Below are 48993 nucleotides of genomic sequence, written 5' to 3'. Positions count from 1 at the left end.
TCTGATTCTCCGCAAACACACCTAATATTTTTAGTATATTAGCGCTCAAAAAGCAGGGATTATGAACATATTCAGTTTTACGGCTCATTTCGGTTCGGAGGAAGATTGTCGTTTGCATTTCAAGGAGCAGCGTGATAAGGAAGGGGTTGTCTGCAAGCGATGCGGGGGCACTTCCCATTATTGGTTACAGGGTAAATGGAGTTATGAATGCAAAGGTTGCCGTTTCCGCACCTCGTTGCGCAGCGGTACGATCATGGAGAGCTCCAAGCTGCCGTTTCTGGTGTGGTACAAAACGATGTTCCTGATGAGTTGCACAAAAAAGGGATTCTCCACCAACGAACTCCAGAAGCAATTAGGATTGAAGCGTTACGAACCGGTATGGGCGATGGTACACAAACTCCGCAGGGCGATGGGCAACCGGGATGCAAGGTATACACTGGAAGGGATGATAGAACTGGATGAGGGTTACTTTTCGGTGGCCAGTAAGGAAATCGAGCGAGGCAAGGGTACACGTGGCCGGGGAGCCGAGGGAAAGCAGAACGTTGCGGTGATGGCCGAAAGCACCCCGTTGGAAGATATCGAAACGGGCAAAAAGGAGAAGCATGTGCGTTATTTCAAGGCCAGGGTACTGGATAGCCATCAAAGTGAAGGAATCAACGGCGTGGTCAGGGACTGCATGGAGGATGATGCCATCGTATTTTCGGACAAAAGCACTTCTTACGTTGACATCTCCGATCTGGTGGAATTGCACGTCACCGAGAAATCAGACGCCAAAACCACCAAGGAAACACTCAAATGGGTGCATATCGCAATCAGTAATGCAAAACGGACATTGCTGGGCAACTACCATAAAATCAAAAGGAAATACTTACAGTTGTATCTCAACGAGTTTATTTACAAATTAAACAGACGGTATTTTGGAGACAAACTCTTTGACAGACTAGTAATTGCGAATATAACAGGTGCATAAACGGATAATCAGATAATCTTTCTTCAACAATGCCTTTAACAATAGATAATTACTATCCGTATCTTCGGCTATTAAAATATGCTTCTTATCCTCATTCGCTATCACAGGCCAATCTTCCGGCTCGTTAGAGACCTCAAAGACAAAATGTCCCTTATCCTCATCCAGATAAAGAGGTATGCGAAAATAAAAAGTGGTACCTTTTCCCAATTCAGACTCGACGCGAATATCACCACCTAACAAATCCATAATAGCCTTACAAATAGGCAAACCCAGTCCTGCCCCCGGCTTGAACTCATCCACTTTATAAAACCTATCGAAAATACGCGGCAAACTCTTTTCCGGAATCCCTTCTCCCGTATCAGCAACTGAAAACTCCAACCATTCCCGATCTTCCGAGAGCCGTGTTCCTAAAGTAATCTTTCCTTGTGAGGTAAATTTCTTGGCATTATTAATAATATTCGTAAAGACCTGCGTAAGTTTCACGCTATCCGTTTTTACCCGTAAACCTGTTGGAATCTCCTCTTTTACCAAAACAATTCGTTCAGGCATCAAAAGCCGATGAGTTTCAAAAACCGAATTAAGCAACTCATTTACGTCACACTCTTCCACCTGACATCCGACCGAATTGGATTCGATACGAGAAAGATCCAAAATATCATCCAACAAAGACAAAAGCAGTTTACTATTTTTATTGATCGCGGCACAAAATGTTTGCTTTTCTTCATGGGAATAATCCTTTTCACATATTAGATTTGCAAAACCGACAATTCCATTGAGAGGAGTCCGTATTTCATGAGAGATATTTGCCAAAAAAGCGGACTTCAAACGATCGGATTCTTCCGCTTTTTCCATAGCGTGTTTCAACTCTTCTTCTATTCGCTTATGCTGTTCTATATTGATATCCAACCCATATAAATACTTTATTTTCTTCCCTTTACCCACCTCAATGGTTTGAACGACACCCCGGCATTCCCACCAACTGTACTGACCGTTTCCCTTGTAATCCACACGATAAGCCGCCGTAAATTCGCCACTATCCTGTTTTTGTACCCTTTCGAAAAACTCACTAAATCCGGCTCGATCTTCCGGATGAACATAGAGTGCAAATTTCTCCAAGGTATCAAAAGGCTCTTTTTGAGCTCCCGTCTCCCCGAACCCTTCTCCAAATTCAAAAGTCTGTTTATCGATATTAAATACCCACGTATAAAAACGTAATATCCCTATCGAAATCTTCAAGAATCTCTGTTGTTGCAATTCATCCGTCATATCCCTGAAAATCAACACGGCTCCGGCAACACCACGCAAACTATCAAATAAAGGAGATATACTTCCCGTCACATGCTTTACTTCTCCCCGTGTCGAAACCAACAACGCATCCGCATTCAACACCTGTCTCTTCCCCGTTTCCATCACTTTTCGTATAACACGCTGCATATATTTTTCATCCCCATCCACACAAATGTTGCACACCTCATTCAAACGTTTTCCTATTCCATCCTGCCCGTATCCCACATTTTCCAAGGCGATACGATTCATTTCCAACACCTCCATCTCCCGATTCACAACAACAATACCCTCCTCCATCGAAGAGAGCGTATGGGATAAAACCTCTGTTTTTCGCTCCAAATTTTTTGCCATTCCTTTAGCCGCCGCTTCCAGTTTCTGACTCCTGTGGAACATTGTTCGGTAACGTAAATAGAAAAAAAGAAATAACCCTAATAAAATGACAAGAAGAACGATGAAAACAACAAAAAAGAATATGTAATTCCGATAAGTCACAAATAGGGAATCAGGTTCATTCACGATAACGCTTCCTTCCGGCAAAATCGCCCGTTCTACCCGCCTACGCTTTAATTGCAAGTCATCAAACATAAAGACACCCTCTGCCGTATCAACCGGCACATTCCGGACATCCTCCCCCTTCAATATCTTCACGGCTAATTTTCCCGCCCGAGTTCCTTGATCCTCCGCCCGCAACAAATACCCGCCCAAAATACCGTTTCCCCCGGCAAAATCCATCGAAGACAGGATCGGCGCCGGAGCCTCCTTTGAAAAAATAGGATAATAAACTTCCGCAGACCTATACATCCCCTGCCGATCCCGCTGCCAAGTCGAAAGAATAATAAAAGAGAGAGGATCAAAATTTTCCATTTCCCTTATTAAATCATCCACCGTCGCTTCATGTTCTCCCACGTATTCTATCGGGAATACACGCTCATATTTAACCAATTGGCTTTGGGCCATTTTTTTATGCATCCTTCCGGATTCCGTACTGTCCGAAATAACATATACTTTACGAGCTTCCGGAAATAATCTCCGTCCCAGTAAAAAAACTTTCTCGTAATCCAATTTACTAACCACTCCCGTCGCATTTTCCCAGCCCTCTTGTTTTCTGTCATCAGAGACTGCCACCGCACAGAAAACAACCGGAATTTTTTTTATCATCGGAATATCCAATGAAAAAAAGATTTGATTGGCCTCCTTATCCGAGACAATAATCAAATCCTGTCTCCCCCGGATTTCACTCAACGTCTGAAATAAGATTTCGGCCTGTTTATCCTTATCTTTTGTTCTTTTAGAATCCAAATGAATAATTCTCAAATCAACCCTCAACCCGGCATCCTTCAATTGCCGTTTTACCGTCTCAATGATATTTCTCGTCCATATTTGCTCTTCGTGATAAGAGCTGATAAACAAAACTTGCTTCACCGAATCTGCCGTAGGAAATACTCCTGTTTCTGCTTTTACCGAGATAATTCCAATCATCATCCACACGAACAGCATTCCCCATTCTTTCACTAAATAAGCTATTTTCTTCACTTTACAATGAAATTTAACTGAAATTTGAGATAAAGATATAGCTTTTATTTAAAATAATCTCCTTCTTCAAGTATTAATAAAAAATAATTTAAATCTCAAATTTATTATTATCCTTATAAACACTCATCTTTTCCCGTATCAAAGATAAAAATTCATATCATTTCATCTTTTAGTTTTTTTTAAAGAAACAATTCAAAACATCATACTTCTCATGTAAAAGATAATCACTCGTTTATAGCAAGCACACGATAAAAAAACATCTAAGTCCCAGGATTGAAATAAAACACGATTATTTATTTTTAAGTAGATAATAATCAAAAATTAATTACTTTTGGGGTCATTAAAACAAACAAAAAATTTAGCTATATGTACGGAAAATTTCAAGACTTTTTAAAGACTGAAATCCAGTCCATAAAAGATGCCGGTTTATACAAAAGCGAAAGAATTATCGTTACACCGCAAGGTGCAGAAATCAAACTTGCCACAGGTGAGACAGTATTAAATTTTTGCGCAAACAACTATTTGGGGCTCTCGTCTCATCCTGCCGTAATCGAAGGAGCGAAAAAGGCTTTAGACAGTCACGGATACGGAATGTCATCTGTTCGTTTTATCTGTGGGACTCAAGATATTCACAAGGAACTGGAAGCCAAAATCTCCAAATTCTTCGGCACCGAAGACACTATTCTTTACGCGGCTTGTTTCGACGCTAACGGCGGTGTATTCGAACCCTTGTTCGGGCAAGAGGATGCCATTATCTCCGACGAGTTGAACCATGCCTCTATTATTGATGGCGTTCGCCTGTGTAAAGCCGTTCGCTACAGATATAAACACGCCAACATGGCTGATCTGGAAGAACAATTGAAGATCTCGCAAGCACAACGCTACCGCATCATCGTTACCGACGGTGTTTTCTCCATGGATGGAGACATCGCTAAAATGAACGAAATCTGCGATTTAGCTGAAAAATATAACGCTTTGGTTATGGTTGACGACAGCCACGCGGCCGGATTTATCGGCAAAACGGGCCGCGGTTCTGCCGAACACCATCATTGCATGGACCGGGTAGATATTTTCACCGGAACCCTCGGTAAAGCTTTGGGCGGTGCCATGGGAGGATATACCACCGGTAAAAAAGAGATTATCGACATGTTGCGTCAACGTTCCAGACCTTATCTATTCTCCAACTCTTTATCTCCGGCAATCTGCGGTGCCTCTATCGCCGTATTCGATATGCTGAGCAAGAGCACCGAGTTAAGAGACAAAGTGATGGATAACGCGAATTATTTCCGGGCCAAATTAACGGAAGCCGGATTCGACCTGAAACCGTCCGAGTCCGCTATATGCGCTTTGATGCTTTACGATGCCGTTCTTTCTCAGGAATTTGCCGCCGAACTGCAAAAAGAGAACATCTACGTTACCGGTTTCTATTATCCGGTCGTACCGAAAGGACAAGCCCGTATCCGTATCCAACTGTCCGCCGCTCATACGCACGAACAATTGGATCGAGCTTTGGCCGCCTTTATTAAAATCGGTAAAAAACTGAACGTGATTAAATAAGACGTTTGCTATAAAGAAAAATCTCTCTTATCTAAACAGGTAAGAGAGATTTTTTTTATAAAAACAGGCAAAAGAGATTTATATAAATTCCACCTTTCGCTTATCTTCTAATACGGCAATTCCCATTGATTTCATTTTACCCGTAATAAGAATGGCACTTGGAGGTCGCGTTAACCGTATAGTTTCTACAATCAGTTTTGGTACTTCTGCTATATCGTCGAGCACTATCGTAACAACTCCCACATAATTTTCACCATATATCTTAATGCAGACAAAACACACAATCTTACAGGGAGCAAAACTTACTGGAAAATATCCCCTGGCAATTCCATTTTCATCCGTCATCACCAATGCAGTTCTTGTCTCCAGATCCGGCTTTGTCTGTGTTGCAAACGTCACAAGTTCGTATTTAAGAGGCTCTCCATAAGGATCAATTACTTTGATTTTTACAGTAAATCCTTCAACAACTGCAGCTTTACTTTCCATATTCATTCCTAACACACTCATAAGAATGAATATAACAATTGCTATTAATTTCATAATCTGTATTTTAAGTTATACATTTATTTATTACGCCTATTTTTACTTATCGATCGGTAACCACCTCACGGCATCGGCAACGATATACTGGTAGGATTCACCTAATACTTTTTCATTTTGACTTAACGGTGTCCCACCCTTATCGTTTAACACTAATCTACATTCTCCTTTCGGTAAATCATAATACCCCAACGACACCCATCCCGGCTCCTCCTCTCCCGGATAAATGACGATTTTTTGCTCTCTGTTTTTAGTGATTAGCCGATAATGCAATTTCGTCCCTTTCTCAAAAAGTACGAGGCTCGCATCTGTCTTGATCTTCGGCAAATAAGCCTGTATTTCATAACGCCCCGCCTCCGGGATTTCCACCTTCCATTCTACCTCACTATCTCCACCTTCCGCCACCTTGCAACAACAACTACGCACCAACACCCCGTAACAATCAGTACTTGTTAACCACGTCCACTGATCCGCCCCCTGAAATAACATCCCCTCGTATTCCTTATCGCTCTTCTTCCCTCTTCCTAAACGTCTCCGGATCTCTTTTTGCCGAATACGAAACCCGACCTCCTCGTTATCCACGATAATTCCTTCCGGCGGTTGAATAAAAACATTTGAATCGGTATCCCACATTCCTACTCTAACATCCTCAGAATCCAACAAAATATGAGCAAAAGACAGAATATTTGCCCAAGGAATATTTTCACTTAAATTCGTGTTCACTACATAGTTCGTAAAATTGATAGGGGTTCGGATCTCCTTACAACTTCGGGCAGGAATCAGGTAGTCATAGAGAATGCTACTTCTAAAAGTCCTGAAATCGACATCACCGACAACAGTCACGATACCGTCCCGGGAAGAAGGATTATACACCTTACAACTCCCGATCCTTTTCCCCCGCACCATCTCCACTTTCATCCCTTTTACAAACAATCGAGGCAAACCCCGAGTTTCATAATAAGGCCGTATGATAGAATCCAAATTCAGCCGGAAACATTGCTGGAACTCCGTGTCAAACACTCGAAAATCAACAGACTCATTTCTATGCTTTTCCATAAAATCACGGACAAAGTGCTGAAACTCGTTCAGGGGAATCCGGCAATAGATATCCCGGCGGATTTGCTCGAATTGTTTCCTTAATAAGAAAAGCATTTCTTTCATCGGAAGGGTACGATCCGTGAAAACATCGTTCAGATTTCTATGCCTAAAATATTTCGTTGCCTGATAGTTTTCATCTCCGCCCACCATCAGTGTAAACGGTGCAGTAGCATTATCAGCCTGTAAAATACCATCCAACAAATTACCTATCCCGATGTATTTTTCAGACACGATGGTTCCCGGATAAATTTTAAACATGGGAGATAGATTGAAAAAACAATTCATACTTAAATATTCTTTATCCAAAGATACTCCCCAGTTATCTCCATAAAATTTTTGAATTTGTTTCATGGGGAAATAGGGCCCCTTAAAATTTCGTTCCGGGAGGAACAAGATCTCCGGCTGTACCCATTCGTCTGCCTGAAGGCCGACCCGTTTATAAGAACGCAGGGTAAGCGGGACCTCTGCTATCACAAGCTTCCGGTAAGGGAACCCTCCCTGATACGAACGCCCCAAGTTCGGGAAAAACAATTCCAGCATCCCAACCATTCCAGCATCCCAACCATTTCATCCTTCCGGGGATGAAACTCTTTTTGCCAATAATCATGATTTTTAAAATAATAAAGTTCTATGTCTACCTCGTTTAAGCGAATCTCTTTTTTCTGATAGCGTCCCATGCATAAAGACAATTTAGGCAAAGGCCGCTCGTTTTCGAAAACAACTTCTTTTCCCTCCCGCTTCATTACACCTTGCGATAAAACGAACTCTTCCTTTTCCGGCCTGACCCGTAAACAAAAACGGGTATAATCATAATTAAGAGCTAAAGGAGAAGAGACGTTTATCGGGGGAAAAGCCGACGGATACCACAAACATTCCGGCAATAAGAAAGTAAATTCGTCCCCCACGACGGCATAGTCATTTCCTTCCCGCAAAACGGACCGGGTAAGGGTCTCATTCGTCTCGATCCGGGAATCCCGATGCCGCTCGACCGGAATCTCCGGGTAACAAACCGCGTTGTCGATTGACCCTTCATAGGCTATATGCAGGGAAAGCGAATCACCGGCGGCAAGCGTCCGCTCCAAAATAATAACTTGATGATCACGAATAAATTTTACCGGAATTCCGTCGCTTGTCAATACTTCAACCTGCAGGCCAGGATTTAAATAAAGTATCGGTTTACTTATCTCCTTTTTTGACTTGTTCGATAACAACAAATCACCTTTCACCTCTATCCGGTCTCCTGTTCGTTGCAAATACAAATCCTGAGAAATCACATGAGCCAAAGGCTTATTCGCGTATCGATCATAAACCTCCAAGTATAGATTTCGACGTATCTCGTCCCGAATAAGAAATCTCAGGTAACCGCCCCCAAGCAACACCCCCGAAATCAGACAAAATACCCCTCCCCACCGAATCATTTTCTGCATCCTCCCGATTTCCGTTAATCGTTTCATGTTCCGAATCGAAAGAAGCAGCAATCCGACTCCCCATAGGAAATAGATCGACCGATGAAAAACATAAAGCTCGAAATGAGCCATTCCCGTCACATCCGAGAATAGCGTAGTCACCGCACGTCCCCATGGGTCAAACAGACTGTATCCCCCATCATCTCCGACAAAATAAAACAGCACAAAAACAAGCGTCATCCATAAATACAATACGAAATGAAGTCTTACCCGGAGAGAGAGCCAAATGACAAATCCCAACATAAAAATCAGCGTCGGCAAAGTCAAAGTCAGGAAATAGAACAAATAAAATAACGGCTGAAAGTTGTCACCCCTCGCCGCAAGCAAATGGATTCCCAAAGTAATCAAAATACTGATAAGATTCAACAGGAGGCATACGATTGCAATCCCTAACACCTTCCCGGAAAGATAAGTCACATTCGTGAACGGTCGAACGGAAAAAACCTCATTCGCCCGGCACTTTTTATCTCTCCAACAACAATCTATCCCTAACCAGACCACCCAAAAAATCTGCGAAACATTAAATAACCAGGCGTTAACCAAAGGGATGCTACAAGGTATAGCCGCATTCACCCAAGATGCACATTCATTTCCTTGCAAATCCCATTGAAAAACAGCAATACCCGTAATCACGCCAAGAGCCAAAAGCCAACACAATTTTTGACGTAAAATCAATTTACATTCATATAAAGCAATAAGCCAAACTGTAATCATCTTTTCAAAATTTAGGTTCAAGTTCCCCTGAAACGAATAAAAGATCAAACAGGGTGACAGTTAGCTCACAACGTGATTCATTTTTATACTATATTAACACATGATTTTATTATACTAAGCAAGATATTTAAGGCTTCTATCCACATATTACGAATGGAAAGATTTGAGAACAGCAAACAGATAACGATCGTTACTAATGTTCATTTACAAGAATTGCAACGAATATCTTTTATCGTCTCTCTCTGTTTTCCTGTTGATAAAACGTACAGTACCTATTTAAAACACACTCTTCACAAAGGGGATTCTTTTTCCGACAAATCAGAGCGGCATAATCGAGTACAGCCCAATTCAGCTCTTTGCAACGTCGGACCTCTATAATATCATTGGCCAGATCCTGAATCTCTTTATCCAAACGCACATCGATAAACTCTCCCGGTTTAAAATAACGCTTCAACAAACGCGACATATTCACATCCAACAGAGGTTTGCGATACGACAAAACAAATAGCTCGTAGGCATTTGTCACATACAGTCCGATAAAACCGGAATCGGCCAACTGGTTGGTATCTTCCGGCAACTTCCCTTGTTTTCGTTTCAGATCCTGTCCCAACTTATACAACCGCTTTGCCCGGTGACGGTACAATCCCAAAGGCCGCATGATCTCCTCCAACTCTTCCAGAGTCGCATTCGACAAAGCCTCCCAATCCGGATATTTTGAGAAAAAGGTATTGAAATAATTCGCAACGGTTTCTGCTTTCGTTCGCTGTAATAATATCTCGGAGAGTATCTGCTGGTATTTGGTTGCACCCGGCTCCCGCCAGGGAAACGAACGTCGATTCCGATCGAACCACTCCAGCAGCCTTCGCTGCAAATATTGCACCATTACTTCTCTCATCCTTCACTCAATCGATAAATGACCCTATATTTTACAAAACGATTTACAAGACAAAACTAACAAAAAATCTTTTGGATACATGATAATCCGTCAGAGGAGTCGATCAAATATAACTTCCCTAATCTGCCAACTATTTAATCTGCGGATATGTTATATGATAGAAATTACTCTGGTTATTTGCAAATAGTCATCGATAACCTTTATAACTCCTCATAAACAAACCTTTCGATCTTGTAAGCAGATGCAGCAAAATAAGAAAGTAATACTCGAATCATCAAAAAGAGTCCAATTATTCGACAATCATTAAAATATTAGCCGCCTTTATTGCAATATAAAAATATACTGTTATATTTGCATATCACATTGCAATAGTACGGATGTTAACACACACAGATAAAAACAATACCGTATCAACGAATTAAATCATTACCGGAATATCCAACCAAATAATCGATACTGATTGAATGACAATTTTCCAAAAAAGAAAAACGATATTATAATACACAGGAACATTATAAACTTAGGATAAGAATTAATTCATGACGTGATTACAAAATCTTCGTGATTTAACTTATTGCCAATACGAAAAAGCTGATTCAACCAACAAATACAATAATTATTAACCTTCCCCAAATAATTAAATATGAAAAATAAAATGTTTTGTCTGGCTATTATTATCTGTAGCTTATTCGGAGTAAGATGTACTGAAGATCAAAAAATGGACAATCTATATCCAGATTATATTGAAATTAATTTTAATAATTCAAATTATCAAGCTAATCTACAGCTTTTTATTAAAGCAAGCAAGCGCTTTAATGAACATGTTTATAAAGACAAAAATAATGTATACAAAACCTCAATCAACAAAGGTTCCGATATAAGAATCAGTGAAGACCTTTTTAGCCTACTTACTAAATCATTAAAATATCAGGAACAAATAAAAATGTTCAATAATAAAATAAATTCCAGAATAGATAGTATTAACGAAAAATTACCGATAACAAAATCTTATCCCGATCGCAACTACGATGCATGGGTAGCTGGACAATTAAGTTATCTATGGAATAAAATCATCGGTACATGGCAAGGAATTAACGAAGGTATGGTTAACTTTTTTTGCATAACAGTTGGTATAACCGTGGCATCATTGTTTGAGTACTTTTTTTTGCCCATTTTTGGGTTTGGCTCCATAATCTCTCCAGATATTCCATATAGAGGTTACACTATGTATGCCGGCCAATCTTTTCCCACATATTTACCAGACGGACTATACCCTTACAACTCTTTTTTCGGAAACAAACAATATGTTGCAGTAAGAAATGGCGTTGCTACTGTAAAAAATTGTAGATATGGCGAATTCAGCTGGTACAGAAGCGAACACCTCAGTCTTACATATTTCGATCCAAAAGACGGAGAATTACTTTGGTTTTAGTCTGATATTTCTACGCAACTCTCCGATTTTATAACCACGAAAAGAAAATCACATTTCATTTTTTCCACGGGTATAATTTATTATCTATCTATAATTAACAAATAAAAAAAATAAAACCATGAAAACTATCAACGACATTATTCAATTTCTAAAGAAACCCGATTTTGAGCCCATTCAGGACAAATCCCGGAATAAAATAAAGCTATTCTTCGTTATATTTTTATGGTTATTACTGACCGTTTACGTAGTGAATTTGCTGACAGCAATAGCAGAATCCCTTATCTATAGTCATCCCATAATACCCAACACGGCTCTCTATCAGATTTATCCGGATAACGGATTATATCTATTCCAAATGATCCTATTGGGTCCTATCATAGAAGAATTTAGTTGCCGCTATGCGCTCGGTCGATTTAATCTCACTAAAATCAAAATCTCGTTAAGCCTGATCATCTCGTTTTATATCTCTTATTTTCTATACGTGTATAAATTCAGAGAGCTCTGTGATTCAAATTATATCTGGCATGTCCTTTCTTTATACGGTTCAATTCTTTCAGTTGCGACTATCCTTTTTTTTACAATGAGTCTATTAAACAAACAACTCGCCTTATTTGAAAGTAAATGGAATAAGTATTATACCGTCATTTTTTATTTATCGGCAATTCTTTTTGCTATTTACCACTTCAATATGCCAACCAGGTTTTTGTTTGCCTTTTTTGCTGTAGCTTTACTATTCGGATATACAAGAACCCGCTTGGGATTCGGTTATGCCATCGCTCTACACATGTTATGGAATACGTTAACCGCACTCGGCTTCTTGGCATATAGCACTTGGGGACGGGGTTAAAGTGCTAAATTCAGCATTTCAATAATGAAAAAAGCCCTCAAAGAGGCTATACACGAGAAGTCGATAAAACATTCAAATACCATTGCCCACTTCTCAACATAGTATTTTCAAATTACTAACAATCAACCCTGTTATTTTCTACTTCCACAATACAAATCTCCAAAATATTTTAACAAAAATCGATTCTCATGTTTATAAATTTACTAACTTTAACGCCGATGAGAAGAGAGAATAGCAGAAAAATATCTTTAATTAAATATAATCATTCTGTATAATGGGATTCGCAAAAGATTTTGTTGAAAATATTTCATTTATACCTTAGAACGATATAAATTTGACAAATCAATGCGAATGTGTTAAATATTTAACAAAACAATATAAAATGCTTCCTATGGATAAATTCATTTCAATCGAAGAAGCCGTATCTAAAGTAAAAGACGGTATGACCATCATGGTAGGTGGTTTTTTGGCCAACGGAACCCCCAACAAAATTGTTGATGCATTGGCAAAATCAGGAGTTAAAAATTTGACGTTGATTTGCAACGACACGGCATACCCGGATAGAGGAGTAGGTCAGTTAATTGCCAATAAACAAGTAAGCAAACTGTATGTTTCTCACATTGGGACAAACCCGTGTACCAGTGAACAAATGAATAGCGGAGAGTTGAAGATAGAGTTCTGTCCCCAAGGAAGTCTCGCCGAGAGAGTGCGTGCCGGAGGCAACGGTTTAGGAGGTATTTTAACCCAGACAGGCTTGGGTACGATCGTAGCAGAGGGAAAAGAGATCATTCGGGTAGACGGGAAAGAGTATCTGTTGGAAAAACCTTTACGCGCTGACGTTGCTTTGATCGGTGCAAGTTTAGGAGATAAATCCGGAAACCTTGTTTACAGAGGCACTTCACAAAACTTCAACCCGTTAATGGCTGCTGCTGCCGATTTGGTAATCGCCGAAGTTGCGGAGTTAGTTGAAGTAGGTGCAATTGCGGCAGAAAACGTAAAGACCCCTGCTATTATGGTAGATTTTATAATAAAACAAGACAAAGCGTAAACGCTTTTACTCTAACAAATAATAAACAAAGAAGTTATGGAAAAGACAATGATACGTTTAAGAATGAGTGCAAAAGACGCTCATTACGGTGGAAATTTAGTGGATGGAGCTCATATGGTACACTTGTTCGGCGATGTGGCTACGGAATTGTTAATCATGCACGACGGAGACGAAGGGTTGTTCGTGGCTTACGACAACGTGGAGTTCTTAGCGCCCGTTTATGCCGGAGATTATATCGAAGCTACCGGAGAGATCGTGAAAGTAGGAAACTCTTCCCGAAAAATGGTTTTCGAGGCTAAGAAAGTAGTTGCTGCCAGACCTGATATCTCTGCTTCGGCAGCGGATGTTTTGGCTGAACCGATCGTAGTTTGTCGCGCAAGCGGAACCTGCGTGGTAAAAAAAGAAGATCAACGCAAAAATCAATAATCTCATGGAAAAATTAATTATCACTGCAGCCATTTGCGGGGCAGAAGTAACCAAAGAACAAAATCCCGCCGTTCCTTATACAGTAGAAGAAATAGTTAGAGAAGCCAAATCTGCTGTAGACGCTGGTGCGGCCATTGTTCACCTTCACGTTCGCGAAGACGACGGTACTCCTACCCAGAGCAAGGCACGTTTCAAAGAGTGCATTGATGCCATTTACAAGGTATGCCCCGACGTCATTATCATCCCCTCCACGGGAGGAGCCGTAGGTATGACCGCGGAAGAACGTCTTCAACCGACGGAACTATTCCCCGAAATGGCTACACTCGATTGCGGTACTTGCAACTTCGGGGACGACGTGTTTGAAAACACCATGCCCATGATGAGAGATTTCGGCAAAAGGATGTTAGAGAACAACATCAAACCGGAATACGAATGTTTCGAAATGGGACACTTGGACACCGTATTAAACATGGCTAAAAAAGGCCAGGTTCCCGGTGCTCCCATGCAATTCAATTTCGTCCTCGGCGTTCCCGGATGTACCCCTGCCACGGTACAGAATCTCTGCTGGCTTGTAAACGCCATTCCCGCGGGTTCAACCTGGACGGCTACCGGAATCGGTCGTCACGCGTTTGCTCTGGCAGCTCCCGCGATTGTCATGGGCGGTAACGTGAGAGTCGGTTTTGAAGACAATCTTTATTTAGAAAAAGGCGTGCTCGCCAAATCCAATGGCGAATTAGTAGCTAAAGTCGTTCGTTTGGCAAAAGAATTAGGCCGAGAGATCGCGACTTCGGAAGAAGCAAGAAGAATTTTAAATTTAAAACCATTAAAATAAAAGTTTTATGCAGAAAAAAGGAAATAAATACGGTACACACCGCGTGATCGAACCGAAAGGGGTTTTACCGCAACCGGCCAACAAAATTGACAACAACATGGATGAAATCTACGACAACGAGATTTTAATCGATGTTCAAACCTTAAATATCGACTCTGCCAGCTTCACGCAGATCGAAGAACAAGCCGGCGGTGACAAAAAGAAAATTGCCGAAATCATGATGGGCATTGTTGAAAAACAAGGAAAACACCGGAATCCGGTAACCGGTTCAGGCGGTATGTTACTGGGCACCGTGGAGAAGATCGGTGATGCTTTGAAAGGTAAAATCGATTTGAAAGAGGGAGATAAAATAGCAACCTTGGTTTCTCTTTCCCTAACCCCGCTTCGCATTGACAAAATCAAAGATATCCGTCCGGATATTGACCAAGTAGATATCGACGGTAAAGCCATTTTATTCGAGAGCGGTATTTATGCTAAAATTCCTTCAGACCTTCCCGAGAACTTGGCACTTTCTGCCCTGGATGTAGCAGGAGCCCCCGCTCAGACCGCCAAATTAGTAAAACCGGGAGATACCGTATTAATCATCGGAGCCGGTGGTAAATCAGGTATGTTATGCTGCTACGAGGCTAAAAAACGCGCCGGAGTAACCGGTAAGGTAATCGGTCTTTGCCACAGTCAAAAAAGTACGGAGCGTTTACAGAAACTCGGATTCTGTGACTACGTGTTCTCAGCCGACGCCACCCAACCGGTTCCGGTAATGGAAAAAATCAGCGAGTTGACCAACGGAGAGATGTGTGATATCACCATCAACAACGTAAACATTACCGACACCGAAATGACCAGTATTCTTTGCACGAAAAATACCGGTATCGTATACTTCTTCTCTATGGCTACCAGCTTTACGAAAGCTGCTTTGGGAGCAGAAGGGGTAGGTAGCGATGTAACCATGATCGTCGGAAACGGATATACCAAAGGACATGCAGAGATCACTCTTCAAGAGTTAAGAGAGTGTGAAGCTCTAAGAAAAATCTTTACCGAACTTTACGCTTAATAAATAATGTTACTGTGATCTGCAACGAAGATTCCTTGCAGGTCACAGTATCTTTTCAAAAAACCAGATTATTCGATGAAAAAAGGATGCAGATACGGAACACATAGAGTGATCTCTCCAGAAGGGACTCTCCCTCAACCGGCCATAAAGTTAGACAACACGATGGAGATATACGACAATGAAGTACTCATTGACGTTCAAACCTTAAACATCGACTCTGCCAGTTACACGCAGATCAAACAAGCCTGCAACGGAGATGCCTCCCGTATGGAAGAGATGATTTTAGCGATCGTAAAGGAGAGGGGAAAAATGCAGAACCCGGTGACGGGTTCCGGAGGGATGCTTATCGGTACAGTGAAAGAGATAGGATCGAACTTCCCGGATAAGAGCCTGAAGGTCGGCGATAAAATAGCTACTCTTGTTTCCTTATCTTTGACACCTTTAAAAATTCACCGGATAAAAAAATTAGATCCGGCCTCCGATCAAGTAGACGTTGATGCGGAAGCCATTCTATTTGAAAGCGGGTTGTATGCCATACTTCCCCATGATATTCCGGAAAAACTGGCATTGGCTCTTCTGGATGTCGCCGGAGCTCCGGCACAAGTAGCCCGTCTTGTAAAAGAAGGAGACACGGTCTGCATTATCGGAGGCGGCGGGAAGTCAGGTATCCTATGCTGCTACCAGGCCATGAAAAACGTGGGACCTTACGGAAAGGTCATTGTTGTAGAATTTTCCGAAGAAAATGCACAACGGATAAAAGAGATGAATTTAGCCACTCACGTGATTGTAGCAGATGCGACTAAAGTGATGGACGTATATAAAAAGGTGACAGAGATCGCCGGCGAGAGAGGATGCGAAGTAACCATCAATAACGTCAACGTTCCCTCGACCGAAATGACATCAATTTTAATCACCAAAGGACAAGGATGTGTTTACTTCTTCTCTATGGCAACGAGCTTCACGAAAGCAGCTTTGGGTGCCGAGGGTGTAGGCAAAGATATAAGTTTAATCGTGGGAAACGGTTACGCGAAAGGACACGCGGAATTAACCCTGAATATCGTCCGGGAATCAGCGTGCATCCGGGAATTATTTGAAAAATTGTACGTGAAATAATTATAGGAGTGAATTTTTTCAATCCACTATATAGATTCAAACTAAAATTAAAATAAAAAAGTAATGTCAGAAAGCAGACGAAAAGATTTTTTTCCGGAAGTTACCGATGAGCAATGGAATGACTGGAAATGGCAAGTAAAAAACAGAATCGAGACTGTTGATCAATTAAAGAAATATCTCGAATTAACCCCGGAGGAGGAAGAGGGTATTCGCGAGTCACTAAAGACGTTAAGAATGGCAATCACTCCTTATTATTTGAGTCTAATCGATAAAAACGATCCTTACTGTCCGATCCGCAAACAATCCGTACCTTCTGTTTTGGAACTACATAAAGCCGCTGCCGACCTGGAAGATCCTTTACACGAAGATAGCGATTCTCCTGTTCCCGGACTGACCCATCGTTATCCGGACCGGGTGTTATTCCTGATCACCGACCAATGTTCCATGTATTGCCGTCATTGTACCCGCAGACGTTTTGCCGGTCAACACGACTGTGCTTCCCCGACAGAAAGAATAGACAAGTGTATCGACTATATCGCTAAAACACCGCAGGTAAGAGATGTTTTATTATCAGGAGGAGATGCGCTTTTGGTAAGCGACGATCGTCTGGAGTACATTATTAGTAAATTAAGAGCTATTCCGCACGTGGAAATTATTCGTATCGGTAGCCGGACCCCGGTTGTTTGCCCTCAGCGTATTACTCCGGAATTGGTCAATATGCTGAAAAAATACCATCCGGTCTGGTTGAATACCCATTTTAACCACCCGAATGAAATCACGGCTGAATCTGCAGCAGCATGCGCCCGTTTAGCTGATGCCGGAATTCCATTAGGAAACCAAACCGTATTATTAAGAGGTATCAACGACTGTACCTACGTGATGAAAAAATTAATGCACGGACTGGTGAAAATGCGTGTTCGTCCCTATTACATTTATCAATGTGACCTCTCCATGGGTATCGAACATTTCCGGACCCCTGTATCCAAAGGTATCGAGATCATAGAAAATCTACGCGGCCATACTTCCGGATATGCCGTTCCAACCTTTGTCGTGGACGCTCCCGGAGGTGGCGGAAAAACTCCGGTCATGCCTAATTATGTTCTTTCCCAATCTCCGAAACGGGTAGTATTAAGAAATTACGAAGGCGTTATCACGACCTATACGGAACCGACGGATTACCAAGAAGAGTGTCATTGCCCCGAATGCGAAAAGGCTCGCAGAGAAGGTATCGCGGCTCTTTTACACGGAGATCAGCTCTCTATCGAACCGAAAGTTTTAGCTCGTCACGAAAGAAATAAACATTAATACGATTTCAATCGACGATGGTGAAGAGAATCCTTTACCATCGTCAACTAAAAACAACGATCGCTTTGCCTTTTATTGAAGAGATATTAAAATACAACAGTATTTCTATCGTCGGATTGGCAAAAAATGCCGGGAAGACAGAATGCTTAAACTATATTCTTAATCGAGTTAAGAATACGGGAAAGCAATTTGCCCTAACGTCCATTGGCATTGACGGTGAAGATCGGGATCAGGTTTGCCAAACTCCCAAACCGGAAATCGAAGTATACGAAGGCATGATCTTTATCACGTCCGAAAAACATTACCGGGAAAAAAGATTGGTTTCCGAAATCATGGATGTCAGCAATCGTCAAACCTCTTTAGGCCGACTGATCACGGCCAAAGCCGTTTCGCAAGGAAAAGTGCTGTTATCCGGTCCTCCGGATACCGCTTCCTTACGATACCTCATCGAAGGGATGAAACGTTTTAACGTAGATACGACGATCGTAGACGGAGCCTTATCGCGTCTCAGTCTCAGTTCTCCGGCTGTAACGGAAGCTATGATACTGGCAACGGGAGCTGCTCTCTCTTGTAATATCCCTCAATTGGTCAGAAAAACAAAATACATATACGACCTGATCCGTCTTGATACCGCGGATGCAATGACGGCACACCAATTAGCCGGTATCGAAAACGGAGTCTGGTCTATAGATGAAACGGGTGTCGTTCATGATTTGAATATACCCTCTGTTTTTATGCTGGAACAGCATAAAGAAGATATTTTCCGTCATGGGAACACCCTTTTCGTTGCCGGGGCAATCAGTGACAAGTTATTACAATTTTTAAGGGCACAAAAGCAAATAAAGGAAATAACGTTACTAATCAAGGACTTCACCCGGGTATTTGCCTCTATGGAGTCCTATTACGCTTTCGTGAAAAAGGGGGGACAGTTAAAAGTCTTGCAAAAAAGCAAGTTGCTTGCCGTATGTATCAACCCTTTATCTCCCGAAGGCTATTGTTTGGATCCGGATGAATTAAGGTCTGCCATGCAGGAAAGCCTACAAATACCGGTATATAATGTAAAAAGAATTTGAAACAGATATGTTTTTAGTAAGGAATGCCATAGAAGAAGTGAACGGATTCAGGTTTATGATCGATCAACTGGAAATACAATCCGGTTTGGCGAAACGGGTTCTCTATGCAACTCCCTACCAGCAAATCCCGGATGAAATTATCAACGAATTGAATCGAGTGGAACAAATGTGTCTTTACCTTCGAGATACTCAATACGCCGATATTCTTTCGAGGATCAGCATAAAACTGACGCGAATAAAAGACATTCGAGGTACGATTTCCCGGATAGAAGAAAATCATAACTTAGATGACATCGAATTATTCGAATTAAAGAACTTCTCCTTGTTGGCCATGGATATACGTCTTTTGTTAGAGACGGGAAAGATTGATATCATCCGTATTCCCGATCTCGAACCGGTCATCGATATCCTCGATCCGGACAAGATGCGTATTCCTTATTTTTACATATACGATGCATACTCTACCGAGCTGGCCGATTTACGACATGAAATAAAGAAACTGAAACAATCCGGAAAAGCGGATGAAAAACAAGTGGAGAAACTATACTTCCGTAGCATTCTACTGGAAGACGAGATCCGGGAGAAACTTTCCGGACAGTTGCGTGGATTGGCTCTTTCCGTTTCAGAAGCTTTAACCGGAATCGCGACAATAGATATCCTTATCGCTAAAGCCAAGCAGGCTATCGAGATGCATCTTTGCAAACCGGGAATCGCGGCACACACGACCTCTTATCAGGGTATCTTCAATCCGCAGATAAAGAAGATCCTGGAAAGCGAACAGAAAGCCTATCAACCGATTGATATCGAAATAGGCAAAGGAGCTTGTCTGATTACCGGAGCCAATATGGCCGGGAAAAGCGTTATCCTCAAAACCGTCGCTTTAGCTCAAACTCTTTTCCAATTCGGATTTTTCGTACCGGCGATTCAGGCCGAGATCGCTTTAGTAGATGAGGTTTTACTCTGTATCGGAGATGAGCAATGCGAGCTCAACGGATTATCCTCCTTTGCATCAGAAATGCTCCGGATCAACCGGATCGTCCAAGACATCAAAGCAGGCAAAAATGCCCTTATCCTTATCGATGAATTAGCACGGACGACCAATCCGGCAGAAGGAAAAGCTATCGTGAATGCGGTACTCGATTTTCTCACGGAAAACGAGGTCCGATCCCTGATCACCTCCCATTACAGCGGGATTCAGGCTTCTTGCCGAAAACTAAGGGTAAAAGGATTTATGAAAGAAAAAGTAAAAGGCACGTTGACCATACATAATATAAACGAATACATCGACTATTCCCTGATCGAGGATAACGATACCTCCGTGCCGCAGGAGGCGATGCGTATTGCTCGTATATTGGGAGTAGACGAGAATTTGTTGGATCGGGCAGAAATCTATCTGCACCAAGAATAAGAGAGAGAAAGAATAATATTAAATTGAAAATAAAGTTCGAATGCAGGGAAATAAAGAGAAGAAACGAGGATCAAGGCAAGAGAGTCCTCTTTCCCCCTCTTCCCTAAACGAATGTAAAATCGTAACAAAAAAACTATGCAGAACAGTAAATTAGGGCTGGATTTTGACAAAGTGGCACACGCGAAAAAAGTGTCCAAGAAAATAGCCGATGATGTACAAAAATTCGTGGAACACTACACCACTGTTGCCGTAGAGCGGACTCTTTGCCGTCTCTTAGGCATCGACGGCGTGGATGCGAACACCGTTCCACTACCCAATGTTTTGGTAGACGAAATCAAAGAACAAGGGGTATTGAATCAGGGTATTCTTTTCTTTCTCGGTAATACGATCGCCGAAACAAGAATGACTCCCCAGGAAATTGCAGAGAAGGTAGCCGACGGCCAATTGGATATGACGAAACTACCCGTCCATTCCAATGAAGAGATTCGCTCGGCCTTGAAACCTTACGTAGAAGCCAGCATCAAACGAATCAGTGATCGTCGAGCAAAGAAAGAACACTATTTAAAAACGATAGGCGAAGGTCCCAAACCCTACCTTTATGTCATCGTCGCAACCGGAAACATTTATGAAGACGTGGTACAAGCTCAAGCAGCAGCCCGTCAGGGAGCAGATATTATCGCCGTAATCCGTACCACAGGACAGAGTCTTTTAGACTACGTGCCTTACGGAGCTACAACGGAAGGTTTCGGGGGAACCTTTGCAACCCAGGAGAATTTCCGAATCATGCGAAAAGCCCTGGATGAAGTAGGCGAAGAAGTAGGCCGATACATTCGGTTATGTAACTACTGCTCGGGGCTATGTATGCCTGAAATCGCCGCCATGGGAGCTTTAGAGGGGTTGGATGTTATGCTGAACGATGCTCTTTACGGTATTCTTTTCCGCGACATCAACATGCAACGGACTTTGGTCGATCAATTCATGTCCCGTGTCATCAACGGATTCGCCGGTGTCATTATCAACACGGGAGAAGACAACTATTTAACGACGGCCGACGCAATCGAACAAGCACATACGGTATTAGCCTCCGATTTAATCAACGAACAATTAGCTCTCATTGCCGGACTTCCGGAAGAACAAATGGGATTAGGACATGCATTCGAAATGGATCCCATGCAAGAAAACGGTTTCTTATTCGAATTGGCACAAGCTCAAATGACCCGCGAAATCTTCCCGAAAGCCCCGTTAAAATACATGCCCCCGACCAAATTTATGACGGGAAATATTTTCCGCGGTCATATTCAAGATGCTCTTTTCAACATGATCGGTATTTGGACTTCACAAGGTATTCAATTATTGGGAATGCCGACAGAGGCTATCCACACGCCTTTCATGTCAGACCGCTATCTCTCCATCGAGAATGCAAAATATATTTTCGGTAATATGAGAAATATCGGGGACGAAGTAGAGTTTAAAACGGACGGAATCATTCAACGCCGGGCCAAAGAGGTTTTAGACAAAGCCATCGCTCTTTTGGAGAACATCGAACACGAAGGGCTGTTTACCGCACTGGAAAAGGGGATTTTTGCAGATATCAAACGTCCGAAAAACGGAGGCAAAGGTCTGGACGGAGTAGCGGAAAAAAGTGCGAACTATTACAATCCGTTCATTGAGCTTATGCTCAAAAAGAATTGAAAATTGAAATTTGAGGACTAAATTTTAATCCCAAAGTTTCAATGAACGCGTAATCTAAAATAATAACAACAAATGATCTATTGAACCATTTCAATTTTTCATTTTCAATTTTCAATTAGTATGAGTGGTGGATTATATTCAACGGAAAAAAATGATTTTGATCAGACCTTAGATCTGAAAAAGATAAAACCATACGGCGATACCATGAACGACGGTAAAACTCAATTAAGTTTTACCCTGCCCGTTCCCGCCGGAGAAGAGGCCATCGAGGCTGCAAAACAACTGCTGAAGAAAATGGGTTTCGAAAACCCTCAAATCGTATTCAGTAAAGAATTGACCGAAGGTTATACCTTTTTTAACTGTTACGGGAGCTGTACACCCACGGTCGATTTTACCGCAATCCATGTTCCCAAAGTCGAATCGACCAAATGGGAGATGCACGAGACAGACGAATTCATCCGTGAACATATCGGACGTCCCATTGTCGTTGTCGGAGCCAGTACCGGCACCGATGCCCACACGGTAGGTATTGACGCCATCATGAACATGAAAGGATTCGCCGGACACTATGGACTGGAACGTTATGACATGATCGAGGCCCATAATTTAGGAAGTCAGGTTCCCAATGAAGAGTTTATCGCCAAGGCTATCGAGCTGCATGCTGATGCCTTGTTAGTATCACAAACAGTAACACAGAAAGACATTCATATCAAAAACCTGACGGAATTGGTAGAGATGCTGGAAGCCGAAGGTCTCCGGGATAAGGTTATTTTAGCTTGCGGAGGTCCTCGCATATCTCATGAGTTAGCGAAAGAATTGGGATACGATGCCGGTTTCGGCATGAACACCTATGCCGATGATGTGGCTTCATTTGTTGCACAAGAACTTGTTAGAAGAAAAACGAAATAGCATTTAGAATTTTAGATTTTAAATCCTAAATTACACGCCAAAGGTAATCGTCAATTTACAATCTAAAATTTACAATTTAAAATTAAAACGGTTATGGATAAAGATCAAGTAAGAGAAGTTATTGCCAAGCGGGTTGCCCTCGAATTAAAAGACGGCGACGTAGTTAACTTGGGCATCGGGTTGCCGACAATGGTCCCCAACTACCTGAAGAGTGACGTACACGTGATCCTACAATCCGAAAACGGATTATTAGGCATGGGCCCGAAACCGGAAGAAGGTAAAGAAAATCCGGAATTGACGGATGCCGGCGGTGGATACATCACGGCTATCGACGGAGCATGTAGCTTTGATAGTGCCACTTCTTTCGGAATCATCCGGGGCGGACATGTGGATGTAACTATTCTTGGTGCTTTACAGGTAGACGAGAAAGGAAATTTGGCCAACTGGATCATCCCCGGCAAGAAAGCCCCGGGAATGGGAGGAGCCATGGATCTTTTAGTTGGTGCTAAAAAAGTAATCCTTGCCATGGAACATACCGCAAAAGGGAACCACAAGATATTGAAAGAATGTACACTACCGTTAACAGCCGCGGGTGAAGTTGACATGATCATCACCGAGATGGGTGTTATGAACATCACTCCTGCCGGAATCGAATTGGTAGAATTAAACAGTGAATTTACCTTGGATGACATCAAAGCAGCAACGGGCTGTGAATTACTCGTTTCTAAAAATTTAAAACCAATGGCTCAATAAATGAAGGCATATATCGTAGCAGCAAAAAGAACAGCGATTGGCAAATTTTTAGGAAGTACTCTTTCATTGTCAGCAGCAGACCTCGGTGCCGCAGTAATTAAAAACATCATTGCAGAAACCGGTATTAATCCTGCCCATATTGATGAAGTAATCGTAGGTAACGTACTATCTGCCGGACAAGGGCAGGGAGTGGCCCGTCAGGCGTCCATAAAAGGGGGGATTCCCCAGGAAGTACCCGCTTATGGCATCAACATGATATGCGGTAGCGGAATGAAAGCCGTGCTCAACGGTGTAAGCGCTATCAAAGCGGGACTTGCTAACCTTATTATCGCGGGAGGTACCGAATCCATGTCAAAAGCCGGTTACATTCTTCCCGGTCATGTCCGCGACGGACACCGCATGGGAGACGTAACAGTCATCGACCACATGGTATTCGATGGTCTTACTGATGCATTTGAAGGGTATCACATGGGCATTACGGCTGAAAATATAGCAGAAAAATATTCCATCAGCCGGGAAGAACAGGATGAATTTGCTTTAGAATCGCAAAAGCGTGCAATAGCTGCTATCGATAACGGTAAATTTAAAGCTGAAATTGTGCCTATCGAGTATAAAGTAAAAAAAGAAACTTTACAATTCGATACGGACGAATTCCCCAATAGAAAAACGTCGCTGGAAAAACTATCGACCTTACGTCCCGCTTTCAAAAAAGAGGGCTCTGTAACTGCCGGTAATGCTTCCGGAATCAACGACGGAGCGTCATTCGTGATGCTCGCATCGGAAGAGGCCGTTAAACAATACAACCTAACCCCTCTATGCGAGATTATCGGTGTCGGACAAGGTGGTGTGGACCCCGCCATTATGGGTATGGGCCCCGTACCAGCCATTACCAATGCTTTGAAAAATGCCGATATAAAACTATCTGATATTGACGTGATAGAACTCAACGAGGCATTTGCGGCACAATCACTGGGAGTAATTCATGAACTAATGGCACAACATGGCGTAACGAGAGAGTGGATAAACGAACGTACCAACGTCAACGGAGGTGCCATTGCATTAGGCCACCCCATAGGGGCGTCAGGCAATCGCATCATCGTATCACTTGTATATGAAATGCTAAACAGTGAAGCTGAAGTAGGTCTTGCTTCTCTTTGTATAGGGGGAGGTATGGGAACGGCATTAATTCTAAAAAAATGCTGATTTAAGATTACAGTTAGCTTCAATCAATTAAAAAAACATTAATAATAATGGATTTCAGTCTATCAAAAAAAGAGCAACTCTTCTTGCAAATGATAAGAGAGTTTGCAGAAAAAGAAGTAAAACCATTAGCGGCAGAAGTAGACGAATCGGAAAGATTCCCGATGGAAACCGTAGAAAAAATGGCAAAGTTAGGTATTATGGGTATTCCCTTCCCCGTTGAGTATGGCGGGGCTGGCGGAAATAATGTTCTTTACACGATGGCCGTAGAAGAACTATCCCGTGTATGTGCCACAACAGGAGTTATTGTATCGGCTCACACCTCTCTATGCGGCGCTCCTATTATGGAATTCGGGACACCCGAACAAAAGGCCAAATACCTTCCCAAATTAGCCTCCGGCGAATGGATCGGCGCTTTCGGGTTAACCGAACCCAATGCGGGTACGGACGCCTCCGCACAACAAACCACGGCTGTGAAAGAGGGAGATCATTACGTATTGAACGGATCTAAGATATTCATTACGAATGCCGGATATGCTCATGTATATATTGTCATGGCAATGACCGATAAGTCTAAAGGCACGAGAGGAATCTCCGCCTTTATCGTGGAAAAAGATTTTCCCGGTTTTTCCATCGGCAAAAAAGAGAAAAAGATGGGTATCCGCGGATCGGCTACCTGCGAATTGATTTTTGAAAACTGCATTGTTCCGGCTGAAAATTTATTGGGACAAGAAGGCAAGGGATTCGGAATCGCCATGAAAACATTGGACGGAGGACGTATCGGAATCGCATCGCAAGCCCTCGGTATTGCCCAAGGAGCTATGGACGAAACGGTGAAGTACGTGAAAGAGCGTAAACAATTCGGTAAAGCGCTCGGTCAATTCCAGAACACCCAATTCCAATTGGCCGACTTAGAAGCTAAAATCAATGCCTCCCGTTTGTTAGTCAGAAAAGCCGCTTTCAAAAAAGATCAAAAAGAGAATTACTCCGCCGATGCGGCCATGGCTAAACTGTTTGCGGCAGAAACAGCAATGGAAGTAACGACCAAAGCGGTACAATTCCACGGAGGATACGGTTATACCCGGGAATATCCGGTTGAGAGAATGATGAGAGATGCTAAAATCACTGAAATTTACGAGGGAACTTCAGAAGTTCAGAGAATGGTCATCGCAGCCAATTTATTAAAGTAAAAAAAGTCGACATGAAGATAGTTGTTTGTATTAAACAAGTTCCGGATACCACGGAAATTAAACTTGACCCGGTTACCGGAACCTTAATCAGAGACGGGGTTCCCAGTATCATGAACCCCGATGACAAAGGAGGTCTTGAATTTGCCCTTCAATTAAAAGATCAATACGGTGCTCACGTAACCGTTATTACGATGGGTCCGCCACAAGCCGAAGCCATCTTGCGAGAAGCTTTCGCCATGGGAGTCGATCGCGCTATTTTATTAAGCGACCGCAAATTCGCGGGAGCGGATACCTTAGCCACCTCTAACACGATAGCCGGAGCATTGAGAGCTTTGGATTACGATTTGGTAATTACCGGACGTCAAGCTATTGACGGAGATACGGCACAAGTAGGCCCTCAAATTGCAGAACACTTGGACTTACCACAAGTAACCTATGTAGAGGACCTGAAGTTCGACGGCAATAAAACCTTTACCATAAAAAAATCCACCGAGGAAGGCCACCAAATCGTAGAAGTAGATGCCCCTTGTGTATTAACGGCATTGGCATCGGGAGTAAAACCCCGTTATATGTCCGTAAGAGGTATTGTTGAAGCCTACGACCGTGAAATTGAATTATGGAATTACACGAATATCACCGTGGATGAAAACAAGATCGGTCTAAACGGTTCTCCTACCCGGGTATACAAATCCTTCACGAAGGGAGTGAAAGCTGCCGGACAAATCTACGAGGTAGAACCGACGGAAGCCGCCGATATCATTATCAATAAATTAAAAGAGAAATTTATTATCTAATAAGAATTTAGAGCTTTTCTCCAAATTCAAAATTAAATAGTCAGATGGATAAATCACAATATAAAAACGTTTATGTCTTTATCGAACAAAGAGAAGGCGTAATCCAAAATGTGGCTCTGGAGTTATTAGGTAAAGCCAGAGAATTGGCAGATGCTTTAAATGAAAAAGTATACGCCATACTATTAGGCCACAACTTATCGACTCAAGCCCAGGAGTGCATTGCTTACGGAGCCGACACGGTTTTACGTGTAGATGCTCCCGAGTTGGAAACCTACGTAACGGAACCTTACGCTCAGGCTATCTACCAGATCGTGAAGGAAAATAAACCCAGCATCGTTTTAATCGGTGCCACGACAATCGGACGGGACCTGGGACCACGTCTGTCTGCCCGTATAGAAACCGGTTTAACGGCAGACTGTACCGGATTAGAAATTTCAGAGGAGAGAGACCTGCTAATGACGCGTCCGGCATTCGGGGGAAACCTGATGGCGACAATCATCTGCAAAGACCATCGTCCTCAAATGTCAACCGTTCGTCCGGGTGTAATGCGCATCGGACAGCGAGACACGAATCGTCAAGGTACGATCGAAGATGTTACGATCCGCTTTGACAAATCCAAGTTCCGTGTACGCGTGTTAGAAACCGTAAAAGAACAAAAGAATCTGATCGACATCACCGAAGCTCATATTCTGGTGTCCGGGGGACGCGGAGTTGGAAACACGGAGGGTTTTGATCTGTTACGGGCCATGGCCAACACCATCGGAGCCGAGGTATCGGCTTCCCGTGCAATGGTGGACGCGGGAGTTCTCGGTCACGAACGTCAGGTAGGACAAACCGGTAAAACAGTTCGTCCGGATGTCTATTTCGCCATGGGTATTTCCGGGGCTATCCAGCATCTGGCCGGAATGGAAGAGGCAGAATACATCATCGCTATCAACAAAGACAAGTATGCTCCTATTTTCAATGTAGCAGACTTGGGTATCGTGGGAGATGTACGGAAAATCGTTCCTTTGCTTACCGAAAAATTGAAAAAATCAGAATAAACAAAAACCGGGAGAAATCTCCCGGTTTTTTTATTTTTGTCATTTACGGTAATCATAAAAACCGATTCCGGTCTTCCTACCCAGCAGGTTCGCCCGAACCATCTTACGTAATAAAGGATGCGGACGGTATTTGGAATCTCCGAATTCATGGTACAAAACTTCCATAATAGCCAGACAAACATCCAAACCGATCAAATCCCCCAATGCCAAAGGTCCCATAGGATGATTCGCCCCTAATTTCATAGCCTCATCGATCTCCTCTTTGGAGGCCACTCCATCGGCATAAATACCGATCCCCTCGTTAATCATCGGTATTAAAATACGGTTCACCACAAACCCGGGAGCTTCATTTACACTCACGGGAGTCTTACCGATTTCTGCGGCAAGGGCCATGATTTTATCATGTACTTCTTGAGAAGTTAATTGTCCTTTTATCACTTCCACTAATTTCATCATGGGGACAGGATTGAAAAAATGCATTCCTATAACCTTTTCCGGACGATTAGTCGTAGCAGCAATCTCGGTTATAGAAAGAGAAGAAGTGTTGGTAGCCAATACTGCCTCAGGTTTGCAAACAGCATCCAACGTTTTAAATATCTCACTCTTGGTGTTCATATCTTCGGCCACCACCTCTATGACCAAATCAGCATCTTTACAATCTTCATAAGCCATGGTGTCCTTAATCTTTGCGATAATCGCCTCTTTTTGAGCGGCTTCCATTTTGCCTTTCTCTACCATTTTAGAAAGACTCTTATCTATGGCTTTATGTGCTTTTGCCAAAGAAGCTTCTGATCTCCCTTTCAACAACACATCGTGACCAGCCTGGGCAAACGTCTGGGCAATACCGTTACCCATCGTCCCTGTACCTACGACACAAATTTTCATATTAAACCTTCAATTACTTTGTTAATATATATTATTTTTTTTGAAAAGTCACCTCTTGCTTTGCCAAGAAAGCCCTCATCCCCTCTTTTTGATCTTCCGTGGAAAAACAAAGTCCAAACAAATAGTTTTCAATAGCAATACCCGTCTCTATATCCGTCTCCATTCCCCGATTGATAGCTTCTTTCGAATATTGCACGGCTAAAGGAGCTTTCGAGGCTATCTTCCTGGCCATATTCAAACACTCTTCCAACAACATTTCGGGTTCAACAACTTTATTCACCAAGCCGATCCGACAAGCTTCTTCGGCATGGATCACATCCGCCGTATAGATCAACTCCTTCGCTTTCCCCAATCCCACGATTCTGGGCAATCGTTGGGTTCCGGAAAATCCGGGGGTAATCCCCAGCCCCACTTCCGGTTGTCCGAATTTAGCCTTCGAAGAAGCAATCCGGATATCGCAAGCCATAGCCAATTCACATCCCCCACCTAAAGCAAACCCGTTCACGGCAGCGATGACCACCTTATTCAATAACTCAATTTTTCTAAAAACCTTAGCTCCCAACTCACCGAATGCTTTACCCTCCGCGGCATTCAAATTACTCATCTCCGAAATATCAGCACCAGCGACAAAAGAACGTCCTACCCCGGTCAAAATAACAATATCCGTAGCCTCGTCCTTACCTATTACCGTGAAAACATCGTCTAACTCTCTCAACACAACGGAACTCAAAGCATTTAACGCTTCCGGATTATTGACTTTTACAATACAAATATTTTCCTGTTTCTCAACAATTAACTTCGTATATTCCATAAATATCTTTTCTTTACCATTCATATTTTTTGAAAAAATCCTATGATTCAGTATCTTTGCCGAGTCTTAGCGTATCTATCCATCAGATATGAACGAGATCCAGACAAAAATAATACTTTTATTTGGCATTTAACCCATTTTTTTCTGACAAAAAGAAAAGAGATTATAAAAAACATCAAGTGAATAAATGATTTACAATATGGATATTTCGACACTTGGCATACAGGAAATCGTCAGCGCCTTTATGGTTCTATTTGCGGTAATCGACATTACGGGTTCCGTTCCTATTATTATCGACATCCAGAATAAACATCATAAATTAAACGCAGCCAAAGCAGCTTTGTTTTCGTTTCTTATCCTTTTCGGTTTTCTTTTTGTCGGAGATGCCTTATTAGGATTATTCAGCGTGGATATCTCTTCCTTTGCCGTTGCCGGAGCCCTGATTATTTTCGTTTTAGCCGTAGAGATGATTTTCGGAATCGAAATTTTTAAAAACGACGGGCCGACCGATGCCGCGGCGATCGTTCCCCTGGTTTTCCCTCTTATTGCCGGAGCTGGAACCTTAACGACCCTGTTAGCCTTAAAAGCGGAATATCATACCGTCAATATTATTATCGCCTTAATACTGAACATCATTGTTGTCTACTTGGTGATAAAGAATGTTTCTTTAGTAGAAAAAATATTCGGCAAGGGAGGAGTATACATCCTGAGAAAATTCTTCGGAATCATTTTGCTGGCCATCTCTGTAAAATTATTTACCAGTAATTTAACCTCATTGATCGAGACCTTGAATCCGTAAATCTTCTTTTGTCGATTATTTACAATAGCGATTCAAATATTGCCCCACACTCGTTACACCGAGAGTTTTGGCCTTTTTCCAATCACGGCAAGCTTCTGTCCTCTTTCCGGTTTTAAAATAAGCAATTCCTCTATTAGCATAGAGTGCTCCGCTTTTATCGTTCAATGACAAGGAGTAGGTATAATCCTGTATGGCTTTCTGAAACTCACTTCGTTTCAAATAACAATTTCCGCGATTCAAATAATAAGCATAAGTCAAGCCAAACTCTTCGCCATTTTTCTTAGCGTATTTGATAGCTGAAGTATACTCTCTTATCGCTTCAGCGAAACGATTCTCGTTTTGATAGACATTTCCTAAATAATAGCAAATCTCATCATCTTCAATAAAAATAGATTGTGCTCTTTTCAGGTACTCCTTTAGTATTGATATTTGATTCGTCTGAGGACAAGCCTGATTCAACGAAATATAAATATCTCTCAATTTCGGATTCAATTTGGCTGCTGCCAGTAATTTGGGTACAGCCTCTTTATACTTACCATCTTTAATATCCTCATTCGCCTCATTCAGCAATTCGATCGGCTTGTTTATTTCACGTACATCAATCTGACCGAAAGATCCTTTAGTTACAATCCAAAAAGACAATATAATTAAGCCGGTTATTTTCATATTTCAGTAATTGGTACAGTTTATCATCAACATTTCAATGTCAAAAATAAAAAAAACAATTGTTAATAAAAACACCCACGCAAAAAAAGATATAGAAAATATATAAAATTAACTCGCTTTATTCCTAAAAAAAAGGGATGACATATGCCATCCCTTTCTTACAAACCTACCTATCATTAGAAAGAAACCATTAAGCGCAATTGCAGCTGATGGAAATTTTTATCATTGGGGAAATAAACATTATCCAGATTAGCGTATTGGTACTCACCCATCACTTTGACATATTGATTAAACGAGTAGTTCAATCCCAAAGTAACGGCATGCATTCTTCCTCCGCCGATACTGGTTGAAACCACCGGGTAATCTTTTATCTCTCCATTCGGATAGAACTTATGATTGCCTATTAAGAACACATCACCCTTATTGATATCATTCAAATTCGTGTAACTATAACGAGCGACCACTTCAAGTCCGACTTTATCGTTCATTCCTCCCAACAAAGCGTATTCGTCATCATAGGTATAAGCCTTACCGCACAACAAATAGCCTAACTCGACATACGCGGCATCGAACTTGGAAGCACGAATCGGGTTTCCATTCTGCCAGGACACCAGAGTTTGCCAACTTTGCTGACCTCCCAATTGATTTTCGAACAAAGTCAAATCATCCCGGTCTTTCCAGATTTTTTTGAAAATATATTCTCCGCGGAAGAAGAAACGATCCGTTCTGAACAATAATTCAGGATTTACATTCAACGTATTTTTTGCCCAAGCCACGTCTGCATTCAAGAAACGGGTAGTTGCATCCACATAAGTTTGCATATTGGCCTCGATTTCCAGGTTGGTCTTAAACACGTTATCATTAATAACTTCACCGCTGTTGATCCGTCCGTAACGCATGCCGATACCGAACTGCAACGTCATATAGTCATTATTGATCGGTTTGTATAACCAACGACCGCTTAAACTAAATCCTTGGAATCCTGCAATCTGATCGTTGTATTTGTTTTCGGCAAAAAAGCCCTGATCCGCAAAAAAATTCCGGTCAAAATACTTGTAGGTAACACCCAAGGCACGTCCGGGAGACAACGCATTCACCCCCGCCGGACGAGAAATAAAGTGATAATTATACAGACTGGTATTCAAACTCATCGTGGACGGTTCATTAAAATAACCGGCTTTCACGCTATGAATGCCATTTACAGACTCTTTGAAATTATACCTTACAAAAATATTTTTCTGCTTGAAGGTTCCCTTGGAGAAATCGAAATCAGCATAAAAATAGAAATTTTTCCAAGTCAGCGAGGTTCGGATGCGGGCATCTGTAATTGCGGCCCCCGATTTCATGGGAGTAAATTCCGTATGATAATAAGCGAAATCGGCAAAAAGACGACCACCGGCTGTAAGTTTAAGTCCGTTTTCCTTATTAATATATTTCAACAAAGGCTCTACATCCTGATCCTGAGCTTTTATCACGTTAGAAGACAGCATGGCAGCTACTAACACAAGAGGGAATAATATATATTTCTTCATTTGTATATGCAATTAAATGTAATTATTTTTCGTAACCCAACTCTTCCAGTAATTGACGTGCATCCGGTACAGTTTGAGGAGCATCTTTACTTCTCCAATTAAAATTAATCATGTATTGAAGAGACATATCCGAGTGGTTAGTGAACAACGCATCCAGATAGGGAGCCTTAAAGACGGCTCCGCCCTCTACTCCATAATTATACTGACCAAAATATTTAGCCATCTGATCATAAGTATCGAAAGTATACGGATGATTCTTCATTTTTGCCCGGTGAATCAAATGATTTTGCCAGGGTTTGTTTAATTCCGGATAGTTATTGGGAGCTCCACCGATACACGGTCCGATGAAATGAGCTTTATACTGTACTCCCAAATTAATGAAAGAGGCATATCCGGTAGGATCGTCGTATGTCAGATCAGTAGCCCCACTTCCCAGCCACAACAAGAAACACATCGGAACTTTTCCTTCAAAAACCTTGCTCACCTGCACCAAACTTTGTAAAGAGAAAGTTTGAAGAACTACCTTACCGTTCGTATTGCCGACATTCACTTTATGATTTTTATAGAAAGGTTCATTTTCGTTTGCCGGCTCGGTAATTATATTCATATGCAATTCCGATAACTCATCATATACCATTTGCTCAAATCCCGCCGGATTCAACCACGGTTCCTTGAATTCGATGTAGATACCCGGAATATTTCCGCTAAGTGCACCTCCGTCAGCCTTTGTATCTACGACATACTCGAAATCATATTTGACAACCTTATCAACCGTAACAAAATTTATGGGATTGGTAATGGTTTTGTTCGTAGCCGTCATTCCGGTTACGACACGCTCTCCTTCCGGTTTCTTCCAAAGCCCAAAAGGATCCGTTTCTCCCGCTTTGTATCTCTTCAAACGATACCCTTTTGAATACATTACCAAATCTTCCAAAGTCGAAATATACTGATGTTGTTCCACGAAGCCGGCGCGCGCCTGCTCTAAACTGCTCTCGTTGAACCATCTTCCAGCATCCAAATGCATCAATTCATAGTAAGTATAAGAAGAAGGATAATTGGGAACAAAATTTTTCGTATCCACAATCATCAAACTATCGATTTGTGCGGCGGTATATCCCAATTTCTCGTAGTACTCTTTTCTCAATTCCGTGGGAAGAGCCTCACCGAAAACATCCGCAATATTAGTAGTACGTTTCAAATCCGTATCATGCAAAGCCAATACCACTCCATCCTTCGACACCTGCAAATCGCATTCCAAATAATCGGCGCCGATCTCTCTCGCCCAACGATAAGCGGCTTCTGTCTCTTCCGGCGTCCAGAACGTAGAACCTCTATGAGCCATCACGGCATATTCCGGAACATAATCCCGAACTTTTTGCATCTCTTCAGACAAAGTCGCCACGTGTACGCGGTCGACATCAACTGTCACATCATTAAATTTTTGATCTTCACACGACATCACGGAGGCTACTAACCCGCATGCCCATGCGACATGAAATAGTCTTTTAATCATAATTTCGATTTTTAGGAATGTTAATGATTATTTTTAACAAGATATTGTTCCTCTTTATATGTAAATCCGATAAACAGGAATGCTAATGCACAAGCCAAGAGCAAGACGATGAAGTTCCAATTCCAGCCGAAATGTTGAACAACATATCCTAAACCTATATTTGCCAACAAGGCTGTTCCGAAGAAGTAACCGAAAAATCCGGTTAATCCGGCCGATGTTCCCGCGGCTTTCTTAGGAGCCAAATCCAACGCGTGCACTCCAATAAGCATTACAGGGCCGTATATCAAGAATCCTATGGCAATCAAACAAATACTGATAGCCATCGGAGTTCTGGCAAATTGCCAGTAAACGAAAATAAACACGGCGACCAATACCATATAAATCATAGTGGTCAAAGCACGACGCCCTTTAAACACCCGGTCACTCAACCAACCGCAAACAATCGTACCGGGAATGGCCGCAAACTCATAAGCAAAATAAGCCCATCCGATACTCTTTATGTCGAAATCCCGCGCCTCTTTCAAATAGGTCGGAGCCCAATCCAATACGCCATAACGTACTAAATAAATAAAAGCATTGGCAATGGCAATAAACCACAATGTTTTGTTATTCAATACATACTTGAAGAAAATCTCCTTCGTTGTCAGCTCCTCTTCCGATTTGGCACTATAATTTTTCGGATAGTCGTTCCGAAACTCCTCGATAGGAGGCAAACCGCAAGACTGAGGAGTATCCCGAATCAACAAGAAACTGATTACGACAATGAAAAGAGCGACAACCGCGGGGAACCAAAAGGTACCGGCTTGCCACGAGCCGAACCAAACCATACCGACAGCAGCCATAGGACCGATCGCGGCCCCACCTACATTATGAGCGCAATTCCATATAGACATTTTAGTTCCTCGCTCGTTTTGAGAAAACCAGTGGGTCATCACCCGTCCACTGGGAGGCCATCCCATACCCTGAAACCAACCGATCAGGAATTGCAATATAAACATCGACACGATGGAAGAAATTCCCAAGCCCGTTCCCAGGATGATTGTCACCAAAGCCGAAAGCAACAATCCTAACGGCAAAAATTTCCGGGCACTACTGCGATCGGAAACACCTCCCATCAAAAACTTGGAAAGACCGTACGCGATAGCGTTGGCCGAGATGGCAACACCCAAAAGTCCTTTGTCGAATCCCATCTCCACAAGATACGGCATTGCAAGCGCAAAATTCTTTCTAACGAGATAATAACCAGCGTATCCGATAAAGATACCAATGAAAACCTGCCAACGTAACCGATTGTACGTCGGGGCTATTTCTTCCTTTGGAAGCAAGGGCTTATGAGGCTCCGGTTTCAGAAAACTCCACATGTGTTTAGATTTTAATTATTTACAATTAATTTATTTCTACCTGTCATTCTACTCCATCCCAAAGAGTAAAAATTCATCTGTTTTTTCCGAATTTCGAATAAATCATCTGATACCGTAAGATTTTTTACATACCGATCCCTGTTCCTTCCCGAATCGGACAGAAGAAATTGTTTTTCAAACACAGCCTCTAATTCAGCGTAAAACGGAAATCCATCCATCCTGTTTCCTCGGTTCATAACTTACGTGTTAATATTAACAATAACAGATAAATCTAATTTCAAAATGAACTCATGCGAAATAGTTTGCTTGCAAATTCGAAACAATTTAATTTCAAATCGCATCAAAAATAGAGAATAACATTTTTAAATCAAAATAAAATTCAACAAAATTTAGATTAAAATTTCGTTTTAACATTTTATGTTTACGAAATAAAACATTCTCTCTTTCAAAAAAATGACAAACGTACTATTCCAAAACATTTGCCAATATTGATATCGGATGTTCACAACGTTTCGTTGTAGACATTTCAATCTGCCATTTACATGTTTCACAATCGGTAACAACATAATCGATATCGCAAGACTCGATTTGCTTAAATAACGAGTTACCAATATCTTGTGAAGTTTTATAATTTTCTTTTTTGAAACCATAAGTTCCCGCTATACCACAACATTGCGAATCCAATACGATTAACTCCATATCGGGAATCAATTTCAATAATTCGATCGAATAATAAGACCAACCCAATTTTTCCATATGGCAAGGCGTGTGGTAAGCTACTCTCCATTTTTTTCCTTTTTTAAAATTCAGCTTGACTTTCCGTTGACTCAACAATCGATATATATAACGCGTGGCCAATTCCACCTTATCCCGAACATCCGCATTCTCTATATTCAATAAATGCGGATATTCATCGCGAATAGTGAATGTACAGGTTGAAGAAGTAGCGATTACCGGCATATTTCTCTCTATCACAGACTCCCGAATGGATTTGATGTTTGCATTCGCCTGTTTTTGAGCTTGTTTGATAAAACCATTGGAGATCAGGGCGACCCCGCAACACTTTTCTTTTCTCAATAACTGCACCCCCACCCCGAAAGCATTCATTACCTTGATCAGATCTTTTCCCAGCTGCGGATTATTATAATTCACGTAACAACCATGAAAATAGCTGACTTGTTCCGGGTAAGCCGCCTGTTTCTCCGCCTGTTTCTTATACCAGCTTTCAAAAGTACCAAAAGCGTATTTAGGGAATGAACGCCTATGATCGATTTTCATTACACCGTCCAAAACCGCCTTGACGGGTTTCATTCCTAATGTCATATTTACAATCGGGGCCAAAGGGGTCGACAAACTGCCTACCAAATCCGTATTGGCTAATATAAAATCACGGAATTTCGGTTTTTTATCGCTATATTTAATACGAGCGGACTGAATGATATCCCCTATCTTCACGTTAGAGGGGCAAGCGACCTCACATCTCTTGCAATTAATACAATATTTCAGCGCTTCATCATAAAAATCAAACTTTTTCAAACGTAACCGTTCCCCATCGGGACCGGCCTGCTTGGGACCCGGGTAAGCCGGATTTACAGCAGCAACAGGACAATATACCGTACAAATCGTACATTTGATACATTGTTCGAAATTATTATCGCTAATATTATGTTGTTGAAGATTCATCTCGTCCGTTTTATTTACTTAAAATTCGCTCTGCTACATACAACGCACTTAAAATAGAAACCCCGGCACCACACCCCTCCTTCATCGCGTTGTAACCTTCCAATACCGCTCCCGCTACATATAGATTATCCAAAGGCTCACCTCGATACATCCCCCGGAAATCGGTATTCGTTTTTACGCCAAAAGATTGATAAGGTTGCACCTCGAATACATTATGACGATACCACTGTTCCCGATCTTTCAGGTAAGAGACATCCAAATCGAAAACAGGTTCATATATCCGGTCCGGTTCGGCAATCAGCCCCTGGCTAAAATAGCTTCCCGTGGCCAGCACCACCTGTTGCCCCACGAAAGGGATATCCCCATGGTCAGCGGAGTAAAGGCGTGTGATCCGTCTTCCCTCTCTGTCGGCCTTCAGCACCGTATCTCCCGGCATATAGACTCCTCCCGCCTGTTGAAAACTCCTGCATAATCGCTGTTGTGCCCGAATTCCGGGCACAGAGGGCGGAAGCGTGGATACCAAACGAACAGGTTTTTTTATTTCATTTTGCACGTAATCCAATACATTATCCCGCCCCAGACCGAGAATTGCCGGCAGAACGACCGCCTCGCAATCGACACTTTTCTCTCTAAGTATACGAATCAATTCATCCAAATTTTCAGGATGATCAAACACGCGGGCAATATTTACGGAACGCATCTCCGTCGGATTTTTCCGCAAATTCTCCAGGGCAGGAAAATGAATAAGATGAACCCTACACTCCGTTCCCATCTTACAAAATTCATCCACAAGAAATTGCGTGTAAAAATCCAAAAATCCCGTAACATTAAAAACAGCTATCTTTTTCCAAGGCAACCGATCTTTTTCAGCAGACATCAATTGCTCTTTTAAGGTCAGCCAAGTAGGTTTCATCGTTCCCATGGGAGTGATCCGGTAATGATTCTTCCGTTCATCTCCGGAAACCGGTACTCCGGCCTCTTCAAGAAATGATTTTGCCTTTGCCGCCAAGGTTGCAAACTTCTCTACTCCCAACTTCGCGTAAGGGTGTTCCGGAGCTTGTAAGATCAACTCTTCGACGGCCTCCAAAGGATGATTCACCCCGGTTCCATCAGGTAACGCATTCAACAGATCGAAAGAACCAGAAGAAAAATGCAGGGCACTTTGGCCCGAAGATATGATAACGCAACGTTGTCCTCTTTTTGACAAATAAATACCGCAAATCAATCCGGACAAACCTCCGCCGATAATAACCGTATCAAATTTCATATTATTCTTCTTGTTTTTGAGACCATGTTAAACCGCATACGCCTTCATAAACCCAAGACGTGTATTCACTCTCGCGCAAAGTATCACCCCAGGCAATCGGGGCCATTCCTTTCCATCTCTCGTTCAGAAAAGAGGAGAGATCTTCTTTCGCCCTTCTCGTGCAGGATTTATGCAGATCGCTCATCAGCCCCGCGGCACGACAAGCACAAAGTTCTCCTTGACAAGTACCCATTCCGACACGCGTCCTCCGCCTCAAATCGACCAGGTTATTCACATCCAGCTCGTTTAAGGCGTATTTCACCTCTCCTACCGATACCTCCTCGCATTCACAGACCAAACTGTTGTCCAAAGAGGTATTTTCAGAAAATTTACCGGCCATATCACCGTGACGGGAAATCGTGGCATTCCGCTGTGTTAAAGGTATAGAAAGAATTTTTTTACTTATCTCTTCCACATTTTCCCGGGAACCGGGCAATTTTTCCGTGGCCGTGGTACAAACAGCCGAAACATTCAATTTTTTACAGACCAGATCACTCGTCCATTCAGCCATCAACCGATAAGTCATTAATTTTCCGCCTGTAATCGTTATAAATCCCTCCAATCCATCCCGAACGGCATGATCCAACAAAACGATACCCCGGCTTACATTCCGCCCGCTGGGATCATTATCCGATGCTACTAAAGGACGGACGCCAGCGTAAGCCCGGAGGATTCGGGTTTGAGCCAGAACAGGCGACAATTTCTCCCCCTCTCTCAGCAACAAATCGACTTCTCCCGAGGTAACATACATATGGTCGATCTCCTCAAAAGGGACCTTACTCGAAGTCGTTCCGATCAGGCAAATGGTATCTCCCGGCACAAGAATATCCGCATCCGCCGGCTTCCGGCATCTGTTCAAAACAATATTATTCACCCGATGTCCGAAAATCAACAAAGCACCCTTCGACGGCAACATATTAATATCGATTCCCGCCAACCGGGCTATATTATGTCCCCAAATTCCTCCCGCGTTAACAACTACCGAAGCATAATACGACTTCACCTCTTTGGTCTTATGATCCAACACCTTTACCCCGACAATGCGGTCCTGTTCCCGCAAAAGCTCCGTCACCTCGTGATAAGTCAACACCTTAGCACCGTGATGCTTCGCATCCATTATATTGGAAGCCGTCAATCGAAACGGATCTACGGCACCATCCGGAACACGAACAGCTCCGATAATATCCGGATTAGCCGCCGGCTCTAACCGCAAAGCTTCTTTCGGATCAATAACATCCGCCCGAATTCCAGCCTGGCGACAAGCCTCTACAAATTTGGCCTGATAAGCGATATCATCCTCCGGCAAACTAAGAAACAGACCATCCGTTTCCTCCACACAATGACTGGCTATTTTGCGTAGAATCATATTTTCCTTAATACACTCTTCCGCCGACTCTTTATCGGTCACGGCGTAACGAGCCCCACTATGCAACAATCCATGATTCCTACCCGTAGCTCCAGTCGAGATGTCGAAACGTTCGACCAACAGTACCCGCAGTCCTCGACGCGAACAATCCCTCGCCGTCCCCGCTCCGGTAGCTCCCCCGCCAATAACAATGACATCAAATGGCTTTGTAGTATCCTGTTTCATATACAGAAATTTTTAGTTTTGTTACAAAGAAACAAACAAAACGAAATAATTCAAAACAAAAACGCAATTATTTTTACTTAATTCGTAACAAAACGAAACAATTAACGAGAATAAAGGTTTCTAATCGTAATACATTGCCACTCCAAAAGCAGATTTATTTGCGGTACAAAATATTTTTCAGGAAGCTCCGGTACATCGGCTTCTTGTTTAATCCAGTATATAATTGGCAGCTGTTTTTTCAAATCGTTCTATCTGCGATTTTTTCCAGATCTCATCATACCCTAACTCTTTCGCGACAATCTCAGCAACCTTCGGGGCAACCTCTATCGCAACCCGAGCATCAAGAAACAACAACCTAACCCTTCTGGCCAAAACATCCTCCACATTCCTGGCCATCTCCTCCCTGACTGCCCATACCACCTCCGCTACCGTATAATCGTATTTAGGACTTAATTTTTCTCTCATTGCCGGATCGCTATCCATCAATTTTTTTATCCCGTCCACATCAGAACCATAAACATATAAATGATCCGAAAGATCCGGATTCAGACGGTAACCATGAATATGATACGTTTTTGTCATGCATTTCCGTTCCTCCAGTAATTGCATTTTTATAGCCTGATCTACGGTATCTTCCGCCATCCGTCTGTAAGTCGTCCATTTTCCCCCCGTAATGGTGATCAGATTATTCGGAGAAACTATAATCTTATGACTTCGCGAAATCTCCTTCGTACTCTTCCCCTCCTTTTTGGGAGCAGCTAAAGGACGTAAACCTGCGAAAGCGGACAACACATCCTTACGGGTAGGTTTGCGCGTCATATACTTCCCCGCGGTATTCAATATGAATTCAATCTCTTTTTCCAAGGGTTTAGGTTCAAATTCCGGTTTTTCCCGCAAGGTATCCGTTGTCCCGACAACAACTTTATCGTGCCACGGTACAGCAAAAAGTACCCGGCCATCATCCGTTTTCGGTATCATAATCGCGTAATCACTTTGCAGGAACGATTTATCCAAAACCAAATGAACTCCTTGGCTGGGACGTACCATATGCTCCCCCGTGGGAGTATCCATCTGCATAATATCATCCACAAATACACCTGCCGCATTTATAACGACTTTCGCTTGAACTTCATATGATTTTTCGGTTTCCATATCTACCACTTCCACCCCTTTTACTTTCCCTTCCGTACCATGAATCAACCCCGTAACTTTCATATGATTTATAGGACATCCCCCGTTATCTATACAAGACTGTACTAAATTGACAGCCAGACGGGAGTCATCAAACTGACCGTCATGATAGATGACACCCCCTTTCAACCCCTTTTCACGAAGCACGGGAATGTGCTTCAAAGATTTCGATTTAGATACATATAAAGAACGTCCTAATCCCAAACGTCCCGCCAAAAGATCGTATAAAGTCAAACCGACCGTATACAAAATATTATCCCAATACCTGTAATTGGGGATTAAAAAAGATTGATTCTTCACCAAATGCGGAGCATTCTTCTTCAATAGTCCACGTTCATAAAGAGCTTCCAGTACGAGCCCCACATCACCTTGAGCCAAATACCGTACACCGCCATGAACCAACTTCGTACTCCTACTGGAAGTACATTTTGCAAAATCATCATATTCAAATAAAGCAACACTAAATCCTCTAAGAACTGCATCAACAGCAACCCCAAGTCCTGTAGCCCCACCCCCTATGACTACTACATCCCAAGTCTTAGATGTATCTGTAATTTTTCCGATTAAATCATTACGTTTCATCTGTTTATAATTTATATCCATACCATGCGATGCTCGTCGATTAACTCCGGACATCTAGGTTAACATACGAAATAATATAATAAAAGTTCTCTTTTTTTAAAGGAGCTTCATCCGGCCTTCAAAATAAATTATTAACTTCGTCCAACTTAATTTATAAGTCTCAGGTGTATATATCATTACAATAAACGACATTTATAACTACAAAATAGGATGAAAACATTATCCGTAAAGGAAAGGCATAATTATATTCTGGAAGCTTTACGTCAACAAGGCTCTATATCCGTTGTAGACCTGGCGAACCAACTAAAGGTCTCCTCCGTTACCATCCGAAAAGACTTAACCCTGTTAGAGGAAAAAAAGATGTTGTATCGTACCCACGGTAGTGCCATCCTTATCAACCCATACATCAACGACCGGCATGTAAGCGAAAAAGAGAAATTCTACACGGAAGAAAAACGTCTGATAGGAATAAGTGCAGCCCAATTGATCACCCCCGATGATTCCATCTTGATCGCCTCGGGAACCACCATGCATGCCCTTGCCAGACAAATTCAAGCCCAAGGACATCTTACCGTAATTACGGCAGCTATAAACGTAACTAATATACTGGCCCGTAATCCGAACATCGACATTATTCAATTGGGAGGTTTCGTGCGCAACAGCGCCCTCTCTGTTGTAGGAAATTATGCTGAAAATATGCTTGAATATTTTTCATGCAGCAAATTATTCATGGGTGTCGACGGAATTGATTTGGAATACGGGTTGACAACAACCAATATGATGGAAGCCAATTTAAATCGAGTAATGATGAAGGCTTCACAAAAAACAATCGTATTGGCAGATTCTTCCAAATTCGGTCGGCGGGGATTCAGTAAAATCTGCGATCTGGATGCCATTGACCATATCATCACGGATAACAAGATCCCCTCTAAAATTTTAAACGATTTACAAGAAAGGGGAATCGAAGTAACGGTAACCGACATTCATACGCCTAACACGTAAATGTACATATTTAATTCCATTCGAGCGGAACGCCATATATTTAAATATGTTGCGAAAAGAGATTATATACCATAATTTTATTATTTTTATACCAAACAAATCATTTAAACGATCAAACATGAAACTATTTTCATTTTTCATTTCCATTATTTTCCTGTTGAGTATTCCAAAGGCATTTGCTCAACACGAGGCACTGTGGATGCGTTATCCCGCCATTTCCCCGGACGGAACGACCATCGTTTTCTGTTACAAGGGAGACCTATTCACGGTAGACAGCAAGGGAGGAAAAGCTACGCAACTCACGACAAACCCGGCTTACGACACCCAACCGATATGGTCCCCGGACGGTAAAAGCATCGCATTTGCTTCGGATCGAGCAGGCGGCCTTGATGTTTATATCATGCCCGCGACAGGAGGTTCTCCTACCAGACTTACATTTCATTCCAATTCCGAGATTCCGGTATGTTTTACTCCAGACGGAAAAAGTATTATTTACAGAGCAACGATCTTACCCGATGTCCATTACACCCAGTTTCCCAACAGCGCACAAATGTATCGCATTCCCGTAGAAGGCGGAAGACCGGAACAATTTCTGACTTTTGAGGCTTACGATATTCATTTTAATAAAAAAGGAGACCGGATCGTTTATCATGACCGAAAAGGCTACGAAGATAATTGGCGGAAACACCATACCTCTTCTGTCACCCGCGATATCTGGTTACACGATCTGAAAACGGGCAAATTCACTAATATCACGAACAAAGAGGTTGAAGACCGGAATCCTATTTTCACGAAAGATGAAAAAAGCATCTATTTCCTAAGTGAACGCTTCGGGGATTTCAATGTATGCAAATTATCGCTCGAAGATCCTTCACAAGTAAAACAATTGACCAAACACCGTAAACATCCGGTACGTTTTCTCTCCATGTCAGATAACGGGACCCTATGTTATTTTTACAACGGAGAAATTTATACCTGTAAAGAAGGCGAACAACCTCAAAAACTGACCATCCAAATCACAACCGATGAGATAGAACCGAGCTCAATCTTACAAAATTTAACTTACGGGGCAACAGAAATGGCATTATCGCCCAACGCAAAAGAGATTGCTTTCGTCCTCAGGGGAGATATTTTTGTCAGTTCTGTCGAATACGGCACAACGAGACGAATCACTAATACCCCGACACAAGAACGCTCCGTAAGTTTTTCTCCGGACGGACGATCTTTAGTATACGCTGGAGAACGAAACGGAGGCTGGAACATCTATGTTTCCTCCCTGACGGATAGTACGGATCGCTCGTTCACATATGCAAAAGAGATCAAAGAATCTCAAATCACAAACAGTAAAAATGCCTGTTTCCAACCGGCTTTTTCTCCGGATGGAAAAGAGATCGCTTATTTGGAAAACAGAACCGAAATCAAAGTGATCCAGCTTAAAAACAAAAAAACAAGAACCGTATTAGACGGGAGATACAATTACTCTTACGCGGATGGAGATCAATGGTATCAATGGTCCCCGGACGGGAAATGGATATTGGCGCAATATTTTGAAAAAGGAGGCTGGCAATATACAGACATCGCTCTTATCAAAGCCGACGGTAGCGGAGAAATACATAACCTGACCAATAGCGGATACAATGATAGTAATCCTAAATGGATGATGAACGGCAAAGTGATCATCTGGTCTACCGACCGACAAGGATACCGTAGTCACGGAAGCTGGGGTTCCCAATACGATGTTTATGCCCTGTTCCTGGACTCGGAAGCCTGGGATGAATTCAAAAGAAACAAGGAAGAATCGGCCTTAGCCAAAGAGATGACAAAGAACGCTAAAAAACAGAAAGAAGAGAAGACGACGGGGAAAAAAGATAAACTTCCCGAACTGAAGATCGACTTTAACAATCTGGAAGATCGTATAGCTCGTCTCACGATCAATTCTTCCAATTTAGGAGACGCTATTTTAACAAATGACGCGAACAAACTCTTCTACATGAGTCGTTTCGAAGGAGGCTACGACCTATGGGTCAGAGATCTCAAAGAGGGAAGCACCCGTATCCTATCCAAGTTAAACAGCCGTTATGCCAGCCTGGAAATGGATAAAGAAGGTAAAAACATCTACATGTTGTCGGGCGGACGCCTCAGCAAAATCGACGTCAATTCCGGAAAAGTAACCCCTTTGCCATTCAATGCCGAATTAGAACTCCAAAAAGCAGCCGAACGCCAATACATCTATGAACATGCCTGGAGACAAGTAAAAGATAAATTCTATGATCCGGATCTTCATCAATTGGATTGGAATTTTTATAAAAAAGCCTACGAGCGTTTCTTGCCGCATATCAATAACAATTACGATTTCGCTGACCTGCTTAGTGAATTATTAGGCGAACTAAATGCCTCCCACACAGGTGCAAGATATTTCGGAACATACAGCAAAACTCAAACAGCCTCCCTGGGAGCCTTTTATGACTCCAAATACAAAGGTAACGGTTTAAAAATTGAAGAGATTATCGAGAAAGGCCCGCTTGTTTCCGCCGACACCAAAATCAAAGCAGGAACAATCATCGAAAAGATCAACCAGCAAGAAATCAAAGCAGGAGAAGATTATTTCCAACTATTACAAAATTTAGCGGGGAAAAGAGTCCTTCTTTCCCTTTATGATCCGACGACCAAGGCACGTTGGGAAGAATACGTGAAACCCATTTCATCAAGACAAGAAAACGCCCTGTTATACAAACGTTGGGTAAAACAACGTAAAGTTTTGGTAGATAAATTATCGCAAGGCAGAATCGGTTATATACATGTCAAAGCTATGAACAGTCAAAGCTTCCGGGAAGTTTTTTCCGAACTATTGGGACGTTACCGTAACCGGGAAGCCATTATTATCGACACCCGTTCGAACGGAGGAGGCTGGCTTCATGAAGACCTTCTAACGCTATTAAGCGGTAACATATACGCCCAATTCGTCCCCAGAGGGCAATACATCGGCCGGGATCCTCTATTCCAATGGGCCAAACCTTCCGCGGTAATCATGAGCGAAGACAATTACAGTAATGCACACGGTTTCCCGTGGGCCTACAAAGAGATGAAGCTCGGTAAATTAGTCGGTATGCCGGTTCCCGGAACCATGACTGCCGTATGGTGGGAACTTCAACAGGACCCGACCCTTGTATTCGGTATCCCTCAAGTGGGTATGAAAGATAACCAAGGGCGCTATTTGGAAAATCTTCAATTGGAACCGGATATAAAAGTCAATAACGATCCGGCGAATGCCATAAAGGGAAGAGACCTTCAGGTCGAGGCTACCGTTAAAGCCTTACTGGAAGATCTCGATAATAAATAAAATAAGAGAGCAACTCACCTTATATTGAGTTGCTCTCTCTAACTACTCTTATCCGCTAACTTCCCGCCTGCTCCCATCGACAACTTATTCATCGTTTCGTATCTACTTCAGGCCGATCGTGGAAAACAAGATATGCCACCTTCTATTTGGGAAACATAGAATACGATTATACTTTTCCCTGTATACCCACTCATTCTTACGATACTCACGATACAAATCATACGAGACTTAAAAATTCCCGCACTTTCTCTTTCAACACGCCAACCCGGATCGGTTTCGTGATATAATCATTAAAACCGCTATGATAAACCCGTTGTTCATCTTCAGCAAAAGCAAAAGCCGTCACGGCAACAATAACGACACGATCAGATAATTTACGTATCTCCCCCGCAGCCTCATAACCTCCCATCTCCGGCATTTTCAAATCCATCAATACCAAAGACGGAAGATATTCCTTATACAATTGAACAGCTTCTCTTCCATTCAACGCGTGAAGAAGGTTGTAATCCTTCTGTAATACGGTTTCATATAATTTATAATTATCCGAATTATCCTCTGCAATGAGAATGGCTGGTCTCTGGTCACGCGGGACATTTGCTAAACAACCACCAGTCTTCTCCGGAGGCTTGATGGAATTTATCGGCTCTACCGGGACATACGGAATGGTAAACCAAAACAGAGATCCTTCGCCTTCCGCAGACTCCACTCCAATATCTCCACCCAAACGTTTCACTATGGTTTCACTGATTGCCAAACCCAAGCCCGTACCTTGCGCAAAATTATTCAATTTCACAAAACGCCCGAACACCAGTTCCAATTTGTCCGTCGGAATACCGCAACCGGTATCTGCTACATAAAAATACAGATAACCGTCTTCCTGTAAACGATACCCTAACCGAATCTCTCCTTGCTCCGTAAATTTAATCGCATTCGTAACAAAATTATTAATGACTTGTAGTAACCGATTCTTTTCCGTTCGAACGATACACGACGGCATCCGCTCGGTAAAAGCAACGGAAACCCTATCGGCATTTACTCTTAATCTTGTCATCTGCTCTATCTCTTCAAGCAACTGATCTATATCTACATCAGAATAAATAAACTCCAACGTGCCGGCCTCAATTTTCGACAAATCCAGTATATCTCCGATTAGTTGTAATAATAAAGCGTTATTGTGTTCAATAATACTTAAGTACTCTTGCTTTTCCTCCTCGCTATCTGTTTGAGCCAACACATTCGAAAAACCGACAATTGCATTCAAAGGAGTTCGAATCTCGTGACTCATGTTCGCCAGAAAGGCCGATTTCAAGCGATTACTCTCCTCTGCTTGCTCCTTGGCTAATAATAAATTCTGTTCCAGCCTCTTCCGTCCAGTAATAACGACACTCGAACCAATGATCGTCTTGGGTTTCCCCGACAAATCGTATTCATAAACCGCTCCCTGCTTTTCTATCCACTCGTATTCTCTATCGTTATACCAATGTACTTGGTAAACTTCACGAAAACTTTTCCGTTTCCCATTCAACAAATCGGTAAAAACGGACATCATATGTTCTCTGAACTCCGGATGAATGGAATTGATATATTTTTCTACCGAACAATAATATTTTCCGTTAATAGGTTTCGGTTGACTTTCATGATGATAAATAAAATAATCGCAAGAAAATATCTGAGTAGGGACATCGCAATCCCAAGGCAAAACATGGGAAAGACTCAACACGGAAGATAGGATAGAATTGGTTATTTCCAGTTTCTCTTTTGCTTCCATTAACGAAACTTCCATTTTCTTATGCTGATCGACAGAAGCTATTGTGCCTATTGATTGAACAGGTATTCTTGACTTTTTATTACAAAAAGAAATTATTTTCGAAACTATGCCCATAATCTTGTATATTAGTCATCCATACAGCACAAAAGCTTTCAAACAGACCCAAATCGCATCTATTTAGCCGTCGTTTGACACTATATCGAAATAATCCTCAAATGTATTTATAATAAAAGAAAAACATCCATTATTTATCATATAATTTTCAATAGTTTACTTATATGCCCATTTTTCTTAAACCGGCGCACTTTGGGGAATAACAACTTTAGAGGAATAGATGTGCTATCCATTGTAAACCAAGAGGATAAATTAAAAGACTCTGAGATTAGAATTTAGCATAAAAAAAGAGCCACGATCTCTCGTGGCTCTTATCTAAATCGTAGCGAGATCCGGGATTGAACCGGAGACCTCATGATTATGAATCATGCGCTCTAACCAGCTGAGCTACCTCGCCAGAGAAAAATCGCCCTAATAAATTAGAACGATTTTTTAAATTCGGCATCGACCTACTCTCCCACCTCGCGGCAGTACCATCGGCGCTAACGGGCTTAACTTCTCTGTTCGGCATGGGAAGAGGTGGATCACCGTCGCTGTAGATACCTTTTAATACTTTTAAATACCTTTAAAAAAATTCAACGTCTATAGCGTCAAACCTAAAGCTAGTTGAATGGAGAGGGACATCGAACATAGAAATGAAACAACCGACAGAGTTTATCGGGTTATTAGTACC

38 protein-coding genes, 1 tRNA gene and 1 rRNA gene are annotated in these 48993 nt (G+C 42.2%); 22 read left to right on the top strand and 18 right to left on the bottom strand.

The window, feature by feature from the left end:
• Nucleotides 1–61 precede the first annotated feature (61 nt).
• Nucleotides 62–970, top strand: a complete 909-nt coding sequence (locus PGR74_RS13350; RefSeq protein ID WP_005807145.1) for an IS1595-like element ISBbi1 family transposase — start codon at nt 62–64, stop codon at nt 968–970.
• Here PGR74_RS13350 and PGR74_RS13345 read toward each other — a convergent pair.
• Nucleotides 941–3790, bottom strand: a complete 2850-nt coding sequence (locus tag PGR74_RS13345) for a sensor histidine kinase (RefSeq protein ID WP_270517312.1) — start codon at nt 3788–3790, stop codon at nt 941–943. The genes PGR74_RS13350 and PGR74_RS13345 overlap by 30 nt on opposite strands.
• A 366-nt stretch (nt 3791–4156) precedes the next feature.
• On the opposite strand from PGR74_RS13345, the gene kbl reads away from it, so the two are divergent.
• Entirely contained in the window at nt 4157–5347 is a 1191-nt protein-coding gene (gene kbl / locus PGR74_RS13340) for a glycine C-acetyltransferase (protein WP_110688776.1), read from the top strand.
• Between the two features lie 78 nt (nt 5348–5425).
• On the opposite strand, the gene PGR74_RS13335 is transcribed toward kbl, so the two are convergent.
• The 4 genes from PGR74_RS13335 to PGR74_RS13320 all read right to left on the bottom strand — a co-directional run bounded on the left by PGR74_RS13335 (nt 5426) and on the right by PGR74_RS13320 (nt 10060).
• Nucleotides 5426–5887, bottom strand: coding sequence for a hypothetical protein (locus PGR74_RS13335; protein ID WP_041505035.1), 462 nt, complete (start codon nt 5885–5887; stop codon nt 5426–5428).
• A 42-nt stretch (nt 5888–5929) separates the two neighbouring features.
• Nucleotides 5930–7525 carry a hypothetical protein gene (locus PGR74_RS13330; RefSeq protein ID WP_270517311.1) on the bottom strand — a complete coding sequence of 532 codons (1596 nt, stop codon included), beginning with the start codon at nt 7523–7525 and terminating at the stop codon, nt 5930–5932.
• Entirely contained in the window at nt 7456–9165 is a 1710-nt protein-coding gene (locus tag PGR74_RS13325) for a hypothetical protein (protein WP_270517310.1), read from the bottom strand. Before PGR74_RS13325 ends, PGR74_RS13330 begins: the two co-directional genes overlap by 70 nt.
• Nucleotides 9166–9394: 229 nt before the next feature.
• The gene (locus tag PGR74_RS13320) at nt 9395–10060 is read right to left on the bottom strand and encodes a hypothetical protein (RefSeq protein WP_052649378.1); all 666 of its coding nucleotides are present in this window, start codon (nt 10058–10060) and stop codon (nt 9395–9397) included.
• Between the two features lie 643 nt (nt 10061–10703).
• Between PGR74_RS13320 and PGR74_RS13315 the strand changes: the two genes are divergently transcribed.
• The 17 genes from PGR74_RS13315 (at nt 10704) to PGR74_RS13235 (ending at nt 28176) form a co-directional block, all read left to right on the top strand.
• Complete coding sequence (locus tag PGR74_RS13315; protein WP_041505033.1) at nt 10704–11492, top strand: hypothetical protein; 789 nt, start codon at nt 10704–10706, stop codon at nt 11490–11492.
• Nucleotides 11493–11610: 118 nt separating this feature from the next.
• Complete coding sequence (locus tag PGR74_RS13310) at nt 11611–12339, top strand: CPBP family intramembrane glutamic endopeptidase (protein ID WP_041502668.1); 729 nt, start codon at nt 11611–11613, stop codon at nt 12337–12339.
• Between the two features lie 391 nt (nt 12340–12730).
• Entirely contained in the window at nt 12731–13387 is a 657-nt protein-coding gene (locus PGR74_RS13305; RefSeq protein WP_041502715.1) for a CoA transferase subunit A, read from the top strand.
• Nucleotides 13388–13423: 36 nt separating this feature from the next.
• Nucleotides 13424–13813: a hotdog domain-containing protein gene (locus tag PGR74_RS13300; RefSeq protein ID WP_041502667.1), complete on the top strand. Its 390-nt coding sequence runs from the start codon at nt 13424–13426 to the stop codon at nt 13811–13813.
• 4 nt (nt 13814–13817) lie between these two features.
• Nucleotides 13818–14645 (top strand): 3-keto-5-aminohexanoate cleavage protein, encoded by an 828-nt coding sequence (locus tag PGR74_RS13295; RefSeq protein WP_110688779.1) that lies wholly within the window; start codon nt 13818–13820, stop codon nt 14643–14645.
• 7 nt (nt 14646–14652) lie between these two features.
• On the top strand, nt 14653–15696 hold the full coding sequence (locus tag PGR74_RS13290) for an L-erythro-3,5-diaminohexanoate dehydrogenase (RefSeq protein WP_041502665.1): 1044 nt from the start codon (nt 14653–14655) through the stop codon (nt 15694–15696).
• Between the two features lie 75 nt (nt 15697–15771).
• A complete protein-coding gene (locus PGR74_RS13285) occupies nt 15772–16809 on the top strand; it encodes a zinc-binding dehydrogenase (protein WP_041502664.1) in 1038 nt (345 codons plus the stop codon).
• Between the two features lie 63 nt (nt 16810–16872).
• Nucleotides 16873–18114 (top strand): lysine 2,3-aminomutase, encoded by a 1242-nt coding sequence (ablA, locus tag PGR74_RS13280; RefSeq protein ID WP_041502663.1) that lies wholly within the window; start codon nt 16873–16875, stop codon nt 18112–18114.
• A gap of 17 nt (nt 18115–18131) precedes the next feature.
• Nucleotides 18132–19187 carry a hypothetical protein gene (locus tag PGR74_RS13275; protein WP_237143302.1) on the top strand — a complete coding sequence of 352 codons (1056 nt, stop codon included), beginning with the start codon at nt 18132–18134 and terminating at the stop codon, nt 19185–19187.
• A gap of 7 nt (nt 19188–19194) precedes the next feature.
• Nucleotides 19195–20595 (top strand): MutS-related protein, encoded by a 1401-nt coding sequence (locus PGR74_RS13270; RefSeq protein WP_235375043.1) that lies wholly within the window; start codon nt 19195–19197, stop codon nt 20593–20595.
• A 135-nt stretch (nt 20596–20730) separates the two neighbouring features.
• Entirely contained in the window at nt 20731–22287 is a 1557-nt protein-coding gene (locus PGR74_RS13265) for a lysine 5,6-aminomutase subunit alpha (RefSeq protein WP_041502662.1), read from the top strand.
• Nucleotides 22288–22407: 120 nt separating this feature from the next.
• Nucleotides 22408–23196 carry an OAM dimerization domain-containing protein gene (locus PGR74_RS13260; protein WP_041502661.1) on the top strand — a complete coding sequence of 263 codons (789 nt, stop codon included), beginning with the start codon at nt 22408–22410 and terminating at the stop codon, nt 23194–23196.
• 93 nt (nt 23197–23289) lie between these two features.
• On the top strand, nt 23290–23949 hold the full coding sequence (locus PGR74_RS13255) for a 3-oxoacid CoA-transferase subunit B (protein WP_041502660.1): 660 nt from the start codon (nt 23290–23292) through the stop codon (nt 23947–23949).
• A complete protein-coding gene (locus tag PGR74_RS13250; protein ID WP_041502659.1) occupies nt 23950–25152 on the top strand; it encodes an acetyl-CoA C-acetyltransferase in 1203 nt (400 codons plus the stop codon).
• Nucleotides 25153–25199: 47 nt separating this feature from the next.
• Complete coding sequence (locus PGR74_RS13245; protein WP_041502658.1) at nt 25200–26339, top strand: acyl-CoA dehydrogenase; 1140 nt, start codon at nt 25200–25202, stop codon at nt 26337–26339.
• A gap of 11 nt (nt 26340–26350) precedes the next feature.
• Nucleotides 26351–27133, top strand: coding sequence for an electron transfer flavoprotein subunit beta/FixA family protein (locus PGR74_RS13240; protein WP_041502657.1), 783 nt, complete (start codon nt 26351–26353; stop codon nt 27131–27133).
• A 44-nt stretch (nt 27134–27177) separates the two neighbouring features.
• On the top strand, nt 27178–28176 hold the full coding sequence (locus tag PGR74_RS13235; RefSeq protein WP_041502656.1) for an electron transfer flavoprotein subunit alpha/FixB family protein: 999 nt from the start codon (nt 27178–27180) through the stop codon (nt 28174–28176).
• 39 nt (nt 28177–28215) lie between these two features.
• Here the strand turns inward: PGR74_RS13235 and PGR74_RS13230 are convergent, their stop codons facing one another.
• Nucleotides 28216–29061 (bottom strand): 3-hydroxybutyryl-CoA dehydrogenase, encoded by an 846-nt coding sequence (locus PGR74_RS13230; RefSeq protein WP_041502655.1) that lies wholly within the window; start codon nt 29059–29061, stop codon nt 28216–28218.
• A 31-nt stretch (nt 29062–29092) separates the two neighbouring features.
• A complete protein-coding gene (locus PGR74_RS13225; RefSeq protein ID WP_110688786.1) occupies nt 29093–29872 on the bottom strand; it encodes a short-chain-enoyl-CoA hydratase in 780 nt (259 codons plus the stop codon).
• Nucleotides 29873–30071: 199 nt separating this feature from the next.
• Between PGR74_RS13225 and PGR74_RS13220 the strand changes: the two genes are divergently transcribed.
• Nucleotides 30072–30671 carry a MarC family protein gene (locus PGR74_RS13220; protein WP_041502711.1) on the top strand — a complete coding sequence of 200 codons (600 nt, stop codon included), beginning with the start codon at nt 30072–30074 and terminating at the stop codon, nt 30669–30671.
• A gap of 15 nt (nt 30672–30686) precedes the next feature.
• On the opposite strand, the gene PGR74_RS13215 is transcribed toward PGR74_RS13220, so the two are convergent.
• From PGR74_RS13215 to PGR74_RS13180, 8 genes are all read right to left on the bottom strand, one after another.
• A complete protein-coding gene (locus tag PGR74_RS13215) occupies nt 30687–31337 on the bottom strand; it encodes a tetratricopeptide repeat protein (protein ID WP_041502654.1) in 651 nt (216 codons plus the stop codon).
• Between the two features lie 176 nt (nt 31338–31513).
• Entirely contained in the window at nt 31514–32869 is a 1356-nt protein-coding gene (locus tag PGR74_RS13210) for a porin (protein WP_110688781.1), read from the bottom strand.
• A gap of 22 nt (nt 32870–32891) precedes the next feature.
• On the bottom strand, nt 32892–34382 hold the full coding sequence (locus PGR74_RS13205; RefSeq protein ID WP_041502652.1) for a glycerophosphodiester phosphodiesterase family protein: 1491 nt from the start codon (nt 34380–34382) through the stop codon (nt 32892–32894).
• Nucleotides 34383–34402: 20 nt separating this feature from the next.
• Nucleotides 34403–35743, bottom strand: coding sequence for a glycerol-3-phosphate transporter (glpT, locus tag PGR74_RS13200; RefSeq protein WP_041502651.1), 1341 nt, complete (start codon nt 35741–35743; stop codon nt 34403–34405).
• A gap of 465 nt (nt 35744–36208) precedes the next feature.
• Nucleotides 36209–37426 (bottom strand): anaerobic glycerol-3-phosphate dehydrogenase subunit GlpC, encoded by a 1218-nt coding sequence (glpC, locus tag PGR74_RS13195; RefSeq protein WP_041502649.1) that lies wholly within the window; start codon nt 37424–37426, stop codon nt 36209–36211.
• Nucleotides 37427–37436: 10 nt separating this feature from the next.
• Nucleotides 37437–38693 (bottom strand): glycerol-3-phosphate dehydrogenase subunit GlpB, encoded by a 1257-nt coding sequence (gene glpB / locus PGR74_RS13190; RefSeq protein ID WP_041502648.1) that lies wholly within the window; start codon nt 38691–38693, stop codon nt 37437–37439.
• 1 nt (nt 38694) lies between these two features.
• A complete protein-coding gene (glpA, locus tag PGR74_RS13185; RefSeq protein WP_041505030.1) occupies nt 38695–40323 on the bottom strand; it encodes an anaerobic glycerol-3-phosphate dehydrogenase subunit A in 1629 nt (542 codons plus the stop codon).
• 207 nt (nt 40324–40530) lie between these two features.
• Complete coding sequence (locus tag PGR74_RS13180; protein ID WP_041502710.1) at nt 40531–42096, bottom strand: glycerol-3-phosphate dehydrogenase/oxidase; 1566 nt, start codon at nt 42094–42096, stop codon at nt 40531–40533.
• Nucleotides 42097–42306: 210 nt separating this feature from the next.
• On the opposite strand from PGR74_RS13180, the gene PGR74_RS13175 reads away from it, so the two are divergent.
• Nucleotides 42307–43098, top strand: a complete 792-nt coding sequence (locus PGR74_RS13175) for a DeoR/GlpR family DNA-binding transcription regulator (protein WP_270517309.1) — start codon at nt 42307–42309, stop codon at nt 43096–43098.
• Between the two features lie 118 nt (nt 43099–43216).
• Entirely contained in the window at nt 43217–46438 is a 3222-nt protein-coding gene (locus tag PGR74_RS13170; RefSeq protein ID WP_270517308.1) for a S41 family peptidase, read from the top strand.
• A 217-nt stretch (nt 46439–46655) separates the two neighbouring features.
• Here PGR74_RS13170 and PGR74_RS13165 read toward each other — a convergent pair whose 3' ends face one another.
• From PGR74_RS13165 to rrf, 3 genes are all read right to left on the bottom strand, one after another.
• Nucleotides 46656–48221, bottom strand: coding sequence for an ATP-binding protein (locus PGR74_RS13165; protein ID WP_270517307.1), 1566 nt, complete (start codon nt 48219–48221; stop codon nt 46656–46658).
• Nucleotides 48222–48643: 422 nt separating this feature from the next.
• Nucleotides 48644–48717, bottom strand: a tRNA-Met gene (locus tag PGR74_RS13160).
• A 39-nt stretch (nt 48718–48756) separates the two neighbouring features.
• A 5S ribosomal RNA gene (gene rrf, locus PGR74_RS13155) occupies nt 48757–48867 on the bottom strand.
• Between the last annotated feature and the right edge of the window lie 126 nt (nt 48868–48993).

It is taken from the genome of Sanguibacteroides sp. AM78-02pH3A (assembly GCF_027666085.1).
In the GTDB taxonomy this organism is placed as follows: domain Bacteria; phylum Bacteroidota; class Bacteroidia; order Bacteroidales; family Marinifilaceae; genus Gabonibacter; species Gabonibacter massiliensis.
The sequence above is the reverse complement of the archived record's forward strand: the minus strand, read 5'-3'. Positions and strand labels throughout refer to the sequence as shown.

Coding starts and splice junctions, on each gene's coding strand:
- PGR74_RS13350 (WP_005807145.1), top strand. CDS start 62: ATGAACATATTCAGTTTTACGGCTCATTTCGGTTCGGAGGAAGATTGT.
- PGR74_RS13245 (WP_041502658.1), top strand. CDS start 25,200: ATGGATTTCAGTCTATCAAAAAAAGAGCAACTCTTCTTGCAAATGATA.
- PGR74_RS13255 (WP_041502660.1), top strand. CDS start 23,290: ATGGATAAAGATCAAGTAAGAGAAGTTATTGCCAAGCGGGTTGCCCTC.
- PGR74_RS13235 (WP_041502656.1), top strand. CDS start 27,178: ATGGATAAATCACAATATAAAAACGTTTATGTCTTTATCGAACAAAGA.
- PGR74_RS13230 (WP_041502655.1), bottom strand. CDS start 29,061: ATGAAAATTTGTGTCGTAGGTACAGGGACGATGGGTAACGGTATTGCC.
- PGR74_RS13325 (WP_270517310.1), bottom strand. CDS start 9,165: ATGATTACAGTTTGGCTTATTGCTTTATATGAATGTAAATTGATTTTA.
- PGR74_RS13305 (WP_041502715.1), top strand. CDS start 12,731: ATGGATAAATTCATTTCAATCGAAGAAGCCGTATCTAAAGTAAAAGAC.
- PGR74_RS13320 (WP_052649378.1), bottom strand. CDS start 10,060: ATGAGAGAAGTAATGGTGCAATATTTGCAGCGAAGGCTGCTGGAGTGG.
- PGR74_RS13265 (WP_041502662.1), top strand. CDS start 20,731: ATGCAGAACAGTAAATTAGGGCTGGATTTTGACAAAGTGGCACACGCG.
- kbl (WP_110688776.1), top strand. CDS start 4,157: ATGTACGGAAAATTTCAAGACTTTTTAAAGACTGAAATCCAGTCCATA.
- glpC (WP_041502649.1), bottom strand. CDS start 37,426: ATGAATCTTCAACAACATAATATTAGCGATAATAATTTCGAACAATGT.
- glpB (WP_041502648.1), bottom strand. CDS start 38,693: ATGAAATTTGATACGGTTATTATCGGCGGAGGTTTGTCCGGATTGATT.
- PGR74_RS13240 (WP_041502657.1), top strand. CDS start 26,351: ATGAAGATAGTTGTTTGTATTAAACAAGTTCCGGATACCACGGAAATT.
- glpT (WP_041502651.1), bottom strand. CDS start 35,743: ATGTGGAGTTTTCTGAAACCGGAGCCTCATAAGCCCTTGCTTCCAAAG.
- PGR74_RS13250 (WP_041502659.1), top strand. CDS start 23,950: ATGAAGGCATATATCGTAGCAGCAAAAAGAACAGCGATTGGCAAATTT.
- PGR74_RS13210 (WP_110688781.1), bottom strand. CDS start 32,869: ATGAAGAAATATATATTATTCCCTCTTGTGTTAGTAGCTGCCATGCTG.
- PGR74_RS13335 (WP_041505035.1), bottom strand. CDS start 5,887: ATGAAATTAATAGCAATTGTTATATTCATTCTTATGAGTGTGTTAGGA.
- PGR74_RS13275 (WP_237143302.1), top strand. CDS start 18,132: ATGGTGAAGAGAATCCTTTACCATCGTCAACTAAAAACAACGATCGCT.
- PGR74_RS13310 (WP_041502668.1), top strand. CDS start 11,611: ATGAAAACTATCAACGACATTATTCAATTTCTAAAGAAACCCGATTTT.
- PGR74_RS13260 (WP_041502661.1), top strand. CDS start 22,408: ATGAGTGGTGGATTATATTCAACGGAAAAAAATGATTTTGATCAGACC.
- PGR74_RS13225 (WP_110688786.1), bottom strand. CDS start 29,872: ATGGAATATACGAAGTTAATTGTTGAGAAACAGGAAAATATTTGTATT.
- PGR74_RS13270 (WP_235375043.1), top strand. CDS start 19,195: ATGTTTTTAGTAAGGAATGCCATAGAAGAAGTGAACGGATTCAGGTTT.
- PGR74_RS13290 (WP_041502665.1), top strand. CDS start 14,653: ATGCAGAAAAAAGGAAATAAATACGGTACACACCGCGTGATCGAACCG.
- PGR74_RS13180 (WP_041502710.1), bottom strand. CDS start 42,096: ATGAAACGTAATGATTTAATCGGAAAAATTACAGATACATCTAAGACT.
- PGR74_RS13175 (WP_270517309.1), top strand. CDS start 42,307: ATGAAAACATTATCCGTAAAGGAAAGGCATAATTATATTCTGGAAGCT.
- glpA (WP_041505030.1), bottom strand. CDS start 40,323: ATGAAACAGGATACTACAAAGCCATTTGATGTCATTGTTATTGGCGGG.
- PGR74_RS13315 (WP_041505033.1), top strand. CDS start 10,704: ATGAAAAATAAAATGTTTTGTCTGGCTATTATTATCTGTAGCTTATTC.
- PGR74_RS13330 (WP_270517311.1), bottom strand. CDS start 7,525: ATGCTGGAATTGTTTTTCCCGAACTTGGGGCGTTCGTATCAGGGAGGG.
- PGR74_RS13295 (WP_110688779.1), top strand. CDS start 13,818: ATGGAAAAATTAATTATCACTGCAGCCATTTGCGGGGCAGAAGTAACC.
- PGR74_RS13300 (WP_041502667.1), top strand. CDS start 13,424: ATGGAAAAGACAATGATACGTTTAAGAATGAGTGCAAAAGACGCTCAT.
- PGR74_RS13165 (WP_270517307.1), bottom strand. CDS start 48,221: ATGGAAGTTTCGTTAATGGAAGCAAAAGAGAAACTGGAAATAACCAAT.
- PGR74_RS13220 (WP_041502711.1), top strand. CDS start 30,072: ATGGATATTTCGACACTTGGCATACAGGAAATCGTCAGCGCCTTTATG.
- ablA (WP_041502663.1), top strand. CDS start 16,873: ATGTCAGAAAGCAGACGAAAAGATTTTTTTCCGGAAGTTACCGATGAG.
- PGR74_RS13215 (WP_041502654.1), bottom strand. CDS start 31,337: ATGAAAATAACCGGCTTAATTATATTGTCTTTTTGGATTGTAACTAAA.
- PGR74_RS13170 (WP_270517308.1), top strand. CDS start 43,217: ATGAAACTATTTTCATTTTTCATTTCCATTATTTTCCTGTTGAGTATT.
- PGR74_RS13285 (WP_041502664.1), top strand. CDS start 15,772: ATGAAAAAAGGATGCAGATACGGAACACATAGAGTGATCTCTCCAGAA.
- PGR74_RS13205 (WP_041502652.1), bottom strand. CDS start 34,382: ATGATTAAAAGACTATTTCATGTCGCATGGGCATGCGGGTTAGTAGCC.